The sequence below is a fragment of the Streptomyces sp. NPDC048353 genome (assembly GCF_055587165.1).
Genome location: NZ_JBVJGU010000001.1, coordinates 113,103 through 168,343, shown reverse-complemented (window position 1 = coordinate 168,343; position 55,241 = coordinate 113,103). Strand labels below are relative to the sequence as shown.

52 protein-coding genes and 3 tRNA genes (2 of these 55 cut by a window edge) are annotated in these 55,241 nt (G+C 73.3%); 24 read left to right on the top strand and 31 right to left on the bottom strand.

Annotated elements, in window-relative coordinates; genetic code table 11:
* Positions 1 to 1,261: the 3' portion of a tetratricopeptide repeat protein gene (locus tag ACZ6RC_RS00775; RefSeq protein WP_469578426.1), read on the top strand. Its footprint begins 29 nt before the window's first position; the window shows 1,261 of its 1,290 coding nt (coding positions 30-1,290); its start codon lies beyond the left edge, outside the window; the stop codon is at positions 1,259 to 1,261.
* A 269-nt stretch (positions 1,262 to 1,530) separates the two neighbouring features.
* Here the strand turns inward: ACZ6RC_RS00775 and ACZ6RC_RS00770 are convergent, their stop codons facing one another.
* Positions 1,531 to 2,133 carry a histidine phosphatase family protein gene (locus tag ACZ6RC_RS00770; protein ID WP_453614230.1) on the bottom strand — a complete coding sequence of 201 codons (603 nt, stop codon included), beginning with the start codon at positions 2,131 to 2,133 and terminating at the stop codon, positions 1,531 to 1,533.
* A 139-nt stretch (positions 2,134 to 2,272) separates the two neighbouring features.
* On the opposite strand from ACZ6RC_RS00770, the gene ACZ6RC_RS00765 reads away from it, so the two are divergent.
* From ACZ6RC_RS00765 to ACZ6RC_RS00750, 4 genes are read left to right on the top strand one after another with little or no spacing between them, the layout of a single operon-like run.
* Complete coding sequence (locus ACZ6RC_RS00765) at positions 2,273 to 3,142, top strand: phosphatase PAP2 family protein (RefSeq protein ID WP_469578424.1); 870 nt, start codon at positions 2,273 to 2,275, stop codon at positions 3,140 to 3,142.
* Positions 3,075 to 4,187 carry a hypothetical protein gene (locus tag ACZ6RC_RS00760; RefSeq protein WP_469578423.1) on the top strand — a complete coding sequence of 371 codons (1,113 nt, stop codon included), beginning with the start codon at positions 3,075 to 3,077 and terminating at the stop codon, positions 4,185 to 4,187. The genes ACZ6RC_RS00765 and ACZ6RC_RS00760 overlap by 68 nt, the downstream gene beginning before the upstream one ends.
* Positions 4,178 to 5,767, top strand: a complete 1,590-nt coding sequence (locus ACZ6RC_RS00755; protein WP_469578421.1) for a hypothetical protein — start codon at positions 4,178 to 4,180, stop codon at positions 5,765 to 5,767. Before ACZ6RC_RS00760 ends, ACZ6RC_RS00755 begins: the two co-directional genes overlap by 10 nt.
* Positions 5,764 to 7,092, top strand: coding sequence for an AAA family ATPase (locus tag ACZ6RC_RS00750; RefSeq protein WP_469578419.1), 1,329 nt, complete (start codon positions 5,764 to 5,766; stop codon positions 7,090 to 7,092). Before ACZ6RC_RS00755 ends, ACZ6RC_RS00750 begins: the two co-directional genes overlap by 4 nt.
* Here the strand turns inward: ACZ6RC_RS00750 and ACZ6RC_RS00745 are convergent.
* Positions 7,054 to 7,308, bottom strand: a complete 255-nt coding sequence (locus ACZ6RC_RS00745) for a hypothetical protein (protein WP_469578417.1) — start codon at positions 7,306 to 7,308, stop codon at positions 7,054 to 7,056. The genes ACZ6RC_RS00750 and ACZ6RC_RS00745 overlap by 39 nt on opposite strands.
* Positions 7,309 to 7,347: 39 nt before the next feature.
* Here ACZ6RC_RS00745 and ACZ6RC_RS00740 point away from each other — a divergent pair, with 39 nt between their 5' ends.
* The 4 genes from ACZ6RC_RS00740 (at position 7,348) to ACZ6RC_RS00725 (ending at position 8,967) form a co-directional block, all read left to right on the top strand.
* Positions 7,348 to 7,626 (top strand): TetR/AcrR family transcriptional regulator C-terminal domain-containing protein, encoded by a 279-nt coding sequence (locus ACZ6RC_RS00740; RefSeq protein ID WP_469579394.1) that lies wholly within the window; start codon positions 7,348 to 7,350, stop codon positions 7,624 to 7,626.
* An 87-nt stretch (positions 7,627 to 7,713) separates the two neighbouring features.
* Entirely contained in the window at positions 7,714 to 8,070 is a 357-nt protein-coding gene (locus ACZ6RC_RS00735; RefSeq protein ID WP_391143090.1) for a hypothetical protein, read from the top strand.
* A gap of 161 nt (positions 8,071 to 8,231) precedes the next feature.
* Positions 8,232 to 8,903 (top strand): bifunctional DNA primase/polymerase, encoded by a 672-nt coding sequence (locus ACZ6RC_RS00730; protein ID WP_391143093.1) that lies wholly within the window; start codon positions 8,232 to 8,234, stop codon positions 8,901 to 8,903.
* Positions 8,894 to 8,967, top strand: a tRNA-Lys gene (locus ACZ6RC_RS00725). The genes ACZ6RC_RS00730 and ACZ6RC_RS00725 overlap by 10 nt, the downstream gene beginning before the upstream one ends.
* Before the next feature lie 60 nt (positions 8,968 to 9,027).
* Here the strand turns inward: ACZ6RC_RS00725 and ACZ6RC_RS00720 are convergent.
* Positions 9,028 to 10,308 carry a M6 family metalloprotease domain-containing protein gene (locus ACZ6RC_RS00720; RefSeq protein WP_469578414.1) on the bottom strand — a complete coding sequence of 427 codons (1,281 nt, stop codon included), beginning with the start codon at positions 10,306 to 10,308 and terminating at the stop codon, positions 9,028 to 9,030.
* 324 nt (positions 10,309 to 10,632) lie between these two features.
* On the opposite strand from ACZ6RC_RS00720, the gene ACZ6RC_RS00715 reads away from it, so the two are divergent.
* A complete protein-coding gene (locus ACZ6RC_RS00715; RefSeq protein ID WP_469578411.1) occupies positions 10,633 to 12,570 on the top strand; it encodes a putative bifunctional diguanylate cyclase/phosphodiesterase in 1,938 nt (645 codons plus the stop codon).
* 85 nt (positions 12,571 to 12,655) lie between these two features.
* Here ACZ6RC_RS00715 and ACZ6RC_RS00710 read toward each other — a convergent pair whose 3' ends face one another.
* A complete protein-coding gene (locus ACZ6RC_RS00710) occupies positions 12,656 to 14,347 on the bottom strand; it encodes a glycosyl hydrolase family 18 protein (RefSeq protein WP_391143102.1) in 1,692 nt (563 codons plus the stop codon).
* Positions 14,348 to 14,583: 236 nt separating this feature from the next.
* Complete coding sequence (locus ACZ6RC_RS00705; RefSeq protein WP_469578408.1) at positions 14,584 to 15,660, bottom strand: LLM class flavin-dependent oxidoreductase; 1,077 nt, start codon at positions 15,658 to 15,660, stop codon at positions 14,584 to 14,586.
* A 107-nt stretch (positions 15,661 to 15,767) separates the two neighbouring features.
* Between ACZ6RC_RS00705 and ehuB the strand changes: the two genes are divergently transcribed.
* From ehuB to ACZ6RC_RS00675, 6 genes are all read left to right on the top strand, one after another.
* Positions 15,768 to 16,655 carry an ectoine/hydroxyectoine ABC transporter substrate-binding protein EhuB gene (gene ehuB / locus ACZ6RC_RS00700; protein ID WP_391143106.1) on the top strand — a complete coding sequence of 296 codons (888 nt, stop codon included), beginning with the start codon at positions 15,768 to 15,770 and terminating at the stop codon, positions 16,653 to 16,655.
* On the top strand, positions 16,652 to 17,311 hold the full coding sequence (gene ehuC / locus ACZ6RC_RS00695; protein ID WP_391143108.1) for an ectoine/hydroxyectoine ABC transporter permease subunit EhuC: 660 nt from the start codon (positions 16,652 to 16,654) through the stop codon (positions 17,309 to 17,311). Before ehuB ends, ehuC begins: the two co-directional genes overlap by 4 nt.
* Positions 17,308 to 17,958, top strand: a complete 651-nt coding sequence (ehuD, locus tag ACZ6RC_RS00690) for an ectoine/hydroxyectoine ABC transporter permease subunit EhuD (RefSeq protein WP_391143110.1) — start codon at positions 17,308 to 17,310, stop codon at positions 17,956 to 17,958. Before ehuC ends, ehuD begins: the two co-directional genes overlap by 4 nt.
* Positions 17,948 to 18,700 (top strand): ectoine/hydroxyectoine ABC transporter ATP-binding protein EhuA, encoded by a 753-nt coding sequence (ehuA, locus tag ACZ6RC_RS00685; protein WP_391143111.1) that lies wholly within the window; start codon positions 17,948 to 17,950, stop codon positions 18,698 to 18,700. Before ehuD ends, ehuA begins: the two co-directional genes overlap by 11 nt.
* 167 nt (positions 18,701 to 18,867) lie before the next feature.
* Complete coding sequence (locus ACZ6RC_RS00680; RefSeq protein WP_391143114.1) at positions 18,868 to 19,626, top strand: IclR family transcriptional regulator; 759 nt, start codon at positions 18,868 to 18,870, stop codon at positions 19,624 to 19,626.
* A 131-nt stretch (positions 19,627 to 19,757) separates the two neighbouring features.
* A tRNA-Lys gene (locus ACZ6RC_RS00675) sits at positions 19,758 to 19,831 on the top strand.
* A gap of 59 nt (positions 19,832 to 19,890) precedes the next feature.
* Here ACZ6RC_RS00675 and ACZ6RC_RS00670 read toward each other — a convergent pair.
* The 4 genes from ACZ6RC_RS00670 to ACZ6RC_RS00655 all read right to left on the bottom strand — a co-directional run bounded on the left by ACZ6RC_RS00670 (position 19,891) and on the right by ACZ6RC_RS00655 (position 26,312).
* On the bottom strand, positions 19,891 to 21,693 hold the full coding sequence (locus ACZ6RC_RS00670) for an AMP-binding protein (protein WP_469578402.1): 1,803 nt from the start codon (positions 21,691 to 21,693) through the stop codon (positions 19,891 to 19,893).
* 25 nt (positions 21,694 to 21,718) lie between these two features.
* Positions 21,719 to 22,309 carry a lytic polysaccharide monooxygenase auxiliary activity family 9 protein gene (locus tag ACZ6RC_RS00665; RefSeq protein WP_365715303.1) on the bottom strand — a complete coding sequence of 197 codons (591 nt, stop codon included), beginning with the start codon at positions 22,307 to 22,309 and terminating at the stop codon, positions 21,719 to 21,721.
* Between the two features lie 154 nt (positions 22,310 to 22,463).
* On the bottom strand, positions 22,464 to 24,797 hold the full coding sequence (locus tag ACZ6RC_RS00660; protein ID WP_469578399.1) for an SPFH domain-containing protein: 2,334 nt from the start codon (positions 24,795 to 24,797) through the stop codon (positions 22,464 to 22,466).
* Positions 24,798 to 24,821: 24 nt separating this feature from the next.
* Positions 24,822 to 26,312: a peptidoglycan-binding protein gene (locus ACZ6RC_RS00655; protein ID WP_469578396.1), complete on the bottom strand. Its 1,491-nt coding sequence runs from the start codon at positions 26,310 to 26,312 to the stop codon at positions 24,822 to 24,824.
* A gap of 183 nt (positions 26,313 to 26,495) precedes the next feature.
* Between ACZ6RC_RS00655 and ACZ6RC_RS00650 the strand changes: the two genes are divergently transcribed.
* Positions 26,496 to 26,569 (top strand) — tRNA-Lys (locus ACZ6RC_RS00650).
* A 69-nt stretch (positions 26,570 to 26,638) separates the two neighbouring features.
* On the opposite strand, the gene ACZ6RC_RS00645 is transcribed toward ACZ6RC_RS00650, so the two are convergent.
* From ACZ6RC_RS00645 to ACZ6RC_RS00590, 12 genes are all read right to left on the bottom strand, one after another.
* Positions 26,639 to 27,310 (bottom strand): class F sortase, encoded by a 672-nt coding sequence (locus ACZ6RC_RS00645; protein ID WP_469578393.1) that lies wholly within the window; start codon positions 27,308 to 27,310, stop codon positions 26,639 to 26,641.
* Between the two features lie 10 nt (positions 27,311 to 27,320).
* On the bottom strand, positions 27,321 to 28,019 hold the full coding sequence (locus ACZ6RC_RS00640) for a hypothetical protein (protein WP_469578390.1): 699 nt from the start codon (positions 28,017 to 28,019) through the stop codon (positions 27,321 to 27,323).
* Positions 28,020 to 28,101: 82 nt separating this feature from the next.
* Positions 28,102 to 28,881: an HAD-IIA family hydrolase gene (locus ACZ6RC_RS00635; protein ID WP_391143131.1), complete on the bottom strand. Its 780-nt coding sequence runs from the start codon at positions 28,879 to 28,881 to the stop codon at positions 28,102 to 28,104.
* 140 nt (positions 28,882 to 29,021) lie between these two features.
* On the bottom strand, positions 29,022 to 30,089 hold the full coding sequence (locus ACZ6RC_RS00630) for a 2-aminoethylphosphonate ABC transporter substrate-binding protein (protein ID WP_469578386.1): 1,068 nt from the start codon (positions 30,087 to 30,089) through the stop codon (positions 29,022 to 29,024).
* Positions 30,090 to 30,184: 95 nt separating this feature from the next.
* Complete coding sequence (locus ACZ6RC_RS00625) at positions 30,185 to 30,982, bottom strand: ABC transporter permease (RefSeq protein WP_469578383.1); 798 nt, start codon at positions 30,980 to 30,982, stop codon at positions 30,185 to 30,187.
* Positions 30,969 to 31,766, bottom strand: a complete 798-nt coding sequence (locus tag ACZ6RC_RS00620) for a 2-aminoethylphosphonate ABC transporter permease subunit (protein WP_391143360.1) — start codon at positions 31,764 to 31,766, stop codon at positions 30,969 to 30,971. The genes ACZ6RC_RS00625 and ACZ6RC_RS00620 overlap by 14 nt, the downstream gene beginning before the upstream one ends.
* A gap of 244 nt (positions 31,767 to 32,010) precedes the next feature.
* Positions 32,011 to 33,066 carry an ABC transporter ATP-binding protein gene (locus tag ACZ6RC_RS00615; RefSeq protein ID WP_469578380.1) on the bottom strand — a complete coding sequence of 352 codons (1,056 nt, stop codon included), beginning with the start codon at positions 33,064 to 33,066 and terminating at the stop codon, positions 32,011 to 32,013.
* A complete protein-coding gene (locus ACZ6RC_RS00610) occupies positions 33,063 to 33,758 on the bottom strand; it encodes a phosphonatase-like hydrolase (protein ID WP_469578377.1) in 696 nt (231 codons plus the stop codon). Before ACZ6RC_RS00610 ends, ACZ6RC_RS00615 begins: the two co-directional genes overlap by 4 nt.
* Positions 33,759 to 33,763: 5 nt before the next feature.
* A complete protein-coding gene (locus ACZ6RC_RS00605) occupies positions 33,764 to 34,885 on the bottom strand; it encodes a TIGR03364 family FAD-dependent oxidoreductase (protein WP_391143146.1) in 1,122 nt (373 codons plus the stop codon).
* 173 nt (positions 34,886 to 35,058) lie between these two features.
* A complete protein-coding gene (locus ACZ6RC_RS00600) occupies positions 35,059 to 35,823 on the bottom strand; it encodes a GntR family transcriptional regulator (protein ID WP_469578374.1) in 765 nt (254 codons plus the stop codon).
* Between the two features lie 272 nt (positions 35,824 to 36,095).
* Complete coding sequence (locus ACZ6RC_RS00595) at positions 36,096 to 37,283, bottom strand: peptidase (protein WP_469578372.1); 1,188 nt, start codon at positions 37,281 to 37,283, stop codon at positions 36,096 to 36,098.
* Between the two features lie 119 nt (positions 37,284 to 37,402).
* A complete protein-coding gene (locus ACZ6RC_RS00590) occupies positions 37,403 to 38,638 on the bottom strand; it encodes an ROK family transcriptional regulator (protein WP_469579392.1) in 1,236 nt (411 codons plus the stop codon).
* A gap of 272 nt (positions 38,639 to 38,910) precedes the next feature.
* Here ACZ6RC_RS00590 and ACZ6RC_RS00585 point away from each other — a divergent pair, with 272 nt between their 5' ends.
* On the top strand, positions 38,911 to 39,996 hold the full coding sequence (locus tag ACZ6RC_RS00585; RefSeq protein WP_469578369.1) for a Gfo/Idh/MocA family oxidoreductase: 1,086 nt from the start codon (positions 38,911 to 38,913) through the stop codon (positions 39,994 to 39,996).
* Positions 39,993 to 40,460 carry a heme-degrading domain-containing protein gene (locus ACZ6RC_RS00580; protein WP_469578366.1) on the top strand — a complete coding sequence of 156 codons (468 nt, stop codon included), beginning with the start codon at positions 39,993 to 39,995 and terminating at the stop codon, positions 40,458 to 40,460. The genes ACZ6RC_RS00585 and ACZ6RC_RS00580 overlap by 4 nt, the downstream gene beginning before the upstream one ends.
* Positions 40,461 to 40,608: 148 nt before the next feature.
* On the opposite strand, the gene ACZ6RC_RS00575 is transcribed toward ACZ6RC_RS00580, so the two are convergent.
* The 4 genes from ACZ6RC_RS00575 to ACZ6RC_RS00560 form a co-directional block, all read right to left on the bottom strand.
* Complete coding sequence (locus ACZ6RC_RS00575) at positions 40,609 to 41,466, bottom strand: fumarylacetoacetate hydrolase family protein (protein ID WP_391143166.1); 858 nt, start codon at positions 41,464 to 41,466, stop codon at positions 40,609 to 40,611.
* A 216-nt stretch (positions 41,467 to 41,682) separates the two neighbouring features.
* On the bottom strand, positions 41,683 to 42,360 hold the full coding sequence (locus tag ACZ6RC_RS00570) for a YidC/Oxa1 family membrane protein insertase (protein ID WP_391143169.1): 678 nt from the start codon (positions 42,358 to 42,360) through the stop codon (positions 41,683 to 41,685).
* Between the two features lie 219 nt (positions 42,361 to 42,579).
* Complete coding sequence (locus tag ACZ6RC_RS00565; RefSeq protein ID WP_453614178.1) at positions 42,580 to 42,879, bottom strand: DUF6412 domain-containing protein; 300 nt, start codon at positions 42,877 to 42,879, stop codon at positions 42,580 to 42,582.
* 94 nt (positions 42,880 to 42,973) lie between these two features.
* Positions 42,974 to 43,504: a winged helix-turn-helix transcriptional regulator gene (locus ACZ6RC_RS00560; protein ID WP_391143174.1), complete on the bottom strand. Its 531-nt coding sequence runs from the start codon at positions 43,502 to 43,504 to the stop codon at positions 42,974 to 42,976.
* Positions 43,505 to 43,618: 114 nt separating this feature from the next.
* On the opposite strand from ACZ6RC_RS00560, the gene ACZ6RC_RS00555 reads away from it, so the two are divergent.
* Complete coding sequence (locus ACZ6RC_RS00555) at positions 43,619 to 45,064, top strand: MFS transporter (protein WP_469578361.1); 1,446 nt, start codon at positions 43,619 to 43,621, stop codon at positions 45,062 to 45,064.
* Positions 45,065 to 45,087: 23 nt separating this feature from the next.
* Here the strand turns inward: ACZ6RC_RS00555 and ACZ6RC_RS00550 are convergent, their stop codons facing one another.
* A complete protein-coding gene (locus ACZ6RC_RS00550) occupies positions 45,088 to 45,888 on the bottom strand; it encodes a class E sortase (protein ID WP_469578358.1) in 801 nt (266 codons plus the stop codon).
* 63 nt (positions 45,889 to 45,951) lie between these two features.
* Here ACZ6RC_RS00550 and ACZ6RC_RS00545 point away from each other — a divergent pair, with 63 nt between their 5' ends.
* Positions 45,952 to 46,965: an SEC-C metal-binding domain-containing protein gene (locus ACZ6RC_RS00545; protein WP_469578356.1), complete on the top strand. Its 1,014-nt coding sequence runs from the start codon at positions 45,952 to 45,954 to the stop codon at positions 46,963 to 46,965.
* 9 nt (positions 46,966 to 46,974) lie between these two features.
* Here ACZ6RC_RS00545 and ACZ6RC_RS00540 read toward each other — a convergent pair whose 3' ends face one another.
* On the bottom strand, positions 46,975 to 48,093 hold the full coding sequence (locus tag ACZ6RC_RS00540; RefSeq protein WP_469578353.1) for an MrcB family domain-containing protein: 1,119 nt from the start codon (positions 48,091 to 48,093) through the stop codon (positions 46,975 to 46,977).
* Between the two features lie 455 nt (positions 48,094 to 48,548).
* Here ACZ6RC_RS00540 and ACZ6RC_RS00535 point away from each other — a divergent pair, with 455 nt between their 5' ends.
* Both ACZ6RC_RS00535 and ACZ6RC_RS00530 read left to right on the top strand, forming a co-directional pair.
* Positions 48,549 to 49,247: an excalibur calcium-binding domain-containing protein gene (locus ACZ6RC_RS00535; RefSeq protein ID WP_469578351.1), complete on the top strand. Its 699-nt coding sequence runs from the start codon at positions 48,549 to 48,551 to the stop codon at positions 49,245 to 49,247.
* A 52-nt stretch (positions 49,248 to 49,299) separates the two neighbouring features.
* Positions 49,300 to 49,602 (top strand): hypothetical protein, encoded by a 303-nt coding sequence (locus ACZ6RC_RS00530; RefSeq protein ID WP_469578349.1) that lies wholly within the window; start codon positions 49,300 to 49,302, stop codon positions 49,600 to 49,602.
* Positions 49,603 to 49,789: 187 nt separating this feature from the next.
* On the opposite strand, the gene ACZ6RC_RS00525 is transcribed toward ACZ6RC_RS00530, so the two are convergent.
* The 4 genes from ACZ6RC_RS00525 to ACZ6RC_RS00510 all read right to left on the bottom strand — a co-directional run bounded on the left by ACZ6RC_RS00525 (position 49,790) and on the right by ACZ6RC_RS00510 (position 53,994).
* Complete coding sequence (locus ACZ6RC_RS00525) at positions 49,790 to 51,193, bottom strand: DUF445 domain-containing protein (RefSeq protein WP_469578346.1); 1,404 nt, start codon at positions 51,191 to 51,193, stop codon at positions 49,790 to 49,792.
* A gap of 14 nt (positions 51,194 to 51,207) precedes the next feature.
* Positions 51,208 to 52,239, bottom strand: coding sequence for an ABC transporter ATP-binding protein (locus ACZ6RC_RS00520; protein ID WP_469579390.1), 1,032 nt, complete (start codon positions 52,237 to 52,239; stop codon positions 51,208 to 51,210).
* Between the two features lie 47 nt (positions 52,240 to 52,286).
* Positions 52,287 to 53,063, bottom strand: coding sequence for an ABC transporter permease (locus ACZ6RC_RS00515; protein ID WP_391143366.1), 777 nt, complete (start codon positions 53,061 to 53,063; stop codon positions 52,287 to 52,289).
* Positions 53,064 to 53,193: 130 nt separating this feature from the next.
* Positions 53,194 to 53,994, bottom strand: a complete 801-nt coding sequence (locus ACZ6RC_RS00510) for an ABC transporter permease (protein ID WP_391143369.1) — start codon at positions 53,992 to 53,994, stop codon at positions 53,194 to 53,196.
* Positions 53,995 to 54,150: 156 nt separating this feature from the next.
* Here ACZ6RC_RS00510 and ACZ6RC_RS00505 point away from each other — a divergent pair, with 156 nt between their 5' ends.
* Positions 54,151 to 55,241: the beginning of a transglycosylase domain-containing protein gene (locus ACZ6RC_RS00505; protein ID WP_469578343.1), read on the top strand. Its footprint extends 1,180 nt past the window's final position; the window shows 1,091 of its 2,271 coding nt (coding positions 1-1,091); its start codon is at positions 54,151 to 54,153; its stop codon lies beyond the right edge, outside the window.

Here is a 55,241-nt window from a genome sequence, read left to right as displayed (position 1 = left end):
CGCCTTCCGCAGGCTCCGCGGACAGCTCTCGCCGGCGGAGTTCGCCGCGGCGGTCCGCCGGGCCGCGCGGGAGATCGGCGAGCAGGTGGCCTGCGACCCCCGCTACATCGGACGCGTGGAGGCGGGCGAGATCCGCTGCCCCAACTACGCGTACGAACGGGTGTTCCTGCACATGTTCCCCGGTCTGAGCCTGGCGGACCTGGGCTTCTCGGCGCGGGAGGCGGTACGCGGCCGACGGTCCGCCGTCCCGGCCGGGCCGCCGCCTCCGCCCGCCATCACGACCCGGAACGATGAGGAGAGCGACGTGCTGCGTCGCGCATTCATGACGAGCGGCACCGCCACCGTGGCGGCCGCCTCGCTGGGACTCGCCGGCTCCGCCGCCGCGATCCCCGCCCCGCGCGGTACCCACCGGATCGGCGAGGCCGAGGTGCGGGCCGTCGAGGACGCCGTACGGCAGATCCGACTGCTCGACGACCGGCACGGCGCCGAGGGGCTCTACCAGGCGGCCGCCCAGCCGCTGCGGACGGCGTACGCCCTGCTCGACGCGGGCACCGCGGCCCGCCGTTCCACCGAGGACCGGCTGCACGCGGGGGCGGGCGAGCTGGCGATCTCGGTCGGCTGGCTGGCCCACGACTCGGGCCGGCTGGACGACGCCCGCTCGTACTACGCCGAGGCCCTCGCCACCGCGCGCGTGGCGGGCGATCCGGCGCTGGAGGCGCACGCGTTCTGCAACACGTCGTTCCTGGCCAGGGACGCCGGGCGGTACCGGGAGGCGGTGCGGGCCGCCCAGGCGGGGCTGCGGGCGGCGCGGCCGCTCTCCTCGGCCAGGCTGCTGTCGCTGCTCACCCTGCGGGAGGCCGGGGCCTGGGCGGGGCTCGGCGACCGGACCGCCTGCGAGCAGGCCCTCGGCCGCGCGCACGCCCTCTTCGCGCGCGGCCCCGGGGACGGCGACCCCGAGTGGATGTCGTTCTTCGGGGAGCCGGAGCTGGAGGCGCTGGAGGCGCAGTGCTGGTCAGCGCTGGGCGAGTGGGGCCGCGCGGCGCGCCACGCGCACCGGGCGACGGTGCTGCAGAACCCGCACTTCGCCCGCAACCTCGCGCTCTACCGCGCCCAGTTGGCGAGCGACCTCGCCCATGCGGGCCGCCCGGACGAGGCGGCGGCGGAGGCGCGGCGCGTGGTGGACGCGCTGGGCGACGTCCAGTCCTCCCGCATCCGCCGCATGCTGGCGACGACCCAGCAGCTCCTCGCCACGGCCCGCTGAGGGGGGCGCCTCCGGGGCGGGGGCCGGGAGGCGGCGATCGGCCGGCTTCGGCCACCTGGCGCACGCCGTGCGGGGCGACCGTGCTCGGGGGCCGGGCCCTGGGCCGTCCCGCCGCCCGGGACGTACGCCGAAGCCGGGGCGCGGGAGGCGGGGGTGCCGGAAGCGGGGTGCCGGAAGCGGGGCGCGGGGTGCTCGGGGCCGCACCGTCGGCCGGCAGCCCCGAGCCCGAGACGGGCGCCAGCGGGAGGCGGCGATCGGCCCGCGGCCGGTCAGCCGTCCCACTCCATGTGGCCCGTGTCGTTCCAGCGCTCCAGCGCCGGGGCGCCGTACGCCCAGCCCAGGACCGACAGGCTCGTCGGGTCCAGGCGGATGCGGGAGCCGAAGGAGAGGTCCTCGCCCAGCCAGCGCGCGGCGATCGTGCGCAGGATGTGGCCGTGTGCGAAGACCAGGACGTCCCGCTCCGCCGACCGCGCCCACTCCACGACCTCGTCGGCGCGGGCCGAGACCTGCTCGCGGGTCTCACCCTCGGGGACGCCGTCGCGCCAGATCAGCCAGCCCGGCCGCAGCTCCTGGATCCGGGCCGGGGTCAGCCCCTCGTAGGCGCCGTAGTCCCACTCCATCAGCGCGTCCCAGTCCTCGGCCCGCTCGCCGAAGCCCGCGATCTCGCAGGTCTCACGCGCGCGTGACAGCGGACTGGTGCGTATCTCCAGCTCCGCGAGGCCGTTCCAGGGCGCCCTGTGCAGCCGCTCCCCCAGCAGCTTCGCGCCGCGCCGGCCCTCGTCGAGGAGCGGAATGTCCGTCCTGCCGGTGTGGCGTCCGAGCAGCGACCATTCGGTCTGGCCGTGCCGGGCGAGCAGGATGCGCGGTGCCATGAAGGCTCTCCCTGGGGTACCGGGTTCACAAGTGCGGTGCTCCCCCCATCATCGCGTACGTGAACGGAGGGCGACGCGGGGGCAACCCCCGGGTCCGTTCCGGCGTCCCCTAGGTCGTGTCCGAGAGGGGAACGCGCGTATGAATCCGAGGGCCGTACGCACCGGGCGACGACCGCGCTGGTGGACCGAGCTGCTGCTGATCGCCGTCGTCTACGCCGCGTACTCGGGCGGGCGGCTCCTCGTCCGGGGGGACACCGGGACCGCCGTCGACCACGGCCTGGCGATCCTGCGGATCGAGAAGCTCCTCCATCTGAATGCCGAGCACCCGCTCAACCGGCTCTTCACCGAGACGCCCGCCCTCGGTATCCCCGCCGACTTCGCGTACGCCTCGCTCCACTATCTCGTCACCCCGGCCGTCCTGATCTGGCTGTTCCACCGCCGCCCGGGCCACTACCGCGCCGCCCGCACCTGGCTGATGGTCTCGACCCTGCTCGGCCTGATCGGCTTCACCCTGCTGCCGACCTGCCCGCCCCGGCTGCTCGACGCGAGCCACGGCTTCGTCGACACGATGGCGCAGTTCAGCTCGTACGGCTGGTGGGGCGCGGAGGCGAGCGCCCCGCGCGGGATGGGGGCGATGACGAACCAGTACGCGGCGATGCCCAGCCTGCACGTCGGCTGGGCGCTGTGGTGCGGGGTGATGCTGTGGCGGTACGGGCGTACGCCGCTGTTCAGGGCCCTCGGTGTCGCCTACCCGCTGCTGACCGTGATCGTCGTGATGGGGACGGCGAACCACTACTTCCTCGACGCGGTCGCGGGGGCCGCCGTGATGGGGCTCGGCCTGCTGCTCGCGGGGCCGGTGACGCGGTGCGCGGACCGGTTGCGGGTGGTCTCCGGAGGCGTACGTTCCCCTGTTGTCAGTGGGGGATGCGAGACTTCGGCGGGTGAGCGATTCCCTGGGCAGCGGAGCTCCTCGGCCTCCGCAGACGACACTCCGGCACCGGCTCGCTGAGCTGCGCGGAGCGGCCGCCGTGCCGCGTCCGCTGGATGCGCGGGCGCTGGCGGCGCTGGCCGCCAATCCCGGCTGCCGGCGGCGCGCGCTGCTCGACGGGGCCGGGGTCGACAAGACGGCGCTGGCGTCGAAGCTCGGCTCTCCGGCGGCGTTCGGCCAGTCGCAGTTCGCGTTCATGCGGGGCAACGCCTTCGAGGCGAAGGTGAAGGCGGACGGCGGCCGTGAGCTGCTGCGGCTGCTCGGCATCGAGGAGCCGGGGGCGGTGCGGATGCCCGATCTGGCGGCGGCCGGGCCGCAGGGGCGGGCGGCCCGCACGGCGCTCGCGCTGCGCGAGGCGACCGAGGCCGGGGAGTGGGCGCTGCTCGACCATCCGATGCTGGCCCTCGAGGTGGCGGGGACGCCCGCCTATCTGGAGCCGGACGCGGTCGTGGTCCACCCCGACGGGCGGTGGACGGTCGTGGAGATCAAGTCTTTTCCGATGATCGACGGGGCCGCCGACGCCTCGAAGGTCGGCGCGGCCGCCCGGCAGGCGGCGGTGTACGTCCTAGCCCTGGAGCGGGTGGCGGTGGTCACGGACGGCGCGCGGGTGGCTCATTCGGTGCTGCTGGTCTGCCCGAAGGACTTCTCCAATCTGCCGGCGGGCTCCGTGGTGGACGTGCGCAAGCAGTTGTCGGTGACCCGGCGGCAGCTGGCCCGGCTGACCCGGATCGAGGAGATCGCGGACGCGCTCCCCGAGGGGGTCACCTTCGATGTGGAGGGGTGCTCGGCGGAGCAGTTGGCGCAGGCGGTGGAGGCGGTGCCGCACGCGTACGCGCCGGAGTGCCTGTCCGCCTGCGAGCTGGCCTTCCACTGCCGTGAGCGGGCGCGGGGCGCCGGGGCGGTGGAGGCGTTGGGCCGGTCGGTCCGCGGTGAGCTGGGCGGGCTGACGACGATCGGGGAGGTCCTCGCGGCGGCTCGCGGCGAGGCGGGCGACCCGGACGATCCGACGGTGGACGCGGTCCGCCGGGCGGCTGCGCTCCGGGCGGAGGCGCTGGCATGTCGCTGATCTCCACCCTCGCCCGATTCGAGGCGGTCGAGTCGGGCCGGGCGCAGCCGTTGGCCACGGTCCTGCACCGGCACGTGTCGCCGCGGCCCCTGGTCCTGGTGCCGTTGACGACGGCGGGCGAGGCGGGGGCGCCGCTGGGCGCCCTGGTCGGGACCGACCGGGAGGAGCCCCGGCTGCTGGTGGTGGCGCAGCCCCGGGACCGGGACCTGCGGTTCGCGTTCCTCGCCGACCTGGCCGGGGAGGTGCTGCCGTACATCGACGCGTTCGCCGGAGTGGTCGAGGCCGCGGAGCGGAACGAGACCGACCCGGAGACCGGCAAGAAGGTCAAGGTCGAGGTCGAACTGTGCGCGGACGCGCCGCAGTTGATCGTGCCGAGCCGGGCGGGTGTGGAGTACGTCCGGCTGCTCGGGCGGTCGACGCGGTTCCGGCGGACGGCGGAGCAGGACCCCGAGACGCCGTTCCCGGCACCGCCGCGGGTGCCGCTGCTGGGCCGCTGGCTGACGCACTTCGGGGAGCGGGCGCGGGTGCCGGGCTCCTCGCTGCTGCTGGCGGCGACGGATCTGCTGAACCGGCACTGGGCGACGGGCCAGTCGTCCCTGGAGGACCAGCATCTGGGCGCGCTGCTGGCCTGGATCGATCCCCCGGAGGGGGAGTCGGGCGCGGAGGCGGCGCTGCGGGCCGAGCTGGGCCGGGACCGGGAGGGGCAGTTGCTCTGCCCGCCGGCCGGGCCGGCGACGGACCCGGCGTTCGACAACCGGCTGCTGGCGCCCGCGATCGAGCGTTTCGACCGGGCCAGGCAGGAGCTGGCCGCGGCCGAGGACGGCCGGAGCGCCGACGAGCGGCTCGGCGCCCTGCACGGTGCCGAGAGGGAGGTCCGGCGGCTGATCGCCTCGCAGCTGAAGCCGACCTGGGACGCGGTGTGGCGGGCGGTCGACCTGGCCCGGGAGCTGCCGGAGGGGTCCCGGGTCGCGGACCGGTGGACGCGCGACCGCTGGTCGTTCACCGGCCACCGCGACCGGGTGGTGGCCGGGGAGCCGCCGCAGCCCCGGCGGGACGACGCGGTGACGGCGGCGCAGAAGCTGGCGGCGAGGGAGTCCGCGCAGGGGCAGTTGGAGGCGCAGGAGGCCCTCGACGATCCGCTGGTGCTCGCGGGGCGGCGGCTGTCGGGCGAGGCGTTCGTCGCCGAGGTGGTGGAGGTGACGCCGGCCTGGTCGGAGTCGAAGCGGCCCTCGCCGCGCCCGCTGCTGACGGTGCGGACGGACGACCGGCCGCATCTGGGGGAGCGGGTGAAGGTGTACCGCTCGCTGGAGGGCAAGCCGCAGACGGCCGAGTTCGTGCGGTACGAGGAGGACGGTTCGCTGGTGCTGCGGGTCACGGACCGGATGGGGCGGTCGAAGGAGCCGGCGGCGGGGTCGGTGCCGGAGAAGGGCGACCGGATCGCCTGGACGCTCTTCGAGCACGACCAGCGGGTGGGGGCGAAGCTGCCGGATCCGGAGGAGACGCCCTGGACGCACGGCGGGCCGCCCCGCGCCGACGTCGTGGAACTGCCCGACACCGTGACCGCGGAGGACGTGCTGTGAGCTTTGATCCCGGGGCGGAGGCCGCCCGGGCGACGGGCGCCATCCTGGCGGACACCCTGCACGGTGACGCGCGGGGGGTGGTGGTGGACTCCCCGCCGGGGGCGGGCAAGTCGACGCTCGTGGTCCGGGCCGCGCTCGAACTGGCGGCCGCGGGCCGCCCGTTGATGGTGGTGGCGCAGACCAACGCGCAGGTGGACGATCTGGTGCTGCGGCTGGCGGAGAAGGAGCCGGGGCTGCCGGTGGGGCGGCTGCACTCCAACGACAGCGACCCGTACGACAAGGCGCTCGACGACCTGGAGAACGTACGGAAGTCGGCGAAGGCCGGGGACCTCGCCGGTCTGGACGTGGTGATCTCGACGGCCGCGAAGTGGGCGCACGTGAAGAACGTCGAGCCGTGGGCGCACGCGATCGTGGACGAGGCGTACCAGATGCGCTCGGACGCGCTGCTGGCGGTGGCGGGGCTGTTCGAGCGGGCGCTGTTCGTGGGCGATCCGGGGCAGTTGGACCCGTTCTCGGTGGTCGGCGCGGAGCAGTGGGCGGGGCTGTCGTACGACCCGTCGGCGAGCGCGGTCTCGACGCTGCTCGCGCACAATCCGGAGCTTCCGCAGCACCGGCTGCCGGTGTCGTGGCGGCTTCCGGCGTCGGCGGCGCCGCTGGTGTCCGACGCGTTCTATCCGTACACGCCGTTCCGCAGCGGCACGGGCCACGGGGAGCGGCGGCTCTCCTTCGGGGTGGCGTCGGACGGTTCGGGGTTCGACCGGGTCCTGGACGAGGCCGCCGAGTCGGGGTGGGGCCTGCTGGAGCTGCCGGCCCGGCACACCCCGCGGACGGATCCGGAGGCGGTACGGGCGGTGGCGCTGGTGGTGCGCCGGCTCCTGGACCGGGGCGGCGCCGCCGTCTCGGAGCGGGGCCCGGAGCCCGTCCCCCTCACCGCCGGCCGGATCGCGGTCGGCACGGCCCACCGCGACCAGGCGGCGGCGGTGCGGGCGGCCCTGGCGGAGCTGGGTGTCACGGGCGTGACCGTGGACACCGCGAACCGCCTCCAGGGCCGGGAGTACGACGTGACGGTGGTGCTGCATCCGCTGTCCGGCCGTCCGGACGCCACGGCCTTCCATCTGGAGACGGGGCGCCTGTGCGTGCTGGCCTCGCGGCACCGGCACGCCTGCGTGGTGGTCTGCCGGGCGGGCGTGCCCGACCTGCTCGACGACCATCCGTCGACGGAGCCGGTGCAGTTGGGCGTGACGATGAAGTTCCCGGACGGCTGGGAGGCGAACCACGCGGTCCTCTCACACCTCGCGGAGCACCGGGTCTCCTGGCGCCCCTGAGCGGCCGGCGGTCGCGGCCGCGGCGAGGGCGAGGAGTTCGTCCACGGGCCACTGGTCGTCGAGGTGGGTGCCGTACTTCACGGCCACGATCCGGCCGTCCCCGCCGATGAGGAAGCCGGCGGGGAGGCCGAGCCGTCCGCCGTGCGGGCGGAGCACGGGCGGTGTGTCGCGGCCGCGCAGCAGGTCCCAGGTTCCGGCGGCGACGGCCCGCACCATCGGCCCCCAGGCCCGGGGGGAGAGCAGCGCCCCGTGCTGATGCGCTGGTCGGAGACGGTGCTCGGACTCCTGGCCGAGGCGGGCGTCGACGGCGAACGGCGGGTCGTCGCGCTGCGCGGGCTGCTCGCGTACGTCGTCGGGGGGATCCAGCTCGAACACCTCGGATCGCTCTCCGGGCCGGGCACGGCGGTCATCGCCGAGCTTCCCGCCGACCGCTTCCCGCACCTGGCCGAGGCCGCCCGCCGGGGGCGCGGGATCGACGCCGACCGGGAGTTCTTCGGCGGGCTCGCGATCTGTCTGCGCGGCCTTCGCGACTGACGGCCGCCCGCCCCCTTGCGCGAGGCGGGACAATGGAGGGGACGGCCCGGGTCTCCGGGCCGCGGGTGTGCGAGGAGGAGAAGAACGATGGCGGAATCCGCGGAGCGGAACGGACAGCGGCGGCTTCGGCCCGCGCCGCTGGTCTTCGAGCCTGCCGAGGCGACCGCGGACCCCGAGCACTTCTTCGACCTGGAGTCGATGGAGGATCCGCGCGAGCTGCTGGCCCGGGCCACGGAGCTGACGCTGGCGTTCCGCGCGGCGACGGACCGGGCGATCGAGTTCCAGGCGATCGCGGCGGCCCAGCTGGCCGACCCCCGGCGTTTCGACCGGCTGACCGCGGCGGATGTCGCCGAGCGGGCGGAGTGGACCGAGGACTACGCCGTCCGGATGATCGACTTCGGTCGCGATCTGCTCCGCAACGGCGGACGGCCGCCGGAGGACTGAGCACCGCGCCGGCGCGCGCCGGCGTGCGCCCCCCTGACGCGCCCCCCGCACCACCCGTGTGGCATATGACCCGGGCGAAAGATACTCCTCCCCCGGCCCCGCTGTCCGGGTTTCCTTCAACTCTCTGAAACGTTCCGGTCACTCCCGGTAGACCTTGCGGTATGAGCGCATGGCTGCGAGACGAGACCCCCCTGAGCCCCGCCCAGAGCGACACCGACGAGTGGCGGACCGACCGGCCCGACATCTTCCGGTTCCTCCGCGAGCGGGACGAGGGGCGGCACCAGACCGCGCAGGTCACCGCCGCCGGGGCCGACTGGCTCGCCTCCGCGGCCTCGTACCCGCGCTCCACCCTCGCCCTCTGGGAGGCCCGCCCGGCCGCCCCCGCCGTGCTCTCCTGCGGGACCGTCTTCGACGTCGTCAACGTCGACACGATCTTCGGACGGCGCATGCTCGACCGGCTCTGGACGGAGGGCCCCGGATCCGGGCCCGTCGCCGTCCACCGCGGCCGGATGCTCCTCTTCGCCGCCCCCGGCACGGCCCAGCGGTTACCCTCCCTGCTCGCCTGGGAGGAGTGGGGCGACTCCGTCCCGCCGCCCCTTTGCCACGGCACCGGCGACGCCGTGACCATCCCCCCGCTCCGTCCGCTCCAGCCCACCGGCCCGCGCTGGGTCGTCGCCCCCGACACCCGCCACCCCTGGCTCCCGGGGCCCGAGGTGATGCTCTGGGCCTGCGTCCGGGCGGTCCGCGCCGCCTCCGCCGCGGACGTGCGGATATCGATTTTTCCTCCCGCCGATCAGGATGCTAAGGTCTACGACGTCAGCAGGCGCCGCTAGCTCAGTTGGTTAGAGCAGCTGACTCTTAATCAGCGGGTCCGGGGTTCGAGTCCCTGGCGGCGCACAGACGGGAAAAGCCCCTCGCGGAAGCGGGGGGCTTTTTCGTGCGCCCCGCCACCCGGGGTCACGCGCGGCGGGCCGGCACCGTCACCTTCACCGTCCACACCCCCGCCCTGGTCCGGTCCGCCACCTCCACCCGCGTCCCCTCCCCGGGCACGGTGAACGTCTCCCCCACCCCCAGCGGCGCGTCCGCCAGCGGCGGGAACACCGAACGGTCCCAGCACGCCTCGGTCCGCGGATGGGTGTCCACGACCTCGATCGGACCGTCCCCGGACGCCGCCTCGTTCCGTACGCGGTAGATCAGCACCCCCTCCGTGCAGGTGTCCTCGTCGTTGCCGGTCGCCCCGCGCGCCTCGATCGCCAGCGCCGTGCCCGGGCCCGTCCGCACCACCGCCAGCCGGGTGCCGAGCGTGCCGCCCGCCACCGGCGGCGCCGACAGCGGCTCCAGACTGAGCAGCCGCCCGCCCGGCTTCTGGACGCAGGCCACCTGCTTCCGCTCCAGCCAGCCCAACTTCCACTTGTGCCAGCCGAAGAGATCGGGAGCCAGCCCGAACTGGCTGCCCATGACGTCCCAGTCCCCCACATGGGTGTCCCAGTCACCCTTGCCGTCGGTGGGACGGTGGTAGAGGTCCGGCAGGTCGAAGACGTGCCCGGTCTCGTGGGCCAGCACGTTGCGGTCCGGCGGGTGCCGCTCGAAGACGGTGACGACCCGCTTGATCTCCGTGTCGTCGACCTCGATCGGATGGTCCAGGTTGACGACCTTCGTGGCGTCGGAGTCCACGCCAGGCGCATCCGGGTCGGCCACCAGGTAGACGATGTCGAAGCGCGCGAAGTCCACCTTCTCGTTCGCCGCGTCGATCGCGTCGTGCAGGTACGCCGTACGCCGGCCGGCGTCCCAGTCGCGCTTTATGTCGTAGGCGGTGGAGGGCCGCGGCATCGCGATCCACTCGCGCTGGGGGTGCGCGCGCAGCGTGAACCGGCCGTAGGAGGCGCGCCGGAAGAAGTCGCTGGTGCCGGGGAAGTGGTCGGCGGTCAGGTCGTCGGGGCCGACCAGCGGGGTGGAGTCCGGGAAGGACAGGAAGATCATGACCGCGTCGAGGGTGCGGGTGGGCTGGGGGTAGGAGCCGTTCCAGGTGTCCAGGCCCAGGGAGTGGTGCGCGGCGGTACGGGGCAGGGCGCAGGGTCCGGCGGTCGCGCCCACGGCGGGGCCCGCCACGAGCCCGGTCGCGGCGAGCGCCATGAGGGAGGTGAACGCCGCCGCCGAGGCACGCAGCGTCGGACGCTCCACTCCCCCGGGTGTCTGCTGACCCCTCACATGGACCTCCGGCTCCGGAATGCGGGACACCACACCCACCTTGTGATGGTTCGCGGTATTTCGCACTATTCCGCTGCCCCAGTCGAGTGAGCGGGCGCCACGGGGTCGACGCGACACGCCCTCGCAACAGCTCACGGAAAGTCACATTCGGTCACACCGTCGACGTCCCGCGTCAGACCCGCACAGAAACGATCGAGCGGGGTGTGCGGGGCGGCCGCTCACACCCCCCGGGAGGCAGGACGGACGCCGTGGAGCTGGATCGGCCCCCAGGCCAGCCTCTATGATCGGCCTACTTTCCTTGGCCGACCATCCCGACCACATCTGAACGGCCCAACTGCGCTACGGGAGCCAGCGGTGAGCGGAACCCCCGAAGGACCGGTGCACACCCAGCCCCCGCCCGCCCGGGAGCCCGCGCACCCGATCACGGAGCGTCATCCTGACCCCCGGGCCGAGGGCGAGCGGCGGCAGGACGCGACGGCGGGACCCGGTGCGGCCCCCGCGGGGCCTCCGGCGGGCCCGGACCCGCGGACCGCCGCCGAACTCCGCGACTACCGCGCCGCCTTCCGGGCCGCCCAGCTCGCCATGGCCGTCGTCGACCAGGACGGCGTGGTCGTCACCGCCAACGAGGCGCTCGGCACGCTCTTCGGCACCGAGGCCGCCGCCCTGCGGGAGCAGTCGGCCGCCGACCTCGTCGACCTCGCCTCGGACGGCCGCACCTGGCACGCGTACCGCGAAGTGCTGCGCGGCCGCCGCTCCCGCTTCCGCTGCACCCGCCGGCTCAAGCACCCCGACGGACGGTCCCTGTGGGCCGAGGTCACGGTCTCCCCCGTCCCCGACAGCCGCCGGGTGCTGCTCTCGATCGCGGACATCAGCGACCGGCGCGAGCTCCAGGCCCGTCTGCGCCACCTCCAGATGCACGATCCGGTGACCCGGCTGCCCAACCGCGCCCTCTTCTTCGAGCGCCTCTCGGCGGCTCTGGAAGCGGCCGCGCAGGAGGAGGAGCGCGCCGAGATCGGATCGTCTTACGAGTCCTACAGGCATGGCGGAACAGGGCGGATCGGTCTCTGCTACCTCGATCTCGACGGCTTCAAGGCGGTCAACGACACGCTCGGGCACCGGGTCGGGGACCGGCTCCTGGCCGCCGTCGCCGGCCGTCTGACGGAGTGTGCCGACAGCGACGGCTACACCCGCAGCGGCGGTCATCTGGTGGCGCGGCTCGGCGGCGACGAGTTCGCGATCCTGGTCGAGGAGTCGACCGGCACCGAGCAGCTCGCCGATCTCGCCCAGTCCGTCCTGTGCGCGCTGCAGCGTCCCTTCGACCTGGCCGGGCAGCGGCTCTCCGTGTCCGCCTCGATCGGGGTGGTGGAGCGCGGGGCCCGCGGGACCACCGCGACGGGTCTGATGCAGGCCGCCGACACCACGCTGTACTGGGCGAAGGCGGACGGCAAGGCCCGCTGGACCCTGTTCGACCCGGAGCGCAACGCGCACCGGATGACCCGGCAGGCGCTCTCCTCGACGCTGCGGCCGGCGGTGGAGCGCGGCGAATTCGCGCTGGAGTACCAGCCGCTGGTGTGCATGGCCGACGGGGTGGTGCGCGGGGTGGAGGCGCTGGTGCGGTGGAACCACCCGCAATTCGGTTCGCTCCCGCCGAATCGGTTCATCGGGATCGCCGAGGAGGACGGTTCCATCGTCGAGCTGGGCCGCTGGGTGCTGCGGACGGCGTGCCGGCAGGCCCGGCAGTGGCAGCAGGACCATCCGCGCGACCGCCCGCTGTTCGTGAGCGTCAACGTGGCGGTGCGGCAGGTCTGGGACTCCGACCTGGTGGCGGACGTCGCGGGCATCCTGGCGGAGACGGGTCTCGCCCCGCACCTGCTGCAACTGGAGCTGACCGAGTCGGCGGTGATGGGGTCGGCGGGCCGGCCGCTCCAGGCGCTCCAGGCGCTGAGCGACATGGGTGTGCGGATCGCCATCGACGACTTCGGTACGGGCTATTCGAACCTGGCATACCTGAGCCGGCTGCCGGTCTCCGTCCTGAAGCTGGACGGGTCCTTCGTCCGGGGCTTCCAGGACGAGGCGCACGCCAACCCCGCGGACGAGCTGATCGTGGAGGCGCTGGTGCAGCTGGCGCACCGGCTCGGCCTCACGGTCACCGCCGAGTGCGTGGAGACCTCGGGCCAGGCGACCCGGCTGCGCCGGATCGGCTGCGACACGGGGCAGGGCTGGCTCTACTCCCGGGCGGTGGCCCCGGACCGTATCGCGGAGCTGATCGGGGTCGCGCCGCTGCGGGTGTGAGCCGCCCCCGCCCTCCGGGCATGGAACTGCCCCCGGCCGGAGGGACATTCCGGGCGGGGGCAGTGCTCAGGGGGTGTTCAGCCGGCTAGCAGGCGCCCTGGTCCTTCCAGACGCCCCACTCGCCGGTCGTGCCCGGCTCCTCGTTCTGGGTCCACCACTGGGCCTTCCAGCTGCGGCCCTTGTGGGAGACCTGCGAGCCGCCGGTGTAGACCGAGCCGGCCACGTACGCCGGGGCGGTGCAGCCGCCGGTCGGCGGAGTGGTGGGAGGCGTGGTGGGCGGGGTGGTGGTCGGGGGCGTCGTCGGCGGGGTGGTCGGCGGGGTCGTGGTGCCGCCGAGCGCGTCGTTGATCTGCTTCAGCAGGGTGATGTCGTTGTCCAGGCCGAGGAGCGAGTACATCATCGCGCCGGCCAGACCGCGCTGCTTGCCGTAGTCGACGCGGGCCTGGACGGACCGCTGGTTCAGGCCGGTGAAGAACTCGCCGTCCTTGTAGAAGTACGAGGACTTGGACTGGTCGTCCCAGAAGGTCGTGGCCGCGTTGTCGACGATGCCGCCGAGCTCCTTGTAGTGCGCGATGCCGGCCTGCTGGCTGAGCGGGCGGGCGGCCGAGCCGCCGGTGGCGGACTGGGCGAGGCCGTTGGCGCTGCCCGCGGGGACGCCCTTCCAGCCGCGGTAGTAGAACTCGTAGCCGAGCGTCAGCTTGTTCGCGGGGAAGCCGCCGGCGATGCCGTAGGCCGGCTTGCCGTCTATCCAGGAGTCGATCGCGTTGTCGATCGAGTACTTCTCGGTGCCCGGCGCGATGGGGTCGGTCGGGTCGTTCGAGCCGGAGTACAGCGGGGACTGGTGGAACGTCGGCCCGTCGCCGTCCCAGGCGCCGTGCATGTCGTACGTCATGATGTTGGCGTAGTCGAGGTACGCGCCGATCTTGTCCGTCTCGATGTGCTTGATCTTGTCCTGGCCGGCCGGGAGGGCCGCGGTCAGCAGGTACTTCTTGCCGCCGTTCGCGGCGCCGTAGGCGTCGAGCTGCTTGCGGAACTCGGCGAGGAGGAGCGTGAAGTTCTGCTTGTCCTCGGGGCCGTAGTGGTTGCCGAGGTGGCCGTCCTTGGAGCCGGGGTACTCCCAGTCGATGTCGATGCCGTCGAAGATGCCGGCGGCGCTGCCGGGGCCGCCGAAGCCGCCCTCGACCGGGAGGTTGCCCTTGAGGTACTGGTCGACGCAGGAGGAGACGAGCTTCTTGCGGCTCGCGTCCGTCTTCGCCGCGTCGTGGAAGAACTTGGAGTAGGTCCAGCCGCCGAGCGAGATGTTGATCTTCAGGTGGGGGTACTTCGCCTTCAGCTCCTTGAACTGGTTGAAGACGCCCACGATCGGCTGGTTCCACGTGTCGGCCACGCCGTCGACGCTGTCGGCCGCCCCGAAGGACTTCTGGTAGTCGGCGTAGGAGTCGCCCGCACCGTCGCCCGCGTTGGGGTTGTTGTCGTCACCGGCGGCCTTGTTGGCCTCGAAACAGGTGAGTTCGGTGGGGTGGATGTTGCCGAACGAGTAGTTGATGACGTCCAGTTTGCTCGCGATGCCCCGGGTGTCGAGGTGCTTGGGATAGAAGGCGTTCCCGTACACGCTCCACTGGTCGTAGTACGCGATGCGCACGTTGCCGTCGGAGGCGGCGGCGGGGGTGGCGGTGTCGGCGGCCTGGGCGGAGCCGAGACCGACGGTCGCGGCGAGGGCGCCTGCGGCGAGGGCCGTGCTCAGGAGCGCGGCGATCAAGGGCTTGCGGGGGTGCACGTTCGGCCTCCGAGGGGTGACGCGAGACGGGAGTTGGTGAAGTGATAGCCCCTGGGCGAACGGCACGTCAATGGTCTGAACCAGATTGCGGACTAGACCAATTGACAGAAGAAAGACCTCGTCAGAGAGGTGCAGCACACAAAGGAACCGCCCGCCACCACAGGTGACGAGCGGTTTAAGGTTCACTTAGGGGAGACGGGGCCGATCGTTGCGGACTGAACCAACCCGCCGCTTTCCTAAGGCCTTTCGCCGAGTGCCGGCAGGCCGTACGCGTCCGCGATCAACTCGTAGCTCCGCAGCCGCGCCTCTCCGCCGTGCGCGTTGGCCGTGATCATCAGCTCGTCGGCGCCGGTCCGCTTGCGCAGATCGTCCAGGCCCGTCCGGACCTCGTCCGCCGTGCCGAACACGACGTTCGCCAGCCAGCCGTTCACGAACTCCTCCTCCGCCGCGCCGAAGGGGTACGCCTCCGCCTCCTCCGGCGTCGGGATCAGGCCGGGCCGGCCCGTGCGCAGCCGCAGCATCGACAGCGCTCCGGTGAGGACCTGGCGGCGGGCCTCCTTCGCGTCGTCGTGCGCGAGCGCGGCCACGCCGATGAGCGCGTACGGCGCGTCGAGCGCCTCCGAGGGACGGAAGGAGTCCCGGTAGAGGTCGAGCGCCGGGAGGGTGTTCTGCGCGGAGAAGTGGTGGGCGAAGGCGAACGGCAGGCCGAGCATGCCGGCGAGCCGCGCGCTGAAGCCGGAGGAGCCGAGCAGCCAGATCGGCGGGCGCCCCTTCGGCCCCTGCACCGGACCGGGCACGGCATGGATCCGGGCGTACGGGTGCCCGTCCGGGAAGTCGTCGTCCAGGAAACGGGTCAGCTCGACGAGCTGCTGCGGGAAGTCGTCGGCGCCTTCGTTCGGCCGGTCCGTCCGGCGCAGGGCGGCGGCCGTGGCACCGTCCGTACCGGGCGCGCGCCCGAGGCCGAGGTCGATCCGGCCCGGGGCGAGGGCCTCCAGCGTGCCGAACTGCTCGGCGATCACCAGCGGGGCGTGGTTGGGCAGCATCACCCCGCCCGAGCCCAGCCGGATGCGGCGGGTGTGCGCGGCGAGATGGGCCAGGATCACGGCCGGCGAGGAGGAGGCGACCCCGGGCATCGAGTGGTGCTCCGCGACCCAGTGCCGGTGGTAGCCGCGCCGCTCGGCGAGCCTGCCGATCTCGACGCTGGTGGCCAGGGCCTGCGTCGCCGTCCGGCCGCTGCCGACGGTCACCAGGTCCAGTACGGACAGCGGTACGGGCGAGTCCCCGTGTGCCGTGCCCCGAATCGCGTCGCTCACCGTAGACGACCCTTCCGCAAAGACGTGTGTACGGAGAACCAGAACAGGAGGGTGTCTCCGCTTATTCCGCAGGATTGACATGTTCGGGTTCGGGTAGCCGCGCCGCCATGGCTCGAATAGGTCTATCCAGCAGGACAGAACGCCTCAAACGCCGTACCCTCCTCGTCGGCACCGCCGCAGGCGCCGCCACGGCGCTCGGCGCGACCGGGTGCGCGCGGGTCGCCTCCGGCGACACCCTCGACCGGCTCAGATCCCAGCGCACCGTCCGCCTCGGCATCGCCGGCGAGGTGCCCTACGGCTACGTCGACGAGCAGGGCGCGTTCACCGGCGAGGCCCCCGAGCTGGCCCGGGTGATCTTCCGGCGCCTCGGCATCGCGAACGTCCAGCCGGTGGCGACCGACTTCGCCTCGCTCATCCCCGGCCTCAACTCCCAGCAGTTCGACGTCGTCTCCGCCGGGATGTACATCAACAAGGAGCGCTGCGCCCAGGTCCTCTTCGCCGACCCCGAGTACCAGATGCTCGACTCCTTCATCGTCCGCAAGGGCAACCCGAAGGGCCTGCGGTCCTACGAGGACGTGGTGCGCCGGAAGGCGCGCTTCGCCACCGGCAGCGGCTACGCCGAGATCGCGTACGCCGTCGCCGCCGGTTACCCCGAGAAGGACATCGTGATCCTCCAGGACCAGGTCGCCGGGTTGAACGCGGTCGAGTCCGGCCGGGTCGACGTGTTCGCGGGGACCGCCCTCACCGCCCGTTCCGTGGTGCGTAAATCGGCCAAGGCCGAGGCCACCGAACCCTTCGCCGCCGTCGTCGACGGCAAGCGGAAGATCGACGGCGGCGGCTTCGCCTTCCGGCCCACCGACACCTCCCTGCGGGACGCCTTCAACGTCGAGCTGCACAAGATGAAGAAGAGCGGCGAACTCTTCCGGATCCTGCGGCGCTTCGGCTTCACCGAGTCCGAGATGACCACCCTCACCGCCGAGGAGCTGTGCCGATGACCGCGGGACTCTGGCAGAACTGGGTCCTGCCCGGCATCTGGATCACCCTCCAGCTCCTGATCGCCTCCGCCGCGCTCGCCGCGCTGGTCGCCTTCACCGTCGGCACGGCCCGCACCCACCGCGCCCGCACGGTGCGCTTCCTCGCCGGGCTCTACACCGAGGTCTTCCGCGGCACCTCCGCGCTGATCCTGATGTTCTGGCTCTTCTTCGTGCTGCCGCCGCTGATCGGCTGGCAGCTCGTCCCGATGTGGGCGGCGATCCTCGCGCTCGGCCTCTCCTACGGGGCCTACGGCGCCGAGATCGTGCGCGGCGGCCTGAACGCCGTACCCCGGGCGCAGCGGGAGGCGGGCATCGCGCTCAGCCTCACGCCCTGGCAGCGGCTGCGGCTGGTCCTGCTCCCGCAGGCCGTGCCCGAGATGATCCCGCCCTTCTGCAACCTCCTCGTCGAGCTGCTCAAGGGCACCGCGCTGGTCTCGCTGCTCGGCGTCGGCGACGTGTCGTTCGCCGCGTACCTGGTGCGGCTCGCGACCCAGGAGAGCGGCGGGATCTACACCGTCACCCTCCTCGTGTACTTCGTGATCGCGCTGGTGATCACCCGCTCCATGAAGGCCCTGGAGCGACGCACCAAGGCGAACCTGGGGGTGGTGGCCAAGTGAACTGGGACTGGTCCGCGGTGGCGGACTTCATGCCGCGCTTCTGGGACGGGCTGCTCGTCACCCTCCAGGTGCTCGTCCTCGGCTCGCTGCTCTCGTTCACCCTCGGTCTGGTGTGGGCGCTCGGCTTCCGGGCCCCCAGCCGGTTCGTCCGGTGGCCGGTGCACGCCGTCACCGAGTTCGTGCGCACCACCCCGCTGCTCGTGCAGCTCTTCTTCCTCTTCTTCGTCCTGCCGGAGTGGGGGGTGCAGTTCTCCGCCCTGACCACCGGCACGCTCGCGATCGGGCTGCACTACTCGACGTACACCGCGCAGGTGTACCGCGCCGGCATCGACGCGGTCCCGGCCGGCCAGTGGGAGGCGGCCACGGCGCTCAGCCTGCCCCGCCACCGCACCTGGACGACGGTGATCCTGCCGCAGGCGCTGCGCCGGATCGCGCCCGCGCTCGGCAACTACGTCATCGCGATGCTGAAGGACACCCCGCTCCTGGCCGGGATCAGCGTGCTGGAACTCCTCCAGCAGTCCCGGCTGGAGAGCGCCGCCACCTTCCAGTACACCGAGCCGCTCACCGTGGTCGGTGTGGCGTTCGTCCTGATCGCGTACCCCGCTTCCCTGCTCGTCCGCACCCTGGAGCGCCGCCTTGCCCACTGAAACCGACCATGACCTGATCCGCTTCGAGAACGTCACCAAGCGGTTCGGGGACAACACCGTCCTCGACGATCTCTGCTTCTCGGTCCGGCCCGGCGAGCACGTCACCCTGATCGGACCTTCCGGTTCCGGAAAGACGACGATCCTGCGGCTCCTGATGACCTTGGAGAAGCCCGACGCGGGGACCATCCGGGTCAACGGCGGAAAGCTGTACCCGGCCGACGAGAAGCACCGGCGAGAGGTCCGCAAGAAGATCGGCATGGTCTTCCAGCACTTCAACCTCTTCCCCCATATGTCCGTGTTGCGCAACATCACCGAGGCCCCGGTCCGGGCCCTCGGCAAGAGCCGGGAGGAGGCCGAGGCGCGCGGCCGCGAACTGCTCGACATGGTCGGACTCGGCGACAAGTGCGAGGCCAGACCCGCACAGCTCTCCGGCGGACAGCAGCAGCGGGTCGCGATCGCGCGGGCCCTGGCGATGGAGCCGCAGGTGCTGCTGCTCGACGAGGTCACCTCGGCGCTCGACCCGGAGCTGGTGGCCGGCGTGCTCGACCTGCTGCGGGACATCGCGCGGACGACGGACATCACGATGATCTGCGTGACGCACGAGATGAACTTCGCCCGGGACATCTCCGACCAGGTGCTGATGTTCGACGGCGGAAAGGTGATCGAGTCCGGTTCCCCGGAAAAAATCTTCTCGGATCCGGAGCACGAACGCACGCGCGAGTTCCTCGGCGCGGTGCTCTGACCTGAGCCTCTGTCGGGCAGGTGTGACCCTGGCATATGCCAGGGGGGTGAGCCCCAGTGCAGCCCCCCGGGGCACCGCATCAAACTCGCCAACAGCCGCCCCGGAAACGGCTCTTGACGGCTATCGTGGTACGGAAGCTTGCGGTCACAACCTGGTAGGGGGAAACCGTGGCGCTGAAGCCCGAGCCCACCGCGCCGTTCCACTCGGTGCAATACGCCCTGCGCGTCCTCGAGACGGTCTCGCGGCACGGTGGCGGGGTGACGGACGTCCAGATCGCGCGTGAGACCGGTCTGCCCGTCGCCCATCTGGCGTCCCTGCTGCTCATGCTGCGCCGCGAGGGGTACGTCGAGCAGGTCGCCGACGGCGCGTACGTCATCGGCGACTCGCTCGTCCTCCTGGGCTCCGGCATGACCCGCCGCGAGGCCCTGGAGGGCAAGCTCCAGGAGACCCTGACCGAACTGCGCGACTCCGTCGGAGCCGCGGTCTACATCTCCCGGTACATCGACGGCGAGGTGAAGATCACCCAGTTCGCCGACGGCCCGCGGACGCCCAAGGTCAACGAATGGGTCGACTTCCGCTCGGCCGCGCACGCCAGCGCCGTCGGCAAGTGCCTGCTCACCCAGCTCGACCAGAACGGCCGCCGGGACCACCTCTCCCGCCACAAGATCGCCCGGCTCACCTCCCGGACGATCACCAACGAGAAGGTGCTCTTCTCCAAGCTCGACAGCCAGCCGCCGACCGTCCCCGTGCTCGACCTGCAGGAGTACGCCGTGGGCACGGTCTGCGCGGCGGTGCCGCTGACGGCCGGCGCCTCCGTGGGCTGCCTCGCGCTCTCCCTGCCGATCGAGCACGCCCACCGGCTGCGCTCCGCCGCGGACACCCTGAACCGCAGAGCCGCGCCCGTGGTCCTCTCGCTGGCGATCTAGGGCGTGTCCGGAAACCATCGGCCCCGGCCTGCGGGCCCGGGGCCGCGGGGGTGAGGAGCCGCCCGGCGTGGCGACGCGTGGGGTGGTCCGGAGCACCCCTGGGGACCGGGTAGTATTTTCTCTGTCAGCAGGCGCCGCTAGCTCAGTTGGTTAGAGCAGCTGACTCTTAATCAGCGGGTCCGGGGTTCGAGTCCCTGGCGGCGCACAGACGGAAGAAGCCCCTCGCGGAAGCGGGGGGCTTCTTCGTGCGCCCGATGCGCCCTCTCAGGGCGGCGGGAGCGGGCGGCCGTGGGCGGCATGGCGGGCGCGGAGTTCCGAGACGGCGGCGGGGGTCAGCCGCTCGTACGGCGCCCCGGGGGCGGGGCGCCACCAGACGGGGTCCTCGCAGAGGAAGGCCTCCCGGCGCAGGGCCACGCGGTGGATCTTGTTGGTGGCCGTGAGGGGCAGCTCGTCCACGACCCGGACGAAGCGCGGCGGCATCTTCGTCCCGAGATCGGTCTGGGCGGCGAGAAAGGCCTCGAAGCCGGCCGGGTCGAAACGGACGCGGGAGGCGGGGCCGGGGGCGGAGACGGGCGGGGGCGCGCCGCCGATGTCGGGGCCGGAAGCGGAGGCGGGCGGGGGCGCGCCGCCGATGTCGGGGCCGGTCCTGGGGACTGGCTCGGGCTCGGGGCCGGGGCCCGGCGCCGAGGCGCGCAAGGCGATCGCCGCCATGACCTGGTCGCCCGCGACCGGGTCGGGTATCGCGTAGACCGCGACCCCGGCCGCCTGATCCCAGCGGGAGAGGATCCCCTCGATCACCGCCGCCGCCAGGTTCTCGCTGTCCACCCGCAGCCGATCGTCCGTTCGCCCGGCGAAGTAGAGGAAGCCCCGCGCGTCCCGGTAGAAGAGGTCCCCGGTCCAGTACCAGCCGCCCCTGCGCCGGGCCGCGTCCGCCTCGGGGTTGCGCCAGTACCCCTCGAAGGGGCTCGGCCCGCGGTTGACCAGTTCGCCGATCGCCGCCTCGGCGTTGAGCAGGCCACCCGAGGGCGAGAGCACGGCCCGCGCGCACTCCGCGCCGGTCGCCGGGTCCACCACCGCCAAGTCGTCCCCCGGCGCGGCCCGCCCGATCGCCCCCGCCGGCGTGTCCGGGGTCCGCTGGATCGCCGCGCCGCCCTCCGAGGAGCCGTACCCCTCCACGAGCCGGGCGCCGAACCGCGCCTCGAAGCGGGCGGCGTCCACCGTGCCCGCCTCCGTACCGAAGCCGAGGCGCAGCCCGTGCGCCCGGTCGTCCGGCCCCGCCGGGGTGGCCAGGAGGTACTGGATCGCCCGGCCGACGTAGGTGAAGTACGTGGCGCCGAACTCCCGTACGTCGGGCAGGAAGCGGGAGGCCGAGAAGCGGGCCCGCAGCGCCACCCCCGCCCCGGCCGCCAGTGCGGGGGCCCAGTCGGCGATCACCGCGTTGCCGTGGAACATCGGCATGCAGACGTAGTGGACGTCGTCGGGCCGCACGGCGAAGTGCGCGGCGAGCGAGCCGCCCGCGGCCGCCAGGCGCCGCTGGGTGCAGATCGCCGCCTTCGGCGCGCCGGTCGAGCCGGAGGTGAAGTAGAGCAGCATCCGGCTGTCCGGCGTGACCGGGCGGACCACCGCCTCGCCCGGCTTCGCGCCCTCGAACGGCGCGAGGAGCGCGCGGTACGCGTCGGTGTCGGTCACCAGCAGCCGTACGCCCGGCAGCGGGACGCCGTCGAGCAGGGGAAGGTACGCACGCCGGGTGACCAGGATCCGGCACTCGGTGTGCCGGATGTCCCGGGCCAGTTCGGCCCCGCGCCGGGTGGGGTTGATCCCGGCGACGGCGGCCCCCGCGAGGGCCGCCGCGCTCAGCCAGAGCGGGAACTCCGGTGAGTTGTCGAGCAGGACCCCGAGGTGCGGCTCGGCACCCCGAGGCAGCAGGTCCACGAGCAGCGCGGCCCGCGCGGCGGCGCCCGCGGCGACCTGGTGGTGGGTGAGAGCGTGGTGCTCGTCCCTCAGTCCGATCCGGTGGTCGCCCCATTGGCGCCGTACGAGCTCCGCGACGGTGTCCGCACCCCTCATGGCCCGGACCATAACTGACGAACCGTCAGAACTGAACATCCGAACAGGCGTAGAAGGCGTTCGCCGTGTCGGCGACCGTCCACACCGCCAGGATCAGGTGCTTGCCGGTCTTGCCCGCCGGGATCGTCCCGGAGTGCGAGAGCGTGGCCGGCGGCTGCTGGCTGTTGTACGGGACGGTCAGGAAGGGCTGCGAGTCGAGAGCGGCCCTGGTGAGCGGCTTGGTCCGGTCCCAGCCGTTCTTGGTGATGTAGTACCGGAAATCGGTGGTGCGGTGGCGGGCGGTGAACTGCCAGCGGAAGCTGTAGCTCTGGCCCGCCGTGACCTGGGTGGCGGGCCAGTTGCCGCCGCGCGGGTCGTCCAGCTGGGAGAAGTGCGAGATGCCGGCCGAGCAGAGTTTTCCGTCGGCGGGGCCGGCGGAGGGGAAGCCCTTGGGGCCCTCGACCGACTGCGGCTCCCACTGGATGGAGCCGCAGTTGGTCACGGTGCCGTTGGCGCAGAGCTTCTGCCTGCTGATCGGAGAGTCGGTGTAGCCATGGCTGCTGGCGCTGCTGGTGGCGAAGAGGGAGGCGCCGGCGACGCCGAGCGCCACCGCCGCCACGCCTATCTTTTTGCGCATGCTGTCGCTCCTGATGAACGTGGGGGAGTTCGATGAGCCGTGCTGCACGCGTGCGGCAGTCGTGCGGCACCGCCGCGGGCCTTCCGCGGTAGTACCTATTCCGGTCTAGACCAAGTACCAAGGTATGGACGGAACTTGCCTCTGTCCAGACCCGTCACGCGCCCTCTCCCGGGCCCGACCGGCCGGTGTAGAACGCCACCGTCAGGTCCTTGACCAGCGCCTTGCGGTCGTAGTCGTCCAGCTCCACCAGACCACGCGTGGTCAGCCGGTGGACCACGTCGTCCACCGCGTCCACGACGGCGGTCAGCACGCTGTCCCGGTGCTTGGCGTCGATCGCGGCGATCCGGCGGCGCCGCATCGCGGCGGCCAGCTCGGGGGCGTACTCGATCCGGGTCGGCTGCGCCGAGAACACGTCGATCCCGACCGGCGCGCACTCCGCGGAGAGCATCCGGGTCAGGGCCTCGCCGACCGCCTCCGCGTCCCGCAGGGTGGGGGCGTCCTCGTGGAACGCGTCGGCGGGGAGCTGGGACAGGACCCGCGCCATGGCCGCCTCGACCTGCTCGCGCAGGTACTCCTCGTGGCCCTCGACCCCCAGGGCGGCGCGGACGGTGTCCCGGATGCGCCAGACCACGAGCACCACCACATCGAGCGCGGTGCCCTTGGCGTCCACGGCGGGCAGCGGCTCGCTGCGCCAGTGGCGGAGGCGGACGTCGACCCGGCGGCGCAGCAGGAGCGGGCTGATCCAGACGAGGCCGGTGCGGCGGACGCTGCCGCGGTAGTCGCCGAAGAGGGTCAGGACCCAGGCGTAGCCGACGCGGCCGCGGCCGAGACCGCCGAAGGAGAAGAGGGCGGCCAGGACGCCGAGGGCGAGCAGCCCCCACTGTCCGAGGTGGATGCCGTGGTACGGGCGCGGGGACAGCCGGAGCATCCGGTCGACCGCCCCGGGCACCGCGCCGGTCCACCACACCACGGCCGCGCAGCCGGCGAGCGCCAGCAGACCGCCGAGGATGCCGAGCCACCCGGGGAACGCCCTGCCCGGACGCTCGACGAGCTGGGGGTCGGCGGTGGGGGCGGGGCGGGCGGGCTCCGGGCGGGCGTGCTTGGGGAGGGCCGGCCTGGTGGACGGCGTGGGGGACGCCGGGGCGGCGCCGGACGTCCGCGGGGTGGCGGGCGCGAGGGCCACGGCGGCGGCGAGGGCGACGGTGGCCGGACCGCCGTCGTCGTCCCCGCGGGGCGCGTCGCCCGCGGGGCGCTCGGGCTCGTCGCGGAAGAGGAGGTGCACCGGGATCGACCCGGTCGTCTCGTTCCCGATCACCGTCTTGCGCCTCGGCAGCGAGCGCGGCGGGGCCTGCCTGGCCCGCACGGAGGTGACCTCGGCGACGACGGGCACGGTGATCGTACGGACCCCGGCGGCGGCGATCCGCCGGAAGTCGGCGGTCCGCCGCCCGCCACCGGACGGGGCGGCGCCCTTGGGGGGACGGGGGCCGGTCGTCGGGGTGCCGGGGTCGTTGCCGGTCGGGGTGCCGGTGCCGGGGTCGTTGCCGGTCGGGGTGCTGGGGCCGCTGCCGGTCGGGGTGCCGGTTCCGGCGAGAGCGGTGCTGATCCGCGCGTGGGGCCCGGCGGGGAAGGTCGGATGCACGGGATCCACGACGCCCGTCGGGGCCGTACCCTCTCGGGGCTTCGGGTCGGCGGGGATGGTCGAGTCCGTGGCACCGCCGCTCGCGGGGGTGTCCCCCGGTACGGACTCCGGGGCGTGGGAAGCCGCCGGCTCCGCGGCGTCCGCTCCGCCCGCGTCGGCGGGAGGCTTCGCGTGCGCGGGACCCGGCCTGGTCGCCTGCCCCGCACCGGCAAGGGTCTCCGGAGCGGCGGTCTCCGCACCCGCTTCGGAGCGAGGCTTCGCGTGCGCGGGACCCGGGCCGGCCACCCGACCCGCACCGGCCGGGGCCTCCGCAACCGCCGTCTTCGTGCCCTCGTCAGCGGCCGGTGAGGTGTCCGCCGTCGCCGCGGGCGCCTCGTCCGTCGGCGTGGACACGCTGGGCGCGGCGGCCTCGCGCACGGCGTCCGCGTCGGCGGGCGCGGCCGTGTCCGGAGCCGTAGAGCCGTCGCCGGGAGTCTCGCCGGAGCCCGCATCGTCCTCCGGAGCGGGGTCCGGGGGCGAGTCCTCGGGAGCGGGGTCGGGGGCCGGGGCCTCGGGAGGCAGCAGGCCGACCGGGTCCGTCGGGCCCGAGACGTTCACCGGGCCCGGCAGGTCGGCCTTCGGGGTGGGCTCGTCGCTCCGCGAACCCGGTGACGCGACCGGGGTCGTCGTGGCCAGGTCGCCGTCCAGGCCGGCGGGAGCGGCCTCCGGCTCGGGAGCCGGCGCGGACCGCTTCGGCCGCCACGCGCGGAGCTCGTCCGTCAGGCGTCTCGCCGTGCGGGCCGCGTCGCGCGAGGCCGCCGCGCCGCCGTCGGGCGCCGGGCCCAGCGGGTTCGGGGTCGATCGGGTCATTCGGTCCACCTCATGCTCTCGGGTTCATCGGAACAGGCGCCGCCAGGTCTCCGGGCCCGGGTAACCGTCGGCCGCGCCGCCGCGCCATCCCTGTGCCCGCTGGAACGCCTCGACATTGCGACGGTCCGCCTCCGACCAGCGCGGACCGGGACCCGACACGTAGTGCTTGCCGTAGCCCCGCTTCACCAACTGTTTGCCCAGCTTCTCCACATATGCGTTGGATTGGCCCGGACGGAAGGAGCCACGCCCGGGGAACCCCGGCGCATCTGCGCTCGAACCGCCCGAACCACTCGAACCGCCGATGTTCCTGCCCTTGCCGGTCACCAGCAGCCGCCAGGTGTGGGGGCCCGGCAGGCCGTTCGCCTCCGCGCCCTTCCAGCCCTGCGCCCGCTGGAACGCCTGGGTCGCCCGGCGGTCCGCGTCGCTCCAGTTCGGCCCCGGGCCCGTGCGGTAGTACGTCGTGGCGCCCCGCCCCACGAGCAGCCGCCCGAGCTGGGTGACGTAGGCGTTGCGGGCACCGGGGCCGAACATCGCGTCACCGGGGTACGGCGTCGCCGCCGCACCCGGTCCGCCGCCCGCGCCGGTGCCGCCCGTCACCGCGTCTGCGCTCACCACCGCCTTGTAGCGGTAGGCGACATAGCGGTCGGAGTGGGTCCAGTACGCCAGGGGTGTCGCCTGCTGACGGGTGCGCGGCTTGGTCTGCTCGTAGGCGACGTACGACGTGTGGGTGTAGTCCGTCCAGCCGCCGAAGATCGTGACGTGCGAACCCTTGGTCGGATCGGCCGGGTTGTGGAAGAGCAGGATGTCGCCCGGCTGCAGCTCGGTGCGGTCGATCCGCTCGGCGAAACGGTCGAGGCTGCCGGTCCACTCGTTGGCGCGCAGGTTCCACGCCATGGAGATGTAGCCCGAGCAGTCCTGGCGGTAGCCGTCCGACCAGTACCTCTCCAACGAGTACGGCACCTGCGCGTTCACCCACCGCTTGGCTCGGTTGATGATCTCGGCGCGGGTCGTCTTCCGCAGGGACTCGGTGGTGATCTGACTGGTCGTCGGAGTCGAGACGGGGGACGGCTGCGAGGCGGGGCCGTGGGCTCCGGGGCGGGGGGTTCCGTGCAGCGGGCCGGTCCCGCCCTGCGGGGTGTCGGGGGCGGGGCCCGAGGTGTCCGCGCCCCCGACGCGCGGGGAGGCGACCACCTCGGCCGCCTCCCTCACCTCTCCCGAATCCTCCGCCCCTGCGGTGTCGGAGACCACCGTCGTTTCCGCGGCTCCGGCCCGCTCAGCCCTCGTCTCCGCCGGGCCCGCGGGGTCGGCCGGCCCGGCCAGGGCGGTCGGTCCCCCGCCGCCCAGGACCGCTCCCGCCGCCGTCACCAGGACCAGCGCCCGGCGCGCTCCGTGCGCGGCGGGATGGCCGCCCGCCCGCACGGGCAGGCCGAGGGCGACATCGCGCCGCCGTTGGGCGCAGCCCGGGCAGCCGCAGTCGGCCGCGGGCTCGTACTCCACGAAGACCGGCACGCTCATGCGCATCCCCTCCACACTCGTCAAGATCTTTTGGCCTGCGATACGGGCGTCAGTGTCTCAACTGTCTGGACATATCGCATTTTGACGGATCGAAGGTAAAAAGGACGATCCGACAGGCCGGTGATCGGTCGGAAATGGTCGGGAGCACTCGCGGGGATCGGGTAAAGTTGTGCAGGTCAGCAGGCGCCGCTAGCTCAGTTGGTTAGAGCAGCTGACTCTTAATCAGCGGGTCCGGGGTTCGAGTCCCTGGCGGCGCACGCAGAGTCGAGGCCCCCTCACCATCGGTGAGGGGGCCTCGGTTGTTCCCGGGCGTGGACCGCGCCGGCTCAGGGCGGGGGCGTCGCGCCCGTGAGGTAGGCGGAGACGACGACGTTCGCCGTGTACGTCCCGACCGTGGGGTCGAAGGTGCCGCCGCAGGTGATCAGCCGCAGCTCGGCCCGGCCGGGCACCCGCGGGCCGTAGACCTGGTGGGGGTCGAAGCCGTCCCGGGGGACGACCCGGACGTCGTCGACGGTGAACTCGGCGACCGAGCCGTCCGACCGCGCCACCCGGACCTTCGCGCCGGGGCGTGCGGAGCTCAGCCCGTAGAAGACGGCCGGCCGGGACGCGGTGTCGACATGGCCGACGAAGAGCGCCGGCCCCCGCGCCCCCGGCCGCGTACCGCCCTCGAACCAGCCGACGGACCCGGCCGACTCGTACGGCGGGGGGTCGACCGCGCCCGTACGGTCCAGGCCGCGGGGTACCACCGGAGCGGTGACGCCCAGGGAGGGAATGTCGAGCCGGCGGGGCGTCGCGGACGGCAGTGGGCCGTGCGCGGGAGGCAGGGGGGCGTCGAGCGTACGGCCGATCGCGGCGATGTCGCCGTGGGCCGGCGCCGGGTCGTCGCCCGGCCCTTCCCCGCCGCCGCCGTCCCAGAGGCAGAGGGCGAGGAACAGCACCGCCCAGCCGGCGCCGGTCAGCGCCCGCCCGGTGCCCGCCGGGCGGGGCGCGCGGGACACGGCGGGTTCCTCAGTCCGCGCGCCCGGCCGCGTCCTCGCGGCCGCGGCGGGCGCTGCGGAAGGCGACGGCCACGGCGGCGACCGCGGCCATGATCAGGCCGACCAGGGTGTAGGGGGTGCCGAGGCCGCTCTCCGACGCGGTCTGCGCGACGCTCGGCGCGACCGGCGCGGCGAAGGCCACGGCGGCGCCGCCGCCGCCGGCGCGGACCGGGGCGACCGGCGTCGCGTGATGCGTCGGCCGGTGGTCGGACTCGTACGCCGGCCGATAGTCGGACTCGTACGCCGGCTCGTGGGTGGGCCGATGGGTCGGCTCGTGCGTGGGCCGAGGGCTCGGCTTGTGCGGGGGCTCGCTCTGCCGCCGGACGTGGAGCGTCCCGGCGTCCCGGTGGTGGTGACCGTCGCAGGTCACGCTCACCCGGTACGTCCCGCCCTGGAGCCCGGCCCGGAGCGTGGCGCCGCCGAGGAGCGGCGAGATGCCCCCGTCCCAGCCGGCCAGGCGCGCCTCGGCGACGAACGCCTGGGACGCGGCGGTGCCGGTCCGGCCGTGGCAGCCGTGGACGCGGATGCCGACGGCGGCGCCCGGCCGGGCGGTGGACGGGGTGACCGTGACCCTCACCCCGTCGTGCGCGTACGCGCTGCCGGCCGTGGGCACCAGGACGAAGACGGCCGCCGCCCCGGCGGCACACAGGGCAATGGGACCAAAACGCATCGTGACCTCCTGAGATGCAGGGTCACCCCGTTCCCGTCTTCGCGCATCCGCAGGGGCGCGACCAGGGGACGGCCCCCGTCGGTCAGACGCGGTCGACGATGTCCGCGATCGAGTCGACGATCTTCGACGGGCGGAAGGGGTAGCGGTCCACCTCGGCCTGCGTCGTCAGCCCGGTGAGCACGAGGAAGGTCTGCATGCCCGCCTCCAGGCCGGCCAGGATGTCGGTGTCCATCCGGTCGCCGATCATGGCGCTGGACTCGGAGTGGGCGCCGATGGCGTTGAGGCCGGTGCGCATCATCAGCGGGTTGGGCTTGCCCGCGAAGTACGGGTCCTTGCCGGTGGCCTTGGTGATGAGGGCGGCGACGGAGCCGGTGGCCGGGAGCGGGCCCTCCAGGGAGGGGCCGGTCTCGTCGGGGTTGGTGCAGATGAACCGGGCGCCCGCGTTGATCAGCCGGACCGCCTTCGTCATGGCCTCGAAGGAGTACGTCCGGGTCTCGCCGAGGACCACGTAGTCCGGGTCGTGGTCGGTGAGGACGTAGCCGATGTCGTGAAGCGCCGTGGTGAGCCCGGCCTCGCCGATGACGTACGCGGTGCCGCCGGGGCGCTGGTCGTCGAGGAAGCGGGCGGTGGCCAGCGCCGAGGTCCAGATGTTCTCCACGGGCACGTCCAGGCCCATGCGGGCGAGCCGGGCGTGGAGGTCGCGGGCGGTGTAGATCGAGTTGTTGGTGAGGACCAGGAAGGGCTTCCCGGTCTCCCGCAGCTTCTTGATGAAGGCGTCCGCGCCGGGGATCGGAACGCCCTCGTGGATGAGGACGCCGTCCATGTCGGTCAGCCAGGATTCGATCGGCTTGCGCTCTGCCATGTGCGGGGACTCCTGCCGTACAAAAACGTGCCGTGTGCTGGGGGCGCCGCGACAGCGCTGTGGCGACGCCCCCAGACTAGTCAAGCCGTGGTGATCCCGACCCCGTCGATCACCGGGTACCGCGCTCGAGTGGTGGCCGGTCAGCTTCCGGTGGCCGACTTCCAGGCCTCGATGTACGTCTTCAGGTTCTCGTCGATGTCGGCCCAGTCCGGCTCGAAGATCTCGACGCCCTTCAGCAGCCCGGCCAGCGCGATCGCGTTGGCGTCGGTGGCCTTGACGTCCTTGCGGGCCGGGAACCCGCCGCCGATCTCGCTGACCTGGCGCTGCGCCTTCTCGGCGAGCATGAAGTCGAGCAGCTTCTTGGCGTTCTCGCTGTGCGGGGCCTTGTTCACGAGCCCCGCGGCGTACGGCAGGGCGAAGGTGGTCGGCTTCTCGCCGGCCTTGGCCGGGAACCAGATGCCGAGGTTCGGCATGGACTTGGACTGGGCGAAGTTCATCTGGACGTCGCCGTTGGCGACGAGTATCTCGCCCTTGTCGACCTTGGGCGCGAGCTTGGAGGTGGAGGAGGACGGGCCGACGTTGTTGGCCTGGAGCTTCTTCAGGTACTCCATCGCCGGCTCCTCGCCGTCGAAGTCGTGCATCGCCTTGATGACGACGGCCGTGCCGTCACCGGCGACACCGGGGGTGGAGTACTGCAGCTTGTTCTCGAACTTCGGGTCGAGCAGCTCCTCCCATGTCTTGGGGGCCTGCTCGAGCTGCTCCTTGTTGTAGATGAAGCCGAAGTAGTTGTTGACCACCGAGGTCCACTTGCCGTCCTCGGCCTTGTCGCCTCCGCCGACCCACTCCGCGCCCTCGGGGACGTACGTCTGGAGGAGTCCCTTGGAGTCGGCCTGCTGGATGAAGGGCGGCAGGGTCACGATGATGTCGGCCTGCGTGTTGTTCTTCTCGCGGACGGCGCGCTGCACCATCTCGCCGGAGCCGCCCTCGACGTACTCGACCTTGATGCCGGTCTGCTTCTCGAAGTCGGCGAAGACCTTGTCGTACCAGCCGTCGCCCTTCTCGCCCTTGAGACCGTCGGCGCTGTAGACGGTGACGACCTTCTCGGTGGAGGCGGTGGAGGTGCCCCCGCAGGCGGTCAGGGTGGCGGCGAGGACGAGGCTGCCGGTGACGGCGGCGATCGGCCTGAGGTGCTGGGACGTGGTGCGCATGACGTCGTTCTCTCCTGTGTGCGGCGGGGCTTCGCGGGGACGACCGCGCGGGGGACGGACCGCGCGGGGAACGGACCGAGCCGGGGCTCGGGGGCTCAGCGGTAGGACGCTTTGGTACGGATCCGGGAGACGGCGAGCAGGACGAGCAGGGTGGTCGCCATCAGGACCACGGCGAGCGCCGAGCCGGTGAAGAGGGAGCCGCGGTCGGTGGCGGTGAAGATGAGCACCGGCAACGGCAGCCAGTCCGGCGGGTAGAGCATCATCGTGGCGCTCAGCTCGCCCATGGACAGGGCGAAGCAGAGCCCGGCGGCCGCGTTCAGGGACGGCAGCAGGAGCGGCAGCTTCACCCGGAGCAGGACGTACGCGGGGCCGGCGCCCAGACTGGCCGCCGCCTGCTCGTACATCGGGTCGAGCCGGCGGATGGCGGCCGAGACCGACTGGTAGGCGAAGGCCGTGACCAGAACGGTGTGCGCCAGGATCACGATCCAGCGCGTGCCGTTGAGGAGCACCGGCGGCTGCGAGAAGGCGACCAGGACGGCGAGGCCCACCACCACCGACGGCACCGCGACCGGCAGCATGAACAGCGCGTCCAGGACCCTGCGGCCCCGCTTGCGCAGGGCGGAGGCGGCGAGCGCCGCCCAGGTGCCCATCGTCAGGGCGAGGACGCTCGCGGTGACCGCCGTGATCAGGCTGGTGGTGAGCGCCTGCAGGGACTCCCCGCGCACGGCGGCCGCGTAGTGCTCGGCCGTCGGCCCGGAGGGGAAGGCGCCGGACCAGTTCGTGGAGAAGGAGGCGGCGATGATGACGAGGAGGGGCAGGGCGAAGAGCGGGACGAAGAGGACCGCGAACACCGCCCACGCCGTCCACCTGCCCGTTCGGCTATGCACCAGCACGGCGGCTCACCACCCGGTAGAGGCCGTAGAGACCCACGGAGATTGCGACGTTGACGACGGCGACGACACAGGCGGCGGCGTAGTCGGACTCGAGGATGGCCTTGCCGTAGACGAGCATGGGGAGCGTCGTGACGCCCTTGGCGCCGGTGAACAGCACGATCCCGAACTCGTTGAGGCACATGACCAGGACGAGGCTGCCACCGGCGGCGAGCGCGGGCAGCGCCTCGGGCAGGATCACCTGCCGGACGATCCGCAGCGGCCGCGCGCCCAGCGAGGACGCCGCCTCCAGCTGTCCCGTCTCCATCTGCGAGAACGCGGCGAGGAGCGGACGCATCACGAAGGGCGTGAAGTACGTGATCTCCGCGAGGAGGACGCCCCAGGGAGTCGTCAGGAAGCGGAAGGGCCCGGCGGAGGCGCCGGTGACGTCCGTCCACACCCCGTTGGCCATGCCGACCGTGCCGTAGACGAACAGCAGGGCGAGCGTGATCAGGAAGGACGGGAAGGAGAGGAAGACGTCGATGAACTTCGACACCGCCTTCCCGCCGGGGAAGGGGACGAACGCGATGACCAGGGCGAGCACGAACCCCAGGACCAGACAACCGACCGTGGAGGCGACCGCGAGCCACACGGTGGTGACCAGGGCCTCCCGGAACGCCTCGGAGGCGAAGACGTCGGCGTAGGCGCCGGGGGCGAGGGACTCCTGGACGACGAGGGCCAGGGGGTAGAGGAAGACGAGCGCCAGGACGGCCACGGGAGGCAGCGCCCACAGCAGCGTGGTGGGCACCCGGCGCGCGCCGGCGGCGGGCGGCCCTCCGTCCCGCGCGGACCGCCGGGACGGGCCCGGACCGGAACCGGAGGCCGCACCTGAGGAGGCGGTGGATCCGGTCCCGGCGGGGCCCGGTGAGGAACCGACGGACACGGGACCGGAGGCTCCGGCGGGGCCCGTGGGCACCGCCCGCACGGATCCCTCCCCCGCGGGCGCTCCCCTCCCGCGTCGCCGTCCGGCCGTCACCGCCGGGGCGGTCGCGTCACCCATGGGCCACCCCGGCTCCCAGCAGCACCGCGTCCTCCGGTGCGAAGTGCACGGTGACCCGGTCCCCGAGGGCGGGCGTCTCCCGCAGCTCGCGGACGTCGGCCTTCACCCGCTGCCCTTCCCCGACGTCGACGTACAGGCGGTGCGTCGCCCCCCGCCACTGCACCTCCGCGATCCGCCCCCGCAGCGCGTTCGGCCCGTCGCCGAGGCCGACCAGATGGGGGCGCACGCACAGCGTCGCGGTCGCGCCGGGCGCCGCCCGGTCGGTCGCGACGCTCAGCCGGGCGCCCCCGAAGGAGACCGTGCCGGCCCCCACCGTCACCGGCAGCAGGTTCGCGTTGCCGACGAACGAGGCCGTGAACTCCGTACGGGGACGGCGGTACAGCTCCTGCGGGGTCCCGCAGTCCTGCAGCCGGGCCTTGTCCATGACCGCGATCCGGTCGGCCAGCGTCAGCGCCTCGACCTGGTCGTGGGTGACGTACAGGATCGAGACGTCCGGGAGTTCCCGGTGCAGCCGGGCCAGCTCCGCCAGCATCCCGGAGCGCAGCTGCGCGTCGAGCGCCGACAGCGGCTCGTCGAGCAGCAGTACGTTCGGCCGGATCGCCAGCGCACGGGCGATGGCGACCCGCTGCTGCTGCCCGCCGGACAGCTCGCGCGGATACCGCTTGGCGTAGGCCGCCATCCCGGTCATCTCCAGCGCCTCGGCGACCCTTCCGGGTATCTCGGCCTTGGGCGCCTTCTGGGCCTTCAGGCCGAAGGCCACGTTGTCCTCGACGCGCATGTGCGGGAAGAGGGCGTACTGCTGGACGACCATCCCGATCCCCCGCTTGTGCGGCGGGAGGGCCGTGACGTCGCGGTCGCCGATGAAGACCCGCCCGGAGACGGGCCGCACGAACCCGGCGACGGCCCGCAGCGCGGTCGTCTTCCCCGAGCCGGAGGGCCCGAGCAGTGCCATGACCTCGCCGGGCTCGACGGTCAGGTCGAGCGTGTCGAGCACGGTGTGGTGGCCGTAGGCGACCGAGACGGCGTCGAAGCGGATCCCGCTGGTCATGTCCCGGCCCCCCGCGACCGCGCGAGCAGGGCCGGGAGTTCGGCGACCGAGGGCAGGACGTGCGTGGCGCCGTGCTCCTCGAGCGCGCCCTCGTCGTGGGCTCCGGTCAGCACACCGGCCACGATCCCGGCCCCGGAGCGCACCCCGCTGAGCATGTCGTACGAGGTGTCGCCCGCGACCACGATCCGCCGCACGTCGTCGACGGCTCCGGTACGGAGGAAGGCGCCGAGGACCATGTCCGGGTACGGGCGCCCCCGGCCGCCGGCGTCCGCCGGGCACAGGGTCAGGGGGACCAGGTCGCGCCAGCCGAGGGCGTCGAGGATGGCGTCCTGGGTGACCCGGGCGAAGCCGGTGGTCAGGACGACCGTGCGGCCCTGCTCGGTCAGCTGAGCGATCGCCTCGGCGGCGCCGGGGATCGGAGCGATCAGGCCGCCCGCGACCAGGTCACCGTACGCCTCCTCGAAGGCGAGGTTGGCCTGCTGGGCGCGGGCCTCGTCGCCGCCGAGGAGGTGGCGGAAGACGGAGATCTTGGACTCGCCCATGGTCGCCCGGACGTAGTCGATCATCGTCGCCGGATCCTCGCCGAGGCGCTCCGCGGCGGCCGTGAAGGCCCGCTCGACGAGGCCGCCGTCGGCGACGGTCGTCCCGGCCATGTCCAGGACGACGAGGTCGTGCGTCGGGGTATCGGTCATGTCGGTCACCAGCCCAGTTCGTCGGCGGTCGTCTCTGCGATGGCGGGCGAGCAGGTCATGCCCCGGCCGCCGGGTCCGGTCACCAGCCACACGCCGTCGCGGACCCGCTGGCGGTGCACGACACGGCTGGTGTCGACGCACTGCGCGTACACGCCGGCCCAGCGGCGCCGGATCCTCGGCAGCGGGCGGCCGAGGAAGGACTCGACCACCCGGGTCAGGTGCTCGTAGGGGTCTTCGAGGGTGTCGAAGGCGAAGGGGTGCTCGTACTCGTGGGTGTCGCCGATGGTCAGCCCGCCGTCGAGCCGCTGCACCATGAGGAGCTGCATCTTGTGGCCGGCGGCCGTCGGGTCCTGCGCCTGCCCCGCGTTCAGCGCGTCGAGCGCCTCGGACGCGTACGCCGGGTAGTAGCGGAAGGAGTCGGCGTCGGCGACGGAGGTGGTGAGCGGCTCGCCGAGCGGGTCGGTCTGCATCATCTGCAGGCGGACGCGGCGGACGGGGACCTCGCCGGCGACCTCCCGGACCAGACCGCCGAGCCAGGCGCCGGTGCACAGCACCACGACGTCGCCGGTGTGGGTCTCGCCCCGGTCGTCGCGCACGGCGTTCTCGCCGACGACGTCCCGGACTTCGCGGTTCGGCAGGAAGGTGTACTTCCCGGAGGCGAGCAGCGCCTCGCGGAGGGCGAGCTGGGCGGTGCGCGGCTCGACGGCCGCGTCCCGCTCGCACCACAGCGCCGCCTCGAACGTGCCGCGCAGGGCGGGGTTGATCTGCCGGGCCTCGTCGGCGGTGACGAGCTTGTAGCCGCGCGCGGCGGCGTCGGGCCGGGCCAGGGCGGCCTCGGCGACGGCCAGTTCGAGCTCGTTGCGCACGGGGGTGAGCGAGCCGATCGCCCGGAAGCCGAGGCGGGGGACCCGGGCGCCGACGCCCTCCCATATCTCGCGGGCGCGCAGGGCCGTGTCCAGCTCCTCTCCGCCCGCGCGGCCGCTGACCCATATCTGGCCGAAGTTGCGGAGGGAGGCCCCGCGGGCCTCGGCCTCGCGCTCGATGTGTACGACCTCGTGGCCGCGTTCCACTGCGTGCCAGGCGTGCATGGTTCCCACCACGCCGGCTCCTACGACGATCACCTTCATGACGGCCACGCTCCTCGGGGTGGGTGACTGAGACGGATCCGTACGGCAACGGGATGGTGAACGGCCCGACAAGGATGGCCTAGACCCGTTACCTTTTTGTTATCGGCATGGGTCGATCGTCGCACCGGGGGCGCGGAGGGTTCAGGGGGCTGCGTTTCCGTCCGGCCGGGGGTTCAGGTCTGGGGGCCCAGGTGCGCGGTGAAGCTGAAGCGGTCGCCGCGGTAGAGGGTGCGGACGCGCTCCAGGGGGCGGCCCGCGGTGTCCCGGGAGACCCGGTGGATCAGCAGCATCGGCAGCGCGGGCGGGGTGCCGATGAGCAGGGCCTCGCGCGGGGTGGCGAGCACGGTCTCGATCCGCTCGTCGGCGCCGCCGAAGGCGATCCCGAGCCGTTCGTGGAGATAGGCGTAGAAGGAGGAGTCGGGATCGAACTCGCTGTCCAGACGCGGGGCGCGGGCCTCGGAGACGTACGTGCTCTCCAGGCCGACCCGCTCGTCGTCGGCGAGGAGGACACGCTCCATGTGCCAGACGGGTTCGCCGCGTTCCGCCCCGATGTCGGCGGCGAGGGCGTCGGTGCAGGGGAAACGGTCGAGGGAGATGAGCGTACGGCCGGGGCGGCGGCCCTGGCGGCGGACGCCTTCGGTGTAGCTCGCGAGGGAGAGCGGCTGCTCCAGCTTGGGCCCGGCGACGACGGTCCCCCGCCCCTGACGCCGGAGCCGCCCTTCGAGGAGCAGCTCCCGCAGCGCCTGCCGGACGGTCTCGCGGGACACCTCGTAGCGCAGGGCCAGCTCCCGCTCGGTGGGCAGCAGCCCCCCTTCCCCCAACTCGTCGAGCAGCCCGGCGACTTTCGCCTTGACCGCGTAGTACTTGGGGATGCGCCCGTGCTCCGGGATGCCGGAACGGACAGGGGAGTCGGGTGACGGGTCGGTCGAGTAGTCCACCGGCCGATGGTCGCAGACGCGAATGAACGGGCGGGTGTACGGAAGGTGGCCTGCGGGGATCCGCGTGCGGGGGACGGCCCGAACGGGTGAGGGTGGCGCCGAGGGGCGCGGGAGCGACGCCGGAGGGGGGCGAGAGCGCCGCCGGAGGGGCGGTGGGATGGCGGGCGCGACGCCGGAGGGACGCCGGAGGGGCGGTGGGATGGCGGGCGCGACGCCGGAGGGACGCCGGAGGGAGCCGATCCGGGGCCGGGACGAGGAGTCGCGGACCGGAGTCAGGAGGGGGTGTCGGTCACGGGGGCGGGCTCCGCCTCCACGCTCGTACGGCTCCGGCGGCGGGCGGTGACCGACAGGGCGGCGCCGCCGAGGAGCAGGGCGCCGGAGAGGGGGGCGAGGGTGCGGGCCGGGTCCGGTCCGGGACCTGTGTGGGCGAGTTCGGGGAGCGGGCGGAGCGGCGGGTCGTCGGCCTCGCTCTCGGGCGGGGTGGCGCCGTCCGTCGGTGACACGGAGTGCGAAGGGCCCTCCGTGGGCTGCGGCTTCGTCTCCCGGGGGGCCTCCGGGTCGCCGGGCGGCTTCGTCGCCTCCGGGGTCTCCGTCGCCCTCGGCTCCTCGGTGTCCTCCGGGTCTCCCCCGTCGGCGATGCGGAGGCGGTAGTCGCCCGACTCGCCGACCCAGTCGCCGTCGTCACCGTTGCGCTGCACGACCGCCGCCCGGACCACGACCTCGTTGGGCGCCGTGTCGGCGCGGAAGGAGAGCCGGACCGGCACCGTGACCGTGCGGCCCGCCGGGACGGTGAAGCCGACGAAGTCGGCGATGTCCGCGAAGACTCCGATGTTCTCGTCCTGGTCGGTCCCCTCGAAGGGGACCGGTCGCCAGCGGTCGGCCTCGGAGTCGTGGAACTCCAGGCTGATCTGGGCGGGGGTGAGGGTCCGGTCGCGGTCGGTGAGGGCCAGCACCGGATGGATGCTGTGGCAGGACTCGGTGGTGGTGTTGGTGAGGTCGACGTTGAAGGTCCGGAAGTCGCCGCCGGGGGCGTAGGTGGCGGGCCCGCCGTGAATCCGGGTGTCGAGCGGGAAATCGGGGTCCGACTCCTTGCCGCAGGTGGGCGGCGTGTCCTGGCGCTGCGGCCCCCCGCCGGGACCGGACCCGGCGTCGGGGGACGGGGCGGGGGGAGAAGTAGGGGCGGGCTTGAGCCGGGGGCCGAAGGGGGTGCCCTCGCCGGACAGCAGGCCCGTACCGGTGCCGGAGAGCAGCCCGGGTCCGGCGTCCGGACCGTCCGAACCGGCCGAACCACCCGGACCGGCCGAACCGTCCGGGCCGGCCGTCGTGCCGGCCCCCGGGCCGGTGTCCGCGGAGACGGCGGGCGGAGCGGCGGCGGGCGCGGGGGCGGCGGTGAGCGCGAGCACGGCGGTGCCGGTCGTCGCCGCGGTCACACCGAGGGCGAGGGCGTTGCGCAGTCGCATGAGCGGGTGCCTTTGCTGCTCGCGGGCGTACGGGACGGCCGCGACGTTGCCACGCGGGCCGGCCCGTGCCCGGGAACGGCACGGCGGACGCGCCCGTACGACCCGGGCAATCCGCCCGATCAGCCTATTTTCCGATGAGTGAAGAGCGCGGAGAGGATGAGCTGGGCCGCACCCTCGGCGACCGTGTGCGGGGTGCCCGCGACGGAGACCGGGACGGGCAGGCCGAGCCCGGCGAGCACCCGGTGGGCGCCGTCGGCGAACGCGTCCGGGGCGGCCAGGACGGACCGGCCCCCGAGGAGGACGCGGTCGATGTCCAGCAGCCGGACGAGGTTCGCCGCGCCGGTCCCGAGGATCCGCGCGGCTTCGGCGAGGTCCCCCGCACCCACGGCCGCCAGGCACAGGACCTCCAGGCAGCCGCGGCCGCCGCAGCCGCACGGGGGCCCGTCGAGCAGCACGGTCTGGTGCCCGAACTCCCCGGCCCCGGTCCGCGCCCCCCGCAGCGGCCGGCCGCCGAGGACGAGTCCGGCGCCGAGCCCCGTACCGAGGTGGACGTAGGCGAACGAGTCGGCGGCGGGCGAGCGGAGCGCGAGGCCGAGCGCGGCGGCGTTGGTGTCCTTGTCGAGCTCGACGGGCATCCCGAGCCGCCGCGCCAGCTCGTCCCGGAGGGGGTAGCCGTCCCACTCAGGAAACCCAGTGACACGACCGGGCACGCCGGTGAGGTGGTCGAGGGGACCGGGCATGGCCACCCCGGCCCCGATGACGGCCGGCGATACCGCCCACCCGCCACCGCCGCCCTGCCCGCCCTCAGCGTGGCGACCGCCGGGGCTCCCGGCCCTGCCGTCGGCCTCCTCCGCGCCGTCGGCGCCGTGGCCCTCATCCGCGTCGTGGCCCTCGTCGGCGCCCTTGCCCTCGTCGGCCCCGTGACCCTCGTCCTCGTCCTGGCTCGGGCCGCTGGAGCGGAGGGCCGAGACCTCGTGCTCGATGGCGTCCAGGACCGCGTCCGGGCCTGCCCCCAGGTCGAGCGGGGTGCGCAGGGTGGCGACGCGGGCGCCGGCGAGGTCGAGCAGGACGGCGGTGAGTTCGTCGCGGTCGAGGTGGACACCGATCGCGTACGCCGCCGAGGGGACCAGGCACAGCACCGTACGGCGCTTCCCGCCCGTCGACGCGCGGTGGCCGGCCTCCCGCGCCATGCCGTCCGCCCGCAGCCGCGCCGTGATCTTGCTGACGGCCTGCGGGGTGAGCCCGGTCCGCTCGGCCAGCTCCAGCCGGCTGATCCCGTCCCCGCCCGCCGCGCGCAGCAGGTCGAGCACGAGGGCGGCGTTGTGGCTGCGCAGGGCGGGGAGGTTCGCACCGATCACCGCCGGGGCGGACCCGCGCGAGGCCGCCGAAGCCCTCTCCGGCGCGGACCTCCGCGAGGCTGCGGGTGCTCCCTCGGCTGCCGCCGGTTCGGGCCTCCGCGGCTCGGCCCGAGCCGTCTCCGGCGTCGTCACCCTCCTCGTCGCCGCCCCACCTGTCGCCGCCGCGCGGCTCCCGCTCTCCCGCTGCTCCACGTGCCCGTTCTCCCTCTCCACCCGCCCATTGTCCCCCCTGCTTGCACTTTGGCAACAGCGTTGCTTAAGTGGGAGGCATGACTGGCACCGGCCCCCGCACCCCCCTCCGCGTCGGACTCGTCGGCTACGGCCTCGCGGGCTCCGTCTTCCACGCCCCGCTGATCACCGCCACCGAGGGCCTGACCCTCGACACGGTCACGACCGGCAGCCCCGAGCGCCAGGAGCAGGCCCGGGCCGCGTACCCGGGCGTCCGGGTCGCCGACTCCCCCGACGAGCTGTGGACGCGGGCGGACGAGCTCGATCTGATCGTCGTCGCCTCCCCCAACAAGACGCACGTCCCCGTCGCGACCGCCGCCCTCAAGGCCGGCCTCCCCGTCGTCGTCGACAAACCGATCGCCGGCACCGCCGCCGAGGCGCGCGAACTCGCCGCCCTCGCCGACGAGCGGGGCCTCCTCCTCTCCGTCTTCCAGAACCGCCGCTGGGACAACGACTTCCGTACGCTCCGCACGCTCCTCGCGGACGGCGACCTGGGCGACGTGCAGCGCTTTGAATCCCGTTTCGAGCGCTGGCGCCCACAGCTCAAGGGCGGCTGGCGCGAATCCGGCGCCCCGGAGGAGATCGGCGGCCTGCTCTACGACCTCGGCAGCCACGTCGTCGACCAGGCCCTGGTCCTCTTCGGCCCGGTCGCGGCCGTCTACGCCGAGTCGGACGTCCGCCGCCCGGGCGCGGAGGCCGACGACGACACGTTCCTCGCCCTCACCCACGCGAACGGTGTCCGCTCCCATCTGTACGTGAGCGCCACGACCGCGCAGCTCGGTCCGCGTTTCCGGGTCCTGGGCTCCCGCGCCGGCTTCGTGAAGTACGGGCTCGACCCGCAGGAGGCCGCGCTGCGCGAAGGGCTCCGCCCGGCGCCCGGCACGCCCTGGGGCGTGGAGCCGGAGTCGCTGTGGGGCACGCTCGGGGCCGGGGAGTCCCCGCTGACCGGCGGCGGGACCCCGGTCGAGACCCTGCCGGGCGACTACCCGGCGTACTACACGGCCGTCGCCGCCGCCCTGCGCGGAACCGGGGACAACCCGGTCACCGCGCTGGAGGCCGCGGCCACGCTCGACGTCCTGGAGGCGGCGAAGCGGTCCGCCCGCGAGGGAAGCACGGTGACGCTGTGAGCATCGAAGAACTGGAGGCACAGCAGGCCCTGCTGGTCCTCCGTCACTTCACGTACGACGACGCCTGGACGCTCGGCAGCCTCCTCATCGAGCTGGCCCGTGAGCGCCACGCCCCGGTCGCGATCGACATCCGGCGCGGCGCGCAGCAGCTCTTCCACTGCGCGCTGCCGGGTTCCAGCGCGGACAACGACGCCTGGATCGACCGCAAGCGCCGGGTCGTCGAGCGGTACGGCGAGAGCTCGTTCCTGGTCGGCGCCCGTTTCCGCGCCAAGGGAACGACGTTCGAACAGTCCTCCCGGCTGGACCCCGACCGGTACGCCGCCCACGGCGGTTCCTTCCCGATCACGGTCGAGGGCGCGGGCGTGATCGGCTCGGTGACGGTCTCGGGCCTCCCGCAGGCCGAGGACCACGCCCTGGTCGTCGAGGCGCTGGAACGACTGAAGGGGGCGCCGGGGCGGCTGTGATCCGGGCGGCCGGGGGCTGTAGCCCGGGCGTGGGGGCGGGAGCGCAGGCCGTGGGGCGGGAGCCCGGCCGGCTCCCGCCCCACGGTTCGCCTGCGTCCCCACGGTTCGCCTGCGTCCCCCGCAGGCTCATCGGACCAGGGCGGCAGGGTCAGGCGTCCTTGAGTTCCTGCCGCTGGCGGCCCAGGCCCTCGATCTCCAGCTCCACCACGTCCCCTGCCCGCAGGTACGGCTTCGGATCCGGTTGGCCCATCGCGACGCCCGCCGGCGTACCGGTGTTGATGATGTCGCCCGGGTACAGCGTCATGAACCGGCTGACGTACCGCACGACCTCCGCGACCGGGAAGATCTGGTCGGACGTGTGGCCGTCCTGCTTCAGCTCGCCGTTCACCCACAGCTTGAGCCCGAGCGCCTGCGGGTCCGGCACCTCGTCGGCGGTGACCAGCCACGGCCCCAGCGGGTTGAACGTCTCGCAGTTCTTCCCCTTGTCCCAGGTGCCGCCGCGCTCGATCTGGAACTCGCGCTCCGAGACGTCGTGAGCGACCGCGTACCCCGCGACGTGCGCGAGCGCCTGCTCGTCCGTCTCCACATAGCGGGCGGTGCGGCCGATGACGATGGCGAGTTCGACCTCCCAGTCCGTTTTCACGCTGTCGCGCGGTACGAGCACGGTGTCGTCCGGCCCGACGACCGTGTCGGCGGCTTTGAGGAAGACGACCGGCTCGGCGGGGGTCGCCGCGCCCGTCTCCGCGGCGTGGCCGTGGTAGTTCAGCCCGATGCACACGACCTTGCCGATCCGGCCGACGGGCGGCCCGATCCGCAGCCCGGTCGCGTCGAGCGCGGGCAGCACGCCCGCACCGGCGGCGGCGCGGATCCGTTCGAGCGCGGACCCGTCGGCGAGCAGCCCTCCGTCGATGTCGTCGACCAGCGCGGACAGGTCGCGGAGCGTTCCGTCCTGGTCGAGCAGGGCGGGACGCTCGGCGCCCGCCGGCCCGACACGCAGCAGCTTCATGGTCTTCTCCCTGTGGTCGAGGTGGGCCCGGGGCGGGCCCCGGTGGCCCCGGCCGATGGAGTGCGGCCATCGGAGGATTGGTCGATCCTCCAAGAGATCCGACCACTCTGCAATACCCCGTTCACAACCTGGACCCTTACTCGACGGTAGGCAGCGTCCTCGGGCGGCGGGGAGCGCAGCGACCACGGCACTCCCCGCCGCGCTCTGTGCCGCGACTCAGAACAGCAGGGCGCGCTCCACGACGGTCCAGGTGGTGCTGGTGACGATGTACAGCGCGGCGGCGAGCGGCACCACGGCGACGGTGACGAGGGTGCCGAACGCCAACAGCGGCATGACCTTGGCGAACGCGCCCGCGCCCGGCCCCTCGGGCAGGAAGGCCGCGGTCTCGGCCATCTGCCGCTTCGTGCGGCGGTAGCTGAACGTGGCCACGGCGGCGACGAACGCGAAGAGCGCGACGTACACGAGTCCGGCGGGCCCCAGCAGGCCGCCGTCGGTGAGCGCGTCGGCCCAGCGGTCGCCGAGCGGTGCGGCGAAGAGGCTGTGCCCGGCCATCCGGTCACCGGCGAAGAGGTAGTACATCAGGAGGAAGGCCGGGAGCTGGAGCAGGCTGGGCAGCATCCCGGAGAACGGCGAGACGTTCTCGCGGGCGTGCAGCGCGCCGATCTCCTCGCGCAGCCGCTCGGGATTCCGGGCGTGCTTGGTGCGCAGCGCCGCGAGCTGCGGTGCGAGGCGGGTACGGGCCTTCTGGCCGCGGGCGGCGGCCCGCGAGAGGGGGTGGATCGCCAGCCGTACGAGCGCGGTGAAGAGGACGATCGCGGCGGCGGTCGCGGCGGTCGCGAAGAGCGGCTGGAGAAGGTCGGCGAGCTGCTCGACCAGGGTGGCGAAAACGGACATGGGAGCCCTCCGAGGGGTCTCGTCGTGCCGATGAGAAGGAGAAGACGCTCGGCAGGACGGACCGCGGGGAGAGGCACCGCACGGCGTACAAACACCTCGGCGCGTACGCATACGAGAAGACGTACGAGACGTACGGGACCTAAGGGTGCCAGTACGGATGTGCCGGTATGGATGTGCCGGTACGGATGTGCCGGTACGGATGTGCCGGTACGGATTCCTCTACGCGACCGCGGCCGTCGGGAGGGAACGGCCGGGCGCCCGGGGCCTGCGGCGGCCCGAGGCGTCGGGATCGCGCTGCGGCAGGAAGGCGGTGCGGTGCTCGCGGTCGCGGAGGGCGGTGCGCACGCGCGTCGGGGGCACGGCGGGGACCGTACGGGAGCCGAGGAGCGTGTGGACGACGGCCGCGGCGGCGAGGGCGACGGCGGCGGGGACGGCGGCGCCGTCGGAGAGGAGCAGATCGGCGAGGGCGAGGAGGAAGAAGAGGGGCGCGATGACGCGCAGGGCCAGGCCCTGGACCATCTCCCCCACCCCCTGACGCGTCGCATCCCCGCTGATCCACGGACGGGCGGTGGTCTTGCGCGGGCCGCCCGCCTCTCAGCGCTACAGACGATCGTTATACCCGATCGGTTCCCAGCGGCGCGAGGAGCCGGCGCGGCGCGAGGAGGGCCCGGCCGACCGGATCGGACGGGTCCGGATCGAGCCCGGCGCCGGGCCGCATCTCGACGTCGGCCGGCGGGACGGGGACGCCGCAGGCGGGGCATTCGCCGTACGAGCCGAGTTCGGTGCCGCAGTCGGCGTGGTGGAAGTGGCGTACGGGAAGGGCTCCGGGCACCTCGTCCCGCCCCCACCGGGACAGCGAGCGCAGGACGGGCCAGAGGGCGAGCCCCCGGTCGGTGAGCACGTACTCGTCGCGCGGCGGCGACTCCTGGTAGCGGCGCTTGTCCAGGACGCCGGCCTCGACGAGGGCCTGGAGGCGGGCGGCGAGGACGGCGCGGGGCGCGCCGAGATGGACGAGGAAGTCGTTGTAGCGGCGCACGCCGTAGAAGGCGTCGCGGACGACGAGCAGGGTCCAGCGTTCGCCGACGACTTCGAGGGCGCGGGCGATGGAGCAGTGCTGCGCGGAGTAGTCCTTGCCGAGGGCCATGGGGCCAAGTGTACGCGCAGTCAGTTCATTGAACGAACCTACGTGGTAGCGTGTGAGTTCATTCACCGAACCGATGCCGTACGCAGGTCATCCCGATGTCTGGCGAGGTCCGCCATGCCCCAGCCCGCCCGCGCATCCGCCGACGCCTCCTCGTCCACCGGACCCGGACCCCTACCGGCACCGGCAACCGCTCCGGGCGAGGAACGGCCGCGGCGCCCGGGCGCTAACCCCCGGCCCGGCGTCACGCTCGCGGTCACCAGCGCCGCCACGACCGTCACGTTGATGAACTACACGGCCCCGATGCTCACCCTCCCGGCCATGTCGGCGGCCTTCGGCACCCCCGCCTCCGCCCAGGCGTGGCTGCTCAACGGCACCCCGCTCGGTCTCGCCGTCTTCCTCCTCGTCACCGGCAGCCTCGCCGACGACCACGGCCGGCGGCGCGTCTTCCTGCTCGGCACCCTGGCGCTCGGTCTGACCACCGGGCTCGGCGCGTTCGCGCCCTCCACGCTCACGTTCACCCTGGCCCGGGTCGCGCAGGGCGCGGCGAGCGCGGCCGTCCTGGCGGGCAGCCTCGGGCTGCTGGCCCACGCTTTCCCGTCGGGCCCGCGGCGCGTGCGGGCGACGGGCGTCTGGGGCGCGTTCGTGAGCGCGGGCATCGCGCTCGGCCCGCTGCTCGCGGGCGCGCTGAGCACGATCGACTGGCGGCTCGCGTACCAGGTGCCGGCGGTCGGCGCCCTCGTGGTCGCCGCGCTGGGCGCCCGTACCCTCACCGAATCCCGAGCGCCGCGCGGCGGCCGGCCCGACATCGCCGGGGCCCTCGCCCTCGGCCTGGCGCTCGCCGCCCTGCTCACCGCGCTCACCCTGGGCCGGGACGGCTGGCTGCGGGTCCCCGTGGGCCTGCTGCTGCTCGGCGCGGTCGTGTGCACGGCGGTCTTCGCGGCGGTCGAGCGCCGGAGCCGTACCCCGATGATCGACCCGGCACTGCTGCGCCGCCCCGCGTTCCTCGCGGCCACCTCCGGAGCGCTGTTCACCGGCCTGGCGGTGATCGGCCTGTTCAGCTGCCTGCCCGCGCTCCTCCAGGGCGGGACGGGGATGTCGCCGCTGGGAGCGGCGTGGCTGTTCGTGATCTGGTCGGGCACGGCGTTCCTGGTGGCGCTCCAGGCCCGCCGACTCGCGGGCCGGCTCGCGGCCCACCACCAGCTGGCGGTCGGTTTCGTGCTCTCCACGGCTGGCGTCCTCGGGCTCCTCGGCTCCCTCGACGGGGACGGCCCGTGGGCGCGCATGCTGCCGGGCCTCTTCGTGGCGGGCGTCGGCAGCGGCCTCCTGAACGCGGCCCTGCCACGCCTCGCCGTCGACTCCGTGCCGCCGGAGCGGGCCGCGATGGGATCCGGGGCGAACAACACCGCCCGCTACATCGGGTCGGCGGCGGGGGTCTCCCTGACGATCGCGCTGTCGCCCGCCGGACCGGACACCGCGCTGGTGGTGGCGGCGGTGCTGGGGCTGGCGGGCGCGGCGGTGACGGTGGGCGTGGCCCGCCCGCGCCCCGGCCGGCCGAGCTGACGCCCCGCGCCGCCCTCCGGCGATCACTCCGACCGGACGAGCTTCGCCCACACGATCAGGCGGTACGTCGAGCTGAACTCGGGGGTGCAGGTGGTGAGGGTGAGGTAGGAGCCGGGCGAGGAGTAGCCGTACGAGGGCTTGACCAGGGACCGGGGCACGGGCGCGATGACTCCGGTGTCCCGCGGGGCCGTCCGCGGCAGCACCTGGTCGACGCGGTAGACGTACTCCCGCTCCCGGGTCCGTACGGTGATCTCGTCCCCGGCCCGGAGCCGGTTGATGTACCGGAAGGGTTCGCCGTGGGTGTTGCGGTGTCCGGCGAGCGCGAAGTTCCCGGGGCGGCCGGGCGCGGCGGTACGGGGGTAGTGGCCGACGTACCCCCGGTCGAGGACGGACCGCTTGCCGATGCCGCGGGCGACGGGGGCGGTGAGGCCGATGCGCGGGATGCGCAGGACGGCGTAGGCGGCGGAGCCGGCCGGCGGCGCAGAGCGACCATCCGGGGCGCCCGCCACGGGAGGGGGCGCGGCCGCCGACGGCTCCCCGGCGGCGGGCTCCTCCGGTGCGGGCTCGGGCCCGGCCTCGGGCCGGACCTCGGGCCAGGCCTCGGGTGATCCCTCCCACTCCCGCTCCAGGGCGCGGACCTGCTCGGTGGCCTCGGCACGGGCCTGCTGGTTGGTCCACCAGAGCTGATGGACGACGAGGAGGAGGATGACGACACCGCAGGTGACGACGGCCTCGGCGCACACCCACAGCACCCGGGCGGGGCCGGCGCGCACCCCGCTCGTCTGGACGACCACCGGCACTCTCGTACGCACCCTGTCCCGCACGCCGGGCACGATAGGCGCTGACGCGCCAACTCTCCAGGGGTGCACAGCAGTACGGTATTCATCATGCGCCCCGACACGCCTGCCGATCACGCCACCGAAGCCGAGCGCCTGCTGCGCACCGCCGAGCGGTACCCGCAGGACCGGGAACCGCTGCTCCTGCGGGCGGCGGCCCACCTCGAACTGTCGGGCGACCGCGCCCGCGCGACGACCCTGTACGACACCCTGCTCTCGTCCGGGCCGTCGGACCCGCACCTGATCAGGGCGCTGAAGGCGGCGAACCTCTGGGAGTACGGCCACGAGGCGGAGGCCCGGGCGATCATCGAGGGCGTGCGCACGTCGGCGCCCGAGGACGCGGAGCCGTGGGAGATCGTGGCCGAGACGCTGGAGACGCACGACGAGCTGGAGCAGTCGGAGGCGGTCTTCACGGAGGCGGCGACCCTGCTGCTGGGCTCCGGGCGGGGTTCCGACGAGATCCCGCACGCCACCCAGTCCCTCCTGAAGTCCCGCCACCGGGTCCGCAGAATGCTGGCGCTCCCCCACGACGACTGGGACATGCTGGCCGACACGGTCCACACGGAGGACGTCCCCCTGGACGAACTCCACGACCCCAAGCGCCTGTGGTCCCTGGGCTCCTCGGACCCGGCCGAACTCCAGGCCGAGATCGCCCGCCTCCGCGCCGAACTGGGTTCGTACCGCACGGCCCTCTCCCGCCCGTTCCCGGTGGCGGTCCTCCACTGGCCGGAGGCGGAACTGGACGAGCTCCTCGCGGCCTACCCGGAACTCGAATCCGAGTACCCCACCTACCGCGCCCACCTCACGGACATCGAGGCCTCCCTCCGCGAACTCTCCCAGGCGGGCACCCCCAACCTCGGCATCGTCCCGGCCACGGTCCCGTCCTACGAAGCCTTCGCCGCCTCCGAGGCCTCCTCCCCGTCGAACGCGGACCTCCTCCCCCAATACGCCACCACCCTGGCGGCCCGCGGCCGCGCGACCCCTTGGCCGCCGGCACGGGCGGGGGCGTGCTGGTGCGGCTCGGGGAGGACGTACGGGGAGTGCCACGGCGGCGAGGACGACTGACCCGCAGGGCTAGGCGGAGGCCAGCCCCCACGCCTGTGCCTTGGAGGAGCCACCCCATTGGGCGCCTTCCCGCCAGACCGAGGCGATTCCTCGCTCCTCCAGGTACGGGGCGTACACACCGATCTCTTCCGAGAACAGTCCTATGAGGAAGGGCTCGCGCTCCCCTTCGTAGAGGAAGTGGCGGTACTCGTAGAGCTGCCCCACCGCTTCACGGACCGCCTTCGTCGGGTTTCCACTGCGCACGACCTTCGCCTCGACCAACCACTCGGCGTCGGATCCCACCTCGGTGGAGTCCGACCGGCGCAACACGAGATCTTTGGGGTGCTGACCTCGCGTGACGGGGGAATACCCTCGCCCGACGACGAAGTGACCGAAGTCCTCGATCAGCTTCTCGTGACTCCGCTGCTTGACCTGCTGGCGCGCCGTGATCTGCGCGAGGTACTCGCCGCTGCTCTTCGGATGGAAGCCCGCCAACGGATCGATGACCGGCTGAGCGTGCGTGCCGCCCGGCGTGTACGACATCTCCAGGGCGTCCGCGTCGTCGCTCATCCACCAGACACGGTCCGCCTCCTCGGCGCGCCGTAGAGAACCGATGGCGACGAGCAAGTCCTCCATGAGCGCGACGTCACTGGGCAGAGCGGCCGTGTCGTACGACTTGGCGATGACACTCGCGGCCTCGTAGGCCTTGGGCCGGGCGGCCCTGTCCCGCAGTTCGGGCTCGTCGGCCCACCCCTGCCGCTCCTGGCGCCGCACGGCCCGGCGGAGCCGCGCCGCGTGGTGGCGCAAGTGCGCCTCGCGCGCTAGGCCCCGTCCCAGCCGGTCCTCGAGCCAGGTGATCCCTTGCTGGAGGGTCAGGGTCACGTTCTTCAAATCGGCGCTGAAAATGTAGGCGAGATAGAGCCCCTTCTTGGGATCCCTCTCTCCGCTCGTATCGAAGATCCCGATCCAGGGAGTCGCCGCCGGCGTCGTCTGACCCCCGTGCCCCTTGGCCTTGAAGCCGTCCGGAAGGGCGAGGTCCGTACGGCTCGCCACCCCCCGCAGCACCTGCTGGCCCCTCACCTCACGTGTCGAACCAGCGGTGCGGTCGTATGTGCTCGCGACCTCGCTGAGCATGTCTCGGATCCCCATGCGGCGAATCTAGATCACGTCCCTGCCCACGCACACGGGTCCCTCCCACCTCGTCAAGATGGGGTGTGGCCCGACGATGCACGGTAGCCCGTAGCGGCTGGACGGTCCGCGTGGGCATCCCGCCCACGTGCTTTTCCGCGCTTCTCACGCCGCACGCTCGGCGAGACCCTCACCGTCAACGCCCCCCGAAAGCAGGAGCACCCCCATCTGTCTTCACCAGTAGTTCACGAATCCACCACATTCCGCTTCCTTCCGTGGCAGCATCAGTGCCCTCCGTCACCGGAAACGCTTGGGGGCTGGTTGTGCGTACGGAAAAAGCGGTTCGTTGTCGGCGGGCGCTCGTGGGGGCGGCCGTGGTCACCCTGGTGCTCGCTGGGTGTGAGGGGGGAGAGGACGTCGGGGCCTCGGATCCCAAGCCGGTCAAGGAAGCGTCCACGAGTGCCTCGCCGAAGGCCGTGGCGCCCGTCGTCGCGCTCCGGCTCGTGGACGACGAGGAGAGCGCGGACAGGGCAGGGGTCGTCGTCGCCGTGCTCGACAACGACACGGCCGCCAAGGGGCCGGGGGGTCAGGAGCAACCGTTTTCCGAGGTGTTCGGGCCGGGGGCGTACGAGCTGGTCGTCGATTCGCCGCCCGAGTCCGGGACCGCCGAGGTCAGCGGGGTCTCCATCCGGTACACGCCCTCTACTGGGTTCAGTGGCGCGGACGAGTTCGTCTACCGGGTGAAGCCGAAGGACCCGGCCACCGCGGCTGCCACCGCCGTCGTACGCATCACCGTCGCTGCTCCCACGCCGACCCCGACGCCCACGCCCAAGCCGACCCCCGCGCCGACGCGTACGAAGAAGGCCGCTCCGCCCGCCGTGCTCTACCCGAACTGCGCCGCCGCCCGCGCGGCGGGCGCCGCCCCCGTGCGGCGGGGTGACCCCGGGTACGGCAGGCACCTCGACGGTGACGGGGACGGCACCGGCTGCGAGTCGTCCTCCGGGGGCGGGAGCGGTAGTGGGGGCGGCGGAGGGACCGGCGGTGGGGGCGGGGGCGATACGTACTACCGGAACTGTGCCGCCGCCCGTGCCGCCGGCGCGGCACCCGTGCGGGTCGGCGACCCCGGGTACGGGCGGCACCTCGACCGGGACGGGGACGGCGTCGCCTGCGAGTAGCCGACGGCAGGGTCGTACCGTAGGTGGTCCGTCGATCGGAAGGTGCCCCGTCATGCCCCGCGTCCCCTCCCCCGCCATAGCCGCCGCCGGTCTCGTCGGGGGGTACGCCGTCGCGCGGTGGACCAAGAAGCGGCCGCTCGGGGGCGTCGTGCTCGCCGGGGCCGGGGCCGTCGCCGTGCGGGAGTGGCGGGAGGCCGCCGGGGGGAAGGCGGCCGCCGGGCTCGCGGCGGCCTATGTGGCCGCGTTCGCCGGGTCGCATCCGCTGGCGAAGAAGGTCGGGGCCTGGCCGGCGGTCTTCACCGTCGCCGGGGCCGTGGCCGGGGCCTCGTGGGCGGTCACGCGCGACAAGGGCTGAACGCCCCGCCCCCGCCGTACGTACTCAACGACGCATCTCCCCACAGTCGCCGGGCGGGTGAGCCGGAACTCACCCGCCCCGCGCACCACCACCGGAGCGAGGCCCGGCTAAGCCGCCCCGCGCACCACCACCGGAGCGAGGCCCGGCTCAGCCGCCCCGCGCACCACCGGGGCGAGGACCGCCCGGCTCAGCCGCCCAGGCCGTGGCTCACCGTGTAGATCACCAGGCCCGCCAGGGCGCCCACCACCGTGCCGTTGATGCGGATGAACTGCAGGTCGCGGCCGATGTTCGCCTCGATCTTCTTCGAGGTCTGGTCCGCGTCCCAGCTCGCGATCGTGTCCGTGATCAGCGAGGTGATCTCGGTGCGGTACGTCGTGACCACGTACCCCGCCGCGTCCTCGAGCCAGCCCTCCACCTTCTCCTGCAGGCGGGTGTCCGTCACCAGCCGCTTGCCCAGGGAGATCAGCGAGGCCCGGGCGCGCAGGCGCAGTTGGCTCTGGTCGTCTTCCGCCGCCGCGATGATCAGGCCGCGGACCGAGGCCCATGCCGAGGCGATGATGTCCTGGATCTCCGGGCGGGCCAGCAGCTCCGACTTCAGGCGCTCCACCCGTCCCCGGGTGTCCGTGTCCGCCTGGAGGTCGGCGGCGAAGTCCGTCAGGAAGCGGTCGATCGCGCCGCGCGCCGGGTGCGCCGGCATGTCCCGCATCTCGGTGACGAAGCGGAGCAGCTCCTTGTAGACCCGCTCCCCCACCCGGCGGTCCACGAAGCGGGGCGTCCAGCCGGGCGCGCCGCCCTGGACCGCGTCCATCACCGAGTCCCCGTGGAAGACGAGCCAGTCGTGGGCGCGGGCGCAGACCAGGTCCACCGCCCGGTGGTGCGCCCCGTCCGCGACCACCCGCTCCAGGGTCATGCCGATGCCCGGCGCGATCTCCGCCGCCTCCGCCCGCCGGGTGATCGCCTCGCCCACCACCGCCTGGACGTCGGAGTCCCGCAGCACGGTCAGCGCGCCGCGCAGCGCCGTCGCGAGCTCCCGCGTCACCCGGTCGGCGTGCGCCGGCTCGGCGAGCCAGGCCCCGACCCGGCCCGCGATGCCGAGCGCCCGCAGCCGGCCCCGTACCACCTCGGCCGACAGGAAGTTCTCGCCGACGAACGAGCCCAGTGTGACGCCCAGCTGGTCCTTCTTCGTCGGGATGATCGCCGTGTGCGGGATCGGCAGCCCCAGCGGCCGCCGGAAGAGCGCCGTCACCGCGAACCAGTCGGCCAGCGCGCCCACCATGCCCGCCTCCGCCGCGGCGGCCACATAACCGGCCCAGGCGCCGGCCCCCGCGTTCTCCGCCCACGTCGCCAGGGCGTAGATCACCGCGACCACGAGCAGCAGACCGGTCGCGATCGTCTTCATCCGGCGGACGGCACGGCTCCGCTCCTCGTCCGCCGCCGTGTACGCGAACGCCGGCAACGGCGACCGGACCCGTCCGCCCCCCGCGCCCCGCCCGACGCCCTCGCCTGCACCGGGGCCACCGCCAAGGCCGGCACCGGCTGCCGCCCTGCCCGCGGAAGCCCGCCCGTCCTCGGAACCCGTGTCGCTCTCCATCGCACCTCCCTGTCTCAGGGACTACTCCCCGCACGCACGCCGAGTTCCCCCTGCCCGTACATCTTCGCGATCACCGCCTCGATATCCGGCTCCCGCACCGACAGATCCACCAGTGGATACGCCGCCGCCACCGCGGCGACGACCGGCGCCGCCGACGCGGACGACGGGAACGCCAGCACCTGACGCGGACCCTCCGCCCGGACGAACCGCGCCCCCGGCACCTCGATCGGCGGCAGCTCCCGCTCCAGGTCCACCACGAGCTGCCGTTCGCTCTCCCCCACCGCGTGCAGCCCCGCCAGCGCCCCGTCGTACATCAGCCGGCCGTGGTCGATCACCATCACCCGCTTGCAGAGCTGCTCGATGTCCGTCAGATCGTGGGTGGTGAGCAGCACGGTCGTGCCCCGGGTGGCGTTCAGCTCCCGCAGGAATTCGCGTACTCGCGCCTTCGACACCACGTCGAGGCCGATCGTCGGCTCGTCGAGGTACAGCACGTCCGGGTCGTGCAGCAGCGCCGCCGCGATGTCGCCGCGCATCCGCTGGCCGAGGGAGAGCTGGCGTACGGGTACGTCGAGCAGGTCGCCGAGCTCCAGGAGCTCCACGCAGCGGGCGAGGTTGGCGGCGAAGCGGTCGTCCGGGATCCGGTACATCCGGTGCATCAGGCGGTACGAGTCCTTCAGCGGCAGGTCCCACCACAGCGTGGTGCGCTGGCCGAACACCACCCCGATGCGCTGCGCGAGCCGCGTCCGCTCCCGGGACGGGTCGATGCCGGCGACGCGCAGCCGGCCGCCGCTCGGGGTCAGGATGCCGGTGAGCATCTTGATCGTCGTCGACTTGCCGGCGCCGTTCGGGCCGATGTAGCCGACCATCTCGCCGCGCGCCACGCCGAAGCTGATCCCGTCGACGGCCCGGACCTCACGCTTCTCGCGCCGTACGAGTCCCACCTTCCGGCGCACCGAGAAGACCTTCTCGACGTTCCGCAGCTCGATGAAGCCCCCACCGCCCCCCTCACCGGAAGCGCCGGAATCATCGGAAACGGCGGGAGGGATGGGGCGGGCGGGACCGGCGGAATGGAGGGGTTCGGTGGAGGACACGCTCAGCTCCCTGTCGATCGGTACGAACGGAGTCCGGTGCGCCAGGCCAGCCCGGCGAGCCCCCAGCACACCGCCGCGACCAGCGGCGACGCGAACGCGGCCGCGTCCGGCACCCCGGCCGGCGCCTCGCGGCCGAGGATGTACAGCGCCGGCAGCCAGTTCACGAACGCCAGCGGAACGACGTAGACGACCCCGCGCACCAGCTCCTGCGCGAAAATCGACGGCGGATACTGCAGCAGGGTGTTGCCGCCGTAGGTGAAGGCGTTGGTGACCTCGGCGGCGTCCTGGGCCCAGAACAGGACGGACGCGCCCACGACCATCACCGCCGCGAAGATCAGCGTGCCGCAGAGGACCGTCAGCGGCAGGAGCACCAGCTTGACCACCGTCCACTCCACGTCCAGGACCACCAGGCTCCACACGAGCACCAGCAGCCCCTGCGCGACCCGGCCGAGCCGGCGCAGCGCGAACTGGTCCGCCGCCACCTGCGCGAGGACGGGCGCCGGACGCATCAGGAAGGTGTCGAGCGAGCCGTCGCGCACCCGCCTGCCCATCCGCTGGAGCGAGCCCATGATCAGGTCGGTGAGTCCGAAGGAGGTGCCGGTCAGGCCGTAGAGGAAGGCGATCTCAGCGAACGAGAAGCCGCCCAGGCTCCGCACCTGACCGAACATCAGCAGGATGACGACGAAGTCGAAGAAGGTGATGACGAAGCTGGAGAGGAGGGTGAGCGCGAAGGAGGCGCGGTAGGTCATCGTGGACCGGATCCACATCCCCGCCACCATGCGGTACGTACGCCAGAAGTCGGCGGCGTTCCGGCGGATCGCGGCGACCTTCCGGACCGCCCGCACCTGTCCGGCCGACCCCGTTCCGACCGCCCCGTCCCGGACCCCGTCCCGCTCCCGCGGCGCGACCTCAGCCACCCTGCACCACCACCTTCCGCGTCGCCGCCCACTGCGCCACCCGCCCCGCCCCGAGCAGCACGACCGCCCAGCAGGCCTGGAACGCGTACGCGCCGAGCAGCCCCCACCCCTCGTACCGCTCCAGGAAGACGTCCGCCGGGATCTGGAGCATCGACGCCCACGGCAGCACCCGCGCCACCTCGCCCAGCGCTCCGGGGAAGACGTTCAGCGGCAGCAGCATCCCGGAGAAGAACAGGCCGCCCAGCCAGGCGACCTGCGCCACGCCCTGCCCGTCGAGGAACCAGAACGCGCTCATCGCGACCAGGTACCAGATCGCGAAGCTGACCGTCGAGCCCAGCGCCACGGCGAGCACGAACGCCGCCCAGGTCCCCGGCCGGGACGGCAGCCGCAGGTCGAAGACGAGCGCCCCGACCGCCATCGGCGCCACCCCGCGGCCCAGCAGCTGGTACGCGGACCGGCCCAGGTTGGCCGAGAACCACCAGGCCTGCAGATCGGCGGGCCGGTAGAGGTCGACGGCGATGTCACCGGTCCGGATCCGCTCCATCACCTCTTCCTGGAACCCGCCGCCCATCAACCCGCAGGTGGCCAGCAGCGCCTGACCGATCCACACATAGGCCAGCGCGTCGGGCATCTCGTACCCGCCGAGCCGGGGCCTCTCGTCCCAGAGGGCGATATAGGTGTACGACAGGATGAAGCCGAAGACGGTGTTGGTGAACACGCCCGCGACCGTGGCCATGCGATACGTGGCATGGCGCCGGAACCCACCCGCGGCGACCGTCGCGTACAGCCGCACCACACACGCTCCCTCCACCCGGCACCGAAGCGCCCGACCCTAGCGGGGCGCGTACCGCCATCGCGAGTGGATTTCGAGTCGTATTCAAGGCTTCTGTCCGCGCGCGTGCAGTATGGGGTGAACATGCCCCCTTCGTCCGGTACGGGAGCTCCACCTATGAGCGACGGCCAGCCTCGGCAGCCCGGTTGGGAGCCCAGGGACCCCACCCTCCCCACCGCCTCCCCCGCCCGGCCACGGCCCGCGGGGAAGCCCAAGCGCCGGACCCGCGGCCGGCGCGTCCGGCGGTTCCTCCTCGGCACCCTGCTCCTCACCGTCCTGCTGCTGGCCGGCGGGTTCGCGGCCGGATACCTGCTGGTGGACATCCCACCCGCCAACGCCGCCGCCGTCGCGCAGTCCAACCTCTACCTCTACGCCGACGGCACCCCGATCGCCCGCGACGGCGAGGTCAACCGCGAGAACGTACGCCTCGACCGGGTCCCGGAGACCGTCCGGCACGCCGTACTCGCCGCGGAGGACCGCGACTTCTACTCCCAGCCGGCCGTCGACCCCAAGGCCATGGTCCGCGCCGCCTGGAACACCCTGCGGGGCAAGGGCAGGCAGTCCGGCTCGACCATCACCCAGCAGTACGTCAAGAACTACTACCTCGTCCAGGAACAGACCCTCACCCGCAAGGCGAAGGAATTCTTCATCGCCATCAAGCTCAACCGCGAGAAGAGCAAGGACGCCATCTTCGAGGGCTACCTGAACACCAGTTACTTCGGCCGCAACGCCTACGGCATCCAGGCCGCCGCGCACGCCTACTACGACAAGGACGTACAGGACCTGGAGACCGCCGAGGCCGCCTACCTCGCCTCCCTCCTCAACGCCCCCACCGCCTACGACCTGGCCGCGCGGCCCGAGAACCGGCCCAAGGTGCTCGCCCGCTGGAACTACGTCCTGAACGGCATGGTCAAGGAGCGCTGGCTCGCCCCCGCCGCCCGGGCCGCCGCCGTCTTCCCCGCCCCGCTCCCCGCCCGCCCGGCGACCGGACTCTCCGGCCAGCGCGGCTACGTCGTCCAGGCCGTCGAGGACCATCTGGCCGCCCGGGGCGTCATCGACGCGAAGACCCTCGCCGGCGGCGGGTACCGCATCACGACCACCCTGGAGAAGCCGAAGCAGGACGCCTTCGCCGCCGCCGTCGACGAGCAGGTGACGTCCAGGCTCGACCCGGAGCGCAACCCCGTCGACCGCTTCGTCCGGGTGGGGGG

Excerpts from the sequence above, each read along its gene's own strand:
- ACZ6RC_RS00540 (WP_469578353.1), bottom strand. The coding sequence starts at position 48,093 with ATGGGGATCCGAGACATGCTCAGCGAGGTCGCGAGCACATACGACCGC.
- ACZ6RC_RS00745 (WP_469578417.1), bottom strand. The coding sequence starts at position 7,308 with ATGGTGCGGGCCGTCGCCGCCGGAACCTGGGACCTGCTGCGCGGCCGC.
- ACZ6RC_RS00585 (WP_469578369.1), top strand. The coding sequence starts at position 38,911 with ATGACTGGCACCGGCCCCCGCACCCCCCTCCGCGTCGGACTCGTCGGC.
- ehuC (WP_391143108.1), top strand. The coding sequence starts at position 16,652 with ATGACCGCGGGACTCTGGCAGAACTGGGTCCTGCCCGGCATCTGGATC.
- ACZ6RC_RS00595 (WP_469578372.1), bottom strand. The coding sequence starts at position 37,283 with ATGCGACTGCGCAACGCCCTCGCCCTCGGTGTGACCGCGGCGACGACC.
- ACZ6RC_RS00670 (WP_469578402.1), bottom strand. The coding sequence starts at position 21,693 with ATGAGGGGTGCGGACACCGTCGCGGAGCTCGTACGGCGCCAATGGGGC.
- ACZ6RC_RS00545 (WP_469578356.1), top strand. The coding sequence starts at position 45,952 with ATGCGCCCCGACACGCCTGCCGATCACGCCACCGAAGCCGAGCGCCTG.
- ACZ6RC_RS00740 (WP_469579394.1), top strand. The coding sequence starts at position 7,348 with ATGCGCTGGTCGGAGACGGTGCTCGGACTCCTGGCCGAGGCGGGCGTC.
- ACZ6RC_RS00555 (WP_469578361.1), top strand. The coding sequence starts at position 43,619 with ATGCCCCAGCCCGCCCGCGCATCCGCCGACGCCTCCTCGTCCACCGGA.
- ACZ6RC_RS00560 (WP_391143174.1), bottom strand. The coding sequence starts at position 43,504 with ATGGCCCTCGGCAAGGACTACTCCGCGCAGCACTGCTCCATCGCCCGC.
- ACZ6RC_RS00630 (WP_469578386.1), bottom strand. The coding sequence starts at position 30,089 with ATGCGCACCACGTCCCAGCACCTCAGGCCGATCGCCGCCGTCACCGGC.
- ACZ6RC_RS00655 (WP_469578396.1), bottom strand. The coding sequence starts at position 26,312 with ATGAGCGTGCCGGTCTTCGTGGAGTACGAGCCCGCGGCCGACTGCGGC.
- ehuB (WP_391143106.1), top strand. The coding sequence starts at position 15,768 with ATGGCTCGAATAGGTCTATCCAGCAGGACAGAACGCCTCAAACGCCGT.
- ACZ6RC_RS00530 (WP_469578349.1), top strand. The coding sequence starts at position 49,300 with ATGCCCCGCGTCCCCTCCCCCGCCATAGCCGCCGCCGGTCTCGTCGGG.
- ACZ6RC_RS00640 (WP_469578390.1), bottom strand. The coding sequence starts at position 28,019 with ATGCGTTTTGGTCCCATTGCCCTGTGTGCCGCCGGGGCGGCGGCCGTC.
- ACZ6RC_RS00735 (WP_391143090.1), top strand. The coding sequence starts at position 7,714 with ATGGCGGAATCCGCGGAGCGGAACGGACAGCGGCGGCTTCGGCCCGCG.
- ACZ6RC_RS00515 (WP_391143366.1), bottom strand. The coding sequence starts at position 53,063 with ATGGTGGCGGGGATGTGGATCCGGTCCACGATGACCTACCGCGCCTCC.
- ACZ6RC_RS00730 (WP_391143093.1), top strand. The coding sequence starts at position 8,232 with ATGAGCGCATGGCTGCGAGACGAGACCCCCCTGAGCCCCGCCCAGAGC.
- ACZ6RC_RS00635 (WP_391143131.1), bottom strand. The coding sequence starts at position 28,881 with ATGGCAGAGCGCAAGCCGATCGAATCCTGGCTGACCGACATGGACGGC.
- ACZ6RC_RS00610 (WP_469578377.1), bottom strand. The coding sequence starts at position 33,758 with ATGACCGATACCCCGACGCACGACCTCGTCGTCCTGGACATGGCCGGG.
- ACZ6RC_RS00525 (WP_469578346.1), bottom strand. The coding sequence starts at position 51,193 with ATGGAGAGCGACACGGGTTCCGAGGACGGGCGGGCTTCCGCGGGCAGG.
- ACZ6RC_RS00570 (WP_391143169.1), bottom strand. The coding sequence starts at position 42,360 with ATGTCCGTTTTCGCCACCCTGGTCGAGCAGCTCGCCGACCTTCTCCAG.
- ACZ6RC_RS00770 (WP_453614230.1), bottom strand. The coding sequence starts at position 2,133 with ATGGCACCGCGCATCCTGCTCGCCCGGCACGGCCAGACCGAATGGTCG.
- ACZ6RC_RS00765 (WP_469578424.1), top strand. The coding sequence starts at position 2,273 with ATGAATCCGAGGGCCGTACGCACCGGGCGACGACCGCGCTGGTGGACC.
- ACZ6RC_RS00565 (WP_453614178.1), bottom strand. The coding sequence starts at position 42,879 with ATGGTCCAGGGCCTGGCCCTGCGCGTCATCGCGCCCCTCTTCTTCCTC.
- ACZ6RC_RS00575 (WP_391143166.1), bottom strand. The coding sequence starts at position 41,466 with ATGAAGCTGCTGCGTGTCGGGCCGGCGGGCGCCGAGCGTCCCGCCCTG.
- ACZ6RC_RS00755 (WP_469578421.1), top strand. The coding sequence starts at position 4,178 with ATGTCGCTGATCTCCACCCTCGCCCGATTCGAGGCGGTCGAGTCGGGC.
- ACZ6RC_RS00660 (WP_469578399.1), bottom strand. The coding sequence starts at position 24,797 with ATGACCCGATCGACCCCGAACCCGCTGGGCCCGGCGCCCGACGGCGGC.
- ACZ6RC_RS00615 (WP_469578380.1), bottom strand. The coding sequence starts at position 33,066 with ATGACCAGCGGGATCCGCTTCGACGCCGTCTCGGTCGCCTACGGCCAC.
- ACZ6RC_RS00605 (WP_391143146.1), bottom strand. The coding sequence starts at position 34,885 with ATGAAGGTGATCGTCGTAGGAGCCGGCGTGGTGGGAACCATGCACGCC.
- ACZ6RC_RS00665 (WP_365715303.1), bottom strand. The coding sequence starts at position 22,309 with ATGCGCAAAAAGATAGGCGTGGCGGCGGTGGCGCTCGGCGTCGCCGGC.